Source organism: Bacillus sp. COPE52 (assembly GCF_003355115.1).
Lineage (GTDB): Bacteria > Bacillota > Bacilli > Bacillales > Bacillaceae_G > Bacillus_A > Bacillus_A toyonensis.
Genome location: NZ_CP031292.1, coordinates 164,782 through 211,250, shown reverse-complemented (window position 1 = coordinate 211,250; position 46,469 = coordinate 164,782). Strand labels below are relative to the sequence as shown.

The window sequence follows — 46,469 nt, the reverse complement described above, 5'->3', positions numbered from 1 at the left end:
TACGAGCCATTAGCTCAGTTGGTAGAGCATCTGACTTTTAATCAGAGGGTCGAAGGTTCGAATCCTTCATGGCTCACCATTTTCGCGGAAGTAGTTCAGTGGTAGAATACAACCTTGCCAAGGTTGGGGTCGCGGGTTCGAATCCCGTCTTCCGCTTTATTACTACGGGGCCTTAGCTCAGCTGGGAGAGCGCCTGCCTTGCACGCAGGAGGTCAGCGGTTCGATCCCGCTAGGCTCCATATAAATAGAGAAAGTGTACATCATATGATGTACGCTTTTTTTGTGTTTAAAAAGACAACTTACATATTTGTCGTTTAAAATGAAGAAAACGTAAAAATAAAGGATGGGGGATAATTGTGAAAGTTGTCATTGCATCTGATTCATACAAAGAAAGTCTAAAGGCTATAGAAGTATGTGAAGCTATTGAAAGAGGTTTTGGAGCAATTTTTCCTAAAGCAGAGTATGTAAAAATACCAATTGGAGATGGTGGTGAAGGAACTGTTGATTCACTTGTTGATGCCACAGGAGGAAGCGTTGTATCACTTTATGTGACAGGACCGCTTAGAGAAGGCGTACAAGCTTTTTATGGCATTTCTACAGATAAAAAGACAGCGTTTATTGAAATGGCATCGGCATCTGGACTACAACACGTTCCGGTTGAAAAGCGAAATCCATTCATTACAACGTCAAAAGGGACAGGGGAGCTTATATTACATGCGCTAGACCAAGGAGTTAAGCATATTATTTTGGGGCTTGGAGGAAGCGCTACAAATGATGGTGGAGCAGGTATGTTATCGGCTTTAGGAGTAAGGTTTATAGATGAAAAGGGTGAAGCAATAGATCCATCTGGAGGAACATTACATTCGATTGTCACGATTGATTTTTCAGGAATGGATTCACGCCTAAAGGAGATAACGATAGAAGCGGCGTGTGATGTAAATAATCCATTAGTCGGAATGAGAGGGGCATCTTTCGTGTTTGGTGCTCAAAAGGGTGCGGATGTAGAGATGCTGAAAAGGCTAGATGAGAATTTAAAGCATTATGCGACTATTCTTAAACGATATGTATCTTTGGATGTATCTGAAATACCTGGTGCAGGAGCGGCAGGAGGTATGGGAGCAGCTGTTATTGCAGTGTTAAAGGGAAGCTTACGAAAGGGTATTGAAATTGTATTGGATCATACAAATTTTGATAAGCATATAGAAGATGCGGATTTAATTATAACTGGTGAAGGTAGAATAGATGAACAAACAGCATATGGAAAGGCTCCTGTTGGTGTCGCGGGGCGAGCGAAACGTCTTCATATCCCTGTGATTGCTATAGGAGGATCGGTATCTCCAAATTATCCAGTTGTTTACGAAAAGGGAATCGATGCAGTATTTAGTATTACGCCTTTTCCAATGGCACTAGACGAGGCATATAAGATGGCAAAAGAGAATATTGAAATGACAGCAAGAAATATTGCAGCAGTATGGAAAATTGCATCGAAAAAACACTTCTAAATGTAGAAGTGTTTTTTATTATTATCTAATAATAATGATAGCAGTTGTTTCATTAAGTTAACTTTATACATAAAATGGTCTTAAGATTTGGATTTCAACATAAATATAAGTGAATAAATTGTATATCCATACAGAAAAATGTCGAGTTGAGTCAGAGTATATAAAAGATTTAAAATATTTAGTGAAGGCATAAAAGGGGGATACTATCTATGAAAAAAGAAATCTCAGTTATTGGAGTTCCAATGGATTTAGGACAGATGCGTCGTGGAGTTGATATGGGCCCGAGCGCGATCCGTTATGCAGGGGTAATTGAAAGAATTGAAGAAATTGGATATAACGTTAAAGATATGGGAGATATATGTATAGAGAGAGAAAAAGAAGTTGATGAAAATACAAAATTAAGAAACCTTACACAAGTTGCGACTGTATGTAATGAATTGGCAAGTAAGGTGGATCATATTATAGAAGAAGGTCGTTTTCCACTTGTATTAGGTGGTGACCATAGTATCGCAATTGGTACACTAGCTGGTGTGGCAAAACATTATAAAAATTTAGGTGTTATTTGGTATGATGCACATGGAGATTTAAATACGGAGGAAACTTCACCATCTGGTAATATTCATGGAATGTCACTTGCAGCAAGTTTAGGCTATGGACATCCCACGCTTATAGACTTATACGGGGCATATCCAAAGGTGAAAAAAGAGAACGTTGTAATTATCGGTGCACGTGCATTGGATGAAGGAGAAAAAGACTTTATTCGCAATGAAGGTATTAAAGTATTCTCGATGCATGAAATTGATCGTATGGGTATGACGGCTGTTATGGAAGAAACAATTGCTTATTTATCTCATACTGATGGTGTACATCTATCACTAGATTTAGATGGTCTTGATCCTCATGATGCACCGGGAGTTGGAACGCCTGTAATTGGTGGTCTATCGTATCGTGAAAGCCATTTAGCGATGGAAATGTTAGCGGAAGCTGATATTGTTACATCTGCTGAGTTTGTTGAAGTAAATACGATTTTAGATGAGAGAAATAGAACGGCAACAACCGCGGTTGCTTTAATGGGTTCTTTATTCGGTGAAAAACTAAAATAAATGTAAGAAAAGCAACTGAGAAGTTGCTTTTTTTATTTGAAAATAGACGTATAATAATGATTTATATTATACTGTACGATAAGATTGTTTGACATCTTACCAATTTGATCTAAAGGGGGGGGTTTGTAATTGTCGTTTGTTTCATGTATGGTATAATTAACTAGTTGTTGGAAATACATACAGATAGAGCATAAAATAATATTTCAATATATGGATAGAATTGCTCGTAAGTAGGAGGAAGGGTTAGCATGCCTTTTGAAGATACGACCATTTTGAAATATCTTAGTACGGTATTAGATATTGCCGTTGTATGGTTTATTATATATAAGCTAATTCTTATAATCCGAGGGACAAAAGCTGTTCAACTTTTAAAGGGGATTACAGTTATTATTGTCGTTCGGATGATTAGTATTTTCCTTGAATTGCATACGCTTTATTGGCTAACGGAACAAGTATTAACGTGGGGATTTTTAGCCGTTATTATTATCTTCCAGCCAGAATTGCGAAGAGCACTTGAGCAGCTAGGACGCGGAAGTTTATTTTCGCGTGTTGGAACTCAGGAGGATGATGAACCTGAAATTGTTGCAACATCGATAGCAAAAGCAACGGAATATATGGGAAAACGTAGAATTGGTGCATTAATTACGTTGTCAAAAGAGACCGGAATGGGTGATTATGTGGAAACGGGTATTCCGTTAAATGCAAATGTATCATCGGAGTTACTCATTAATATTTTCATTCCAAATACGCCTCTTCACGACGGAGCCGTAATTATGCAAGGAAGTACAATTAAAGCAGCGGCTTGTTATCTTCCATTATCAGAAAGCCCCTTTATTTCTAAGGAGTTAGGAACAAGGCATCGTGCTGCAATGGGAGTTAGTGAAGTCACTGATAGTATTACAGTAGTTGTATCTGAAGAAACAGGCCAAATTTCTTTAACGAAAAATGGTAAGTTGCATCGTGATTTGAAGACAGAACAACTGAAGGATATGTTATTAGCAGAATTTAGTGGGAACGAAAAAACGACTTCTTCGTCTTTATGGAATTGGAGGAGAAAGCGTCATGGATAAGTTAATGGAGAATCATTGGTTTTTAAAAGGAATCTCATTACTATTGGCGTGTATGCTTTTTATGTCCGCAACTTTAACTGAAAAGAATACGACATCGGGTATATTACCTTTCGCAAATGATACGAAAGAAACATTAACTAATCATGCTATTAACCTTAAGTATGATGAAGATAAATATATTGTAAGTGGTATTCCGGCAGAGGGCGTTAAGGTGAAGTTAGAAGGTCCAAAAGCAGCAGTTGCTACAGCAAAAGCAAAAAAACAATTTGATATAACGGTTGATTTGCGAGATAGTCCAAAAGGGACTTATGAAGTTTCTTTGAAAACGAACGGGCTTCCAGATGATGTGAAGGGAACAGTTCAGCCATCAACAATTAAAGTTACTCTTCATGAAAAAGCGAGAAAATATGTTCATGTAGACTTAAAGTTATCAAATGAGGATCAGATGCCAGCGGGTGCTACTCTCGAAAAATCAAACATTAAACCTGATACTGTTGAGGTAGTTGGGACGAAAGAAGAAATCGAAAGTATTTCATCTGCTAAGGCGTATATTGATTTAAAAGGTGTTAATAAAACTGTTACAAAAACAGCTGAAGTTACATTATACAATAAAGAAGGAAAACGTTTAAATGTAAGAACAAGTCCATCTAAAATTAGTGTAACGTTGAATGTGGCGACGCAAGCTACGGCCAATAATACGGAAAAAACTGTTCCTGTAACGTATACGAAAAAGGGGAGTTTACCAGAAGGATTGGCCGTTACAAATATTAGCGTTGAACCGAGAGAAGTAACGATAGCGGGTCCAAAAGATATTTTGGATAATATACAATCAATAGAGGGGGTCGAAGTAGATCTTAGTCAATTGACTGAGTCTACAACATTCGATACCTCTGTTTTATTGCCAAAGGGTGTAACGAGTTCTAAACCAAATCAAGTGAAGGTTTCCGTAGGGGTACAAAAAGTAAAACAAACGAAAACTAGAACAATTGAAGGTGTCTCGATTCAAAAAAATGGAGTTTCTAAAGATGTCACTGCTCAGTTACTTTCGCCACAGGATGGAAAGATAAGCGTTGATATTTCAGGAGAAGCAAGTATAGTAGATAAAATAACAGCTGCTCAAATAACAGCGGTAATTAATTTGCAAAATGTATCGCCAGGGACGAAGGATGTTTCGATTCAAGTGAGCGGTCCTGGTAATATTTCAATAGAGCCAAAACAAAAAAGTGCTAAAGTTACTATTGTGAAGAAAGAAAAGCCAGATCAAGAAGTACAGGGTAATGGTGAACAACCAGATTCAAATAATAATCAAGATAATCAAACTGAAAAACCAAAAGATCCTGAAACTAATCCAGAAAAAGACCAGGAAAAAGACAAAGATAAAGATAAAGATAAAGATAAAGATAAAGAACTTAGTCAAGAACCAACAGTAGATAATCAAAAAGAGCAAGAAAAAGGAGCGAATCATAATGGGTAAATATTTTGGTACAGATGGAGTACGTGGAGTTGCGAATGAGGAATTAACACCTGAATTAGCTTTCAAAATTGGACGTTTTGGTGGTTATGTATTAACAAAAGATACAGATCGTCCAAAAGTAATTATCGGTCGTGATACACGTGTATCTGGTCATATGTTAGAAGGAGCTTTAGTAGCAGGTCTATTATCAACTGGAGCAGAAGTAATGCGCCTTGGTGTTATTTCTACACCGGGTGTTGCTTATTTAACAAAGGCGTTAGGTGCACAAGCAGGTGTGATGATTTCTGCATCTCATAATCCGGTACAAGATAACGGAATTAAATTCTTCGGTTCAGACGGTTTTAAATTAACAGATGAGCAAGAAGCAGAAATCGAAGCTTTATTAGACAAAGAAGTTGATGAATTGCCACGTCCAACAGGTACTAACCTTGGACAAGTGAGCGATTACTTTGAAGGTGGACAAAAATATTTACAATACATTAAACAAACTGTAGAAGAAGATTTCTCTGGTTTACATATCGCTTTAGATTGTGCACATGGTGCAACGTCTTCTTTAGCGCCGTACTTATTTGCGGATTTAGAAGCTGATATTTCAACAATGGGAACTTCACCGAATGGTATGAATATTAACGCTGGAGTAGGTTCTACGCATCCTGAAGGCCTAGCAGAATTAGTGAAAGAAAAAGGTGCTGATATCGGTCTTGCTTTTGATGGTGATGGTGACCGTTTAATCGCTGTAGATGAAAAAGGAAACATCGTTGATGGCGATCAAATTATGTTTATTTGTGCGAAGTACATGAAAGAAACTGGCCAACTAAAGCACAATACAGTTGTTTCAACTGTTATGAGTAACTTAGGTTTCTACAAAGCACTTGAAGCAAACAATATTACAAGTGACAAAACTGCAGTTGGTGATCGCTACGTAATGGAAGAAATGAAACGCGGTGGTTACAACTTAGGCGGAGAACAATCAGGTCACATCATCTTACTTGATTACATTACAACTGGTGATGGAATGTTAAGTGCACTTCAACTTGTAAACATCATGAAAATGACGAAAAAGCCATTATCTGAGCTTGCAGGAGAAATGACGAAATTCCCACAATTACTAGTAAATGTTCGTGTAACAGATAAAAAATTAGCATTAGAAAATGAAAAAATTAAAGAAATTATTCGTGTTGTAGAAGAAGAAATGAACGGTGATGGCCGCATTCTTGTTCGTCCATCTGGAACAGAACCGCTTATTCGTGTAATGGCAGAAGCACCGACACAAGAAGTTTGTAATGCATATGTACATCGTATTGTAGAAGTTGTTAAAGCTGAAGTTGGCGCTTAATAATTTGTTGAATTTATTTTAAAAGGAGCACAAGAAGTGCTCCTTTTTCATATGTTTTAAAGACGATGAAAAAAATTTCATTGACGGTTTATAATGTTTGTTATAAGATTGTCTTGTTCTTTTTCTCAAAGTAAATGTTGTAAATTATAAAAGCGCCAGAACTACAAGTAGTGTAGTTGACGAGGTGGAGTTTTATCGAGATTTCGGCGGATGACTCCCGGTTGTTCATCATAACCGCAAGCTTTTACTTAAATCATTAAGGTGACTTAATGGACAAAGGTGAAAGTGTGATGAGAGAAAAGGAACGGATGAAAACTAGCTGTATAAGTATATACGGACTTAAACCCAATCGAGAGGAAGGTGAAAGCCGTTACAAGCTTACAGGGCTAGCAATATGTAATCCGTTTTTTAGTATAAATAAAAATGGTATCGGACTATGTCGTTACATGTTCGCAGAGCAGTGTAAGCATTTGTAACGGCGACTAAACATGTGTGGAATCGTAGGATTTATTGGAGAACAAGATGCAAAGGAAATTTTATTAAAAGGTTTAGAAAAACTAGAATATCGTGGATATGATTCAGCAGGTATTGCAGTACAAGCAGAGAACGGTGTTGTTGTGTACAAAGAAAAAGGCCGTATTGCAAAACTTCGCGAAATCGTAGATGAGAACGTAGCAGCAAGCGTAGGTATCGGACATACACGCTGGGCTACACACGGTGTTCCAAGTAAGGTAAACGCGCATCCGCATCAAAGTACATCAAAGCGCTTTACACTAGTTCATAACGGTGTAATTGAAAACTATGAATTAGTGAAAAAGGAATATTTACAAGATGTAACGTTCGTAAGTGAAACAGATACAGAAATTATCGTACAGCTTATGGAACAACAAGTGAGCACAGGATTAAGTGTAGAAGAAGCGTTCCGTAATACGCTATCTCTTTTACATGGCTCTTATGCAATCGGATTACTTGATGCTGAAAATCCAAACATGATTTATGTTGCTAAAAACAAAAGCCCGCTATTAGTAGGTGTTGGTGACAACTTTAATGTTGTGGCGAGCGACGCTATGGCGATGTTACAAGTTACAGATCAATTTATTGAGTTAATGGATAAAGAAATCGTAATCGTAACGAAAGAAAGCATTACAATTAAAAACTTACAAGGTGAAACGATTGAACGTGCACCGTTTACAGCGGAATTAGATGCAAGTGACATTGAAAAGGGAACATACCCTCATTTCATGCTTAAAGAAATTGATGAGCAACCACTTGTAATCCGTAATATTATTCAAAAGTATCAAGATGAAAATGGCGAAATTGAATTAGATCAAGATATCCGCAACGCGATTTTAGATAGCGATCGTATTTACATCATTGCATGTGGAACGAGTTATCATGCAGGTCTTGTTGGAAAACAATTTATCGAGAAGTTTGCAAAAACACCAGTTGAAGTACACGTAGCAAGTGAATTCTCTTACAACATGCCATTATTAACAGAAAGACCATTCTTCATTTACATTTCACAAAGTGGTGAAACAGCTGATAGCCGTGCAGTACTTGTGCAAACAAATGAAATGGGTCATAAAGCATTAACAATTACAAACGTACCTGGTTCTACGCTTTCTCGTGAAGCTGACTATACACTTCCACTATACGCTGGACCAGAAATTGCGGTTGCATCAACGAAAGCTTACACAGCACAGCTTGCAGTACTTTCAATCTTAGCGGCTGACATTGCTAAAGCAAAAGGTGAAGTTCTTGATTTCGACTTAACACACGAACTAGGAATTGTAGCAAATGCAATGATAGAACTTTGTGATCAAAAAGAAGAAATGGACGCATTAGCAAAACAATTTTTAGCAACAACGCGTAACTGTTTCTTCATCGGACGTAGCGTAGACTTCTACGTAGGATTAGAAGGTGCGTTAAAACTAAAAGAAATCTCTTACATCCAAGCAGAAGGATTTGCTGGAGGAGAATTAAAACACGGTACAATCGCTTTAATCGAAAATGGTACACCAGTTATCGCACTTGCTACACAAGAGCACGTAAACCTTGGAATTCGCGGTAACGTGAAAGAAGTAGTAGCACGTGGAGCTAACCCATGTATCATCTCAATGAAAGGCTTAGAAATGGAAGGAGACAGCTTCGTATTACCAGCTGTACACGAAGCACTAGCACCGCTAGTAGCAGTTATTCCATTACAACTTATCTCATACTACGCAGCACTTCACCGCGAGTGTGACGTTGATAAGCCACGTAACTTAGCTAAATCTGTTACGGTTGAGTAGAAGGTTGGTAGATTTGAAATAAATTTGTGAAGCCTCACCCCTTTGGATATTTTTATCTAAAGGGGTGTTTTTGTGTCCAAAAGAAAGAGAACATTTAAAATCGATAAGTGGATTAAAGAGGAGCGAGGAACTAGCAGTGGGGATGGGCAGAATCCTACTAATTAAAGGTTCACTTTATCGAGTTTGGAACGAAATCACTTTTGTTTATCTGAATTTTCTAGTAATATTTTAAGTATTCATGAACAGTTTTCTTTATTACTACAAGAAAAGACGATTGTTATTGCTGAAGAGCTTGGGATGAAACACCTAGCTGATCCAATTGAACGGGAATCTTGGGAGTGTAGATGCATTAATTGACTAGACATGACGAGGGGTGTTTATTAATGAAAGTGAAAGAAAAAACATATTTAAGTATAGAAGAGATTATTTCATTACCGGCCTTATCAAGTACAAATATAAGTGATGATGGCAAAAATGTAGCGTTTGTTAAAAAGACAGCTAACTGGAAAGACAATACATATAGAAATCATGTATGGATATATGAAAAGGAAAAGGGGAAGAGTTACCCATTAACAATTGGAGATATAGATAGTACACATCCATTATGGTCTCCAGATTCTAAGGGTATCGCATATCTTAGCCCTGTTGGAGATGGGAAAAATCAGATCTTTTTTAAGTCACTAGACGGCTATAGTGAGGTTCAAATTACTGATGAGAAAGAAGGAGTCAGTAATTTCAAATGGGAGCCTACTGGTAAAGGTTTTTATTATATTGCACAGTCAAAAGAATGTGAGGAGATAAAGAAACGTAAGGAACGATATGGAGATTTCCATCATGTAGGTAAGGAACATCAGAATAATTGTTTATACTACATTGAAATAGAAAAAGTGAAACAAAATGATAAACAGGAACGGAAGGTTAGCGGTGTTTATCAACTAACGGACGGTAAGGATTTTTATATACATAACTTTGATATTTCAAATGATGGGAAAAAGGTCGTATGTATGGCTACACCAAGCTTAAACGATTATATGAATGGTGATCTATATATATTAGATGTTGAAGCTGGGGAACTACAAAAGATGAATATAGATACGTTGTTAGGAGCGAGCATCTGCTTTTCTCCTGAGGGCGATAAAATATGTTACTCAGCAAGCATAAGAGAGAAGGATTACTATAGAAATCATATACAAGATAATACATTAGAGATATATGATATGAATACTGGAGAGGTAATTCAGCCTCTAACAAACTTTGATAGTACGGTTACGCCATTACAGTGGACAGCTAAAGGAATTTTAATTAGATGGCAGGATAAAACGAATTATCGTATTGGATTACTAGCTGAAGATGGCACTGTGGAAGCATTAAGCGACAAGGTAGATGGCTTTATAATGGATGCCTCTATAACAAAGGATGGAAATCATATAACCTATAATAAGGCTATAACAAATGAAACCTTTGAAATCTATTTGGATGATAAAAAAATAACGAATGAAAATAGCTTTTTCGAAGACAAGCTTAAAAGTAATAGGGAAATCATCTCATGGAAAAGTAGTGATGGCCTTGAAATTGAGGGTGTGTTATCAACCCCAGCAGAGTTTGACTCAAATAAAAAATATCCTTTATTAGTAGTAATTCATGGTGGCCCGGCTTGGGCATCCTTTCCGATATTTTCAGACTGCTTCAATGAGAAATATCCGATTGAACAGTTTATCGAAAAAGGCTTTATCGTTTTAGAGCCAAACTACAGAGGAAGTTCAGGTTATGGTAATGAATTCTTAAAAGCAAACTACAGAAAACAGGGAATCGCTGACTATGATGATGTTATATCAGGGGTGGATAAACTAGTTGATCAAGGGATTGTAGATAAAGATACAGTAGGAGTTATGGGATGGAGTAACGGAGGATATATATCAGCTTTCTGTTCTACATTTAGTAGTAGATTTAAAGCTATTTCAGTTGGGGGCGGAATTACGAACTGGGGTACCCATTATGTAAATACAGATATCCCTTACTTTATTAGAATGTATTTAGGAAATACTCCATGGAATGATCCGGAGATCTATACGAAGACATCACCAATGACATATATTAAATCAGCTTGTACGCCTACCTTAATTCAACATGGGGAAAAGGATGCAAGAATTCCAACTACAAATGCATATGAGCTATATGAAGGATTAAGAGATATGGAAGTTGATACAGAATTAATTATATTTAAAGGAATGGCATATAGTTCTGATCAGCCGGGAATGAGAGTAGCTATTATGAAGCAGAACTTGATGTGGTTTTCACATTATATTCTTGGAGAAAGTATGGAGGGCTTTCGTACTATATAATGGATATTCGTACAGGGATTTTTCGTTGTACAATCGGGTCATATTGTTGAAAAAGAGATACAACAAATTATATAATTTGTTGTAAACTGCATGCAAACCATTATGATTATAAGGAAATGTAATTCGGAGGACTAATATGACAGAAAATAAAAATGTGTTACCAGTAGAACAGCGTGAAGAATTATTCAAAGTATTGAAAGCTCGTTTTGAGAAGAATATGAATCGTCATGAAGGTCTTGAATGGGCTAAAGTTGAAGCGAAGCTGGATGTTAATGCTGAGAAATTATGGTCACTTAATGAAATGGAAGTAACTGGCGGTGAGCCGGATGTTGTTGGTTATGATAAAGAGAAGGACGAGTATACTTTCTATGATTGTTCAAAGGAGAGTCCTAAAGGCCGCAGAAGTCTTTGTTATGATCTTGAAGCGTTAGAGTCAAGAAAAAAACATAAACCAGAAAATAATGTCATTGATGTGGCAACTGCTATGGGCATTGAATTATTAACTGAAGAACAATATCGAGATTTGCAACAAATTGGGGATTTCGATATGAAATCATCAAGCTGGGTACAAACGCCTTCAGATATTCGCGAACTCGGTGGCGCTCTATTTTGCGATTATCGCTTTGGACACGTTTTTGTGTACCACAATGGAGCAGATTCCTACTATGCTGCTAGAGGGTTTCGCGGTTCGTTAAGAGTTTAAATTTGGAGTAAGTAAGAAAAGAGCCTATACTTAGGCTCTTTTCTTACTTATATTTTAAAAGTAAACTGTTACTACGCAGTTTTACTTAATTTATATGTTTCGTGGTTGTTTTTCCGGAAAAGTTTAGGGAAAACATAACCGTCTAATCCAATACGTCCAGCATTATGACCTGCAATTAAAATGAACATAGTTAAAACAAGCATGTTTGGGTTTACACTAACAGTTCCACTTAATAAGAATGAAAGATTCATTATGATTCCAAAGAATGCAGCAGTTTTTGTTAATCCACCTATAATTAAACCTAAACCTACTAAGATTTCTCCCCATTGTACGAAAAAACTAAATAAGTCTGCGTGTGGAAGAACAAAGTTTTGAAGGAAATCCGCCCACCAGCCTTGTACTGCGGGGTGATCGCCTGATGCTTGGGCGATGGCGCCTTTGAGGAAACCGCTGGCATCAAAAGATTGTCCTAAAACTTTCCCTATTCCAGCAGTAATCCAAGAATATCCTATGTAAAGACGTAAAAGTAATAATATGAAAGTAGCACGTTTATCAGTTCTTAAAAAATTGATAACCATTGAAATCCCTCCAATATTGTATTTACATGTTTATTATATATCCATTGTGAATAAATTCACAATGGAGGAAATGTGAACGAATATATGTTGTGAGTAATTGTTTTATTTTTTGTAACATTTCATCTTTTTTGATAGACTAATAATAGAGATATATCAAAAGGAGGCAAAGACTAGATATGTAGATGAACTTGTAATGATTAGCAATTGGATAGATTATTTTTCTCTCATAAGTGAGGGTTTATTTAGCTATCTGTAAATCATTCAAGGACTGCATATTTGGCGTAGTCATTCCTTCGGTAAGGGTAGGCCTATTATGTATCTATCTTTTTTGTGTGGAAATTTATATCTCTCATATAAAATATGCGTCCTTTAAAATTGGAGGAGTATATGATGAATCAATTAAAAAATAAAGTAGCAGTTGTTACAGGTGTAAGTCGTCTAGACGGTATAGGAGCAGCTATTTGCACAGAGTTAGCAGAGGCTGGATACGATATATTTTTTACGTATTGGACAGCTTACGATAAAGAGATGCCTTGGGGCGTTGAGCAAAATGAACAAATACAATTAAAAGAAGAGCTAATACAAAAAGGTGTTAAAGTATCGAGCATGGAGTTAGATTTCACTCAAAATGATGCACCGAAAGAGCTTATAAATAGGGTTACTGAACAACTAGGCTACCCTCATATATTAATTAATAATGCAGCATATTCTACGAATAATGATTTCTCTAATTTGTCTGCTGAAGAGCTGGATAAGCATTACATGGTAAATGTTCGTGCGACTACATTGTTAAGTAGTCAATTTGCCCGAGGATTTGATAAGAAATTTGGTGGTAGAATTGTGAATATGACTTCGGGGCAATTTCAAGGGCCTATGGCAGGAGAACTGGCGTATGCAACAACGAAAGGAGCTATTGATGCTCTTACTAGTACGTTGTCAGCAGAAGTAGCCCATTTAGGAATAACAGTGAATGCAATTAACCCAGGTCCAACTAGTACAGGATGGATGACTGAAGAGATAAAGCAAGGATTAAAGCCGATGTTTCCTTTGGGCAGAATTGGTGAGCCAAAGGATGCAGCTAGACTCATAAAGTTTTTAGTAAGTGAAGAAGCAGAGTGGATTACGGGACAAGTGATTCATTCGGAAGGTGGATTTAAAAGGTAAAAAGAAGGCATCTCCTTCCGGTGAGATGCCTTCTTTCTAATCTTTCTTCAATCTTCGTGCAACACCATTCCCTAAAGATTGTAATCCTTGAACGAGGATAATTAAAATAAAGACGGTTGCATACATTACTTCAGGTTCATAGCGTAAATGTCCGAAGCGATATGCCAAGTCCCCTAGCCCGCCAGCGCCTACAAGACCAGCCATCGCTGTTGCGCCAATTAAGCCGATTGTTGCGATCGTTAATCCGAGCACAAGAGATGGGCGTGCTTCTTTAACCATGACGTGCCAAATGATTTTTATAGTAGAGACTCCCATTGCTTGGTAAGCTTCAATAACACCACGATCCACTTCTAGTAAAGCTGTCTCCATTAAGCGTGCAATATAAGGAGCTGTGAAGACGACAAGTGGTACGATAACACCTTGCACGCCAATGGATGTTCCCATTAGAAACTTCGTAAAAGGTAAAATGAAGAATAATAGAATGATAAATGGAAGAGAGCGAATGGCATTAATAACTGTATTAAGAATAGGATAGATAAGTTTATTTTCTCGCTGTCCACCAGGTCTCGTCAAAACAAGTGTAACGCCGAGCGGTAATGCGATAAGGATAGAGATAAGTAATGAAATAGATGTCATTTGAAATGTTTGAATTGTTGCTTCCCATATGACTTCACCCCATTCATCCAAAAAGGACTTGTTTTCCATAGTCTGTTTTCCCTCCCTCTACGATGATACCTTTCTCTTGTAAGAATGCTAAAGCGCGGTTTACTTCATTTTTTTCACCTTGCATATGAACGACAAGTTTCCCATATGCCTCATGCTTTAACTGCGTAATATTACCGGATAAAATATTTGGATATACTTGGTAACGTTTTGTAGCGACAGCTAGTGCTGGTTCTCCTGAAGAACTTCCTATAAAAGAAAGTGTTACAATTTCACCAGTAGTTTGTAGTTCTTTTTGTACTTCTTCTGGAATTTTAGCTGCAAATGCGCTATTTACAAACTTCTTCGTTGTTACATGTTGTGGATTTGTAAAAATGTCTTTCACAGTCCCGCTTTCGACTACAGATCCATGCTCCATAACGGCAACCTGGTCACAAATACGCTGGATGACATTCATTTCATGTGTAATAAGTAAAATCGTAATTCCAATTTCTTCATTAATTTTTAGTAATAAATCAAGAATAGAATCAGTTGTTTCTGGATCTAATGCGCTCGTTGCTTCATCACTTAATAAAACCTCTGGTTCATGTGATAGTGCACGAGCGATGGCAACACGTTGTTTCTGGCCGCCAGAAAGTTCGCTTGGATAAGCATCTTTACGGTTAAAAAGATCCACGATGCATAAATATTTTTCTACTCTTTTTTCAATTTCCTCTTTTGGAATGCCAGCAAGGCGTAACGGCAATGCGATATTTTCATAAACGGTAACAGTTTTAAGTAAATTGAATCCTTGAAAAATCATTCCGATTTTTTGCCTCGCTTTTGCTAGTTCTTTTGTTGATAAAGTGGTTAAGTCTTGGTTGTTTACGATGATGTTTCCTGTCGTTGGTTTTTCTAATAAATTTACACAGCGAATTAATGTGCTTTTACCAGCGCCGCTATACCCAATGATTCCAAATACCTCGCCTTTTTCTACTTTAAGGGAAGTAGACTTAAGAGCCTCAACAGTCCCTTTTTTTGTTGTAAATACTTTGGAGACGTTTTTTAATTCAATCATTATCGTCAGCTCCTACCAAGATGGTAAAACTGAACCATCAAATTTTTTCTCGATAAATTCTTTTACTTCTTTAGATTGATAAGCTTTCTTTAATTTACTTACAACAGCATCATCTTTATTTTCAGTACGAACAACGACCCAGTTCACGTATGGTGAATCTTTTCCTTCGCGGAAAATGGAATCTTTCGCTGGATTTAGTTTTGCACCTAATGCAAAGTTTGTGTTAATTGCAGCTGCTTTCACTTCACTTAATTGCGTTGGTAATTGAGAAGCTTCTAATTCAACAATCTTTAAATTTTTTGGGTTTTCAATTACATCCTTTGCAGTCGCTTTTTCTGTAGCCTTTGGATCAACTTTTAAAACCCCCGCTTTTTCAAATAATTTTAAAGCTCGAAGTTCATTCGTTGGGTCATTTGGTACAGCGATTGCATCGCCCTCTTTTAATTCTTTTACATCTTTTAAGCTTTTAGAATATACGCCCATTGGGAATGTTACTGTTGAAAATACTTCAGTTAATTTCATATTGCGTTCGGCTTTAAATACATCTAAATATGATTTCGTTTGATAGCTATTTACATCAAGACTTTTTTCATCTAACGAAACGTTTGGTGCTACGTAATCATTAAATATTTTTATATCAATGTCGAGACCGTCTTTTGCCGCAACTTCTTTAACCTTCTCAAAAATTTGTTCATGTGGTCCACCTGTTACACCGACAGTAATCTTTTTCTCGTCTAATATTTTTACATCTTTATCTGAATTTGCGCCACATGCGCCTAATAATAGTACTGCTCCGCTTACAATGCTCAATAATACTTTCTTCATCTATAATTCCCCCTTAATATACGTTCCAAAATAAAAAGCACCTCTCAAAATAAGAGAGGTGCCGAATAGACGAAATAGGTTCCTCTCTTATCTTCCAAAACGAAAACTCGTTTTGCAGGAATTAGCACCTTAGCTTATACGTTATAAGCTCGGTTGCCGGGCATCATCGGGCCAGTCCCTCCGCCACTCTTGATAAGAGTATGTATATGTAGTTTTTAAATATGGTACTAATAGTAAATCTAACAAAAGGAATTGTCAATGTTATTTTCTGAATATATTTTATTTTAAGGTAATCGAAACATTTCCTTTCTTATGGCCCATTTCTACATACGTATGGGCTTCTGCAACTTCTTCTAATCGGTAAGTTCTATCAATAACAGGTTTTAGCTTTTCTGTTTCAACTAGTTGTTTTAGTAGGTTCATATCTTCTTTACTGACCTTTGCCATCATTCCGTTAACAGATACATATTTTCCATTAGGCATTAATGCGTCTGTACAAAGAGACTTTTTATACTTTCCAACTGCATCAAATATAATATCGTAGTTCTCGCCCTGTTTAGTAAAATCTTCTTTCGTATAATCAATTACTTTATCAGTCCCTAAAGATTGCACTAGTTCAAAATTTGAATTACTACAAACAGCTGTAACGGTCGCGCCGAAATATTTAGCAAGTTGTACAGCAGCTGTTCCTACTGATCCAGAGGCGCCGTATATGAGCACTTGTTGCCCTTTTTTTATACGGCCCTTCCTCAGAAAATGCAATGCTGAAGTTCCGCCAAAAGGAATAACGGCAGCTTCTTCATATGTCACATTGGTAGGTTTTAATGCTATTAATCCACTTTCATGCACGCATGTGTATTCGGCATAACCACCAAGGTTTAGTTCTGTTAATGCAAAAACTGGGTCTCCTTTTTTAAATTGAGTTACATCTGTTCCAATTTCTTCGATTTCACCGGATAACTCTACGCCGAGTATAGGTTTTCTCGGTTTTCTAAAACCTAATATGATCCGCATAGGAACCCAAAATAAGAGGGGACTATTAAAGCCACGTATTCTACAATCTCCAGTCGATACACTTGTTGCGCGAATTTTAACTAATACTTCGTTCTTTTTAGGTTTAGGTTTTTCTACATTTTGAAGCTGGAGAACGTTTGGTGGTCCATATTGTGTACAAATAATCGCCTTCATAATAACCTCCTGAAATGAGTTGTTATTATTTACATCATATTTAAGATCTTCATTAAACATGTCGCTATATAGAGAATATAGATTAAAAATTATATAGATTTCATAGGAAAAGAGGTGATATTATTTTGGGAAAGGGGGCGACATTATGAAAAAAATTATTTTTGTTTCAAGTTTAGTACTTGCAATCAGTCTAGGGGTAGGGTGTAGTAATGAGAAAACAGCAAAGACGGATGAGCCGAAAAAAGAATCAGTTCAAAAAGAAAAGGAATTAGCAGCGAAGGATGTTTTCAAGAAAACGAACGAAGCTTTTAAAAATGAAGAGCATGTAACGATGACATATGGTGTAGGCGTAAAAGCTGAGGGAACAGAGATGGACATATTAAAGGCTAAGATGCAATTAGAGCCAAAGACAAAGAATTCTCGTTCTGAAATGAATATTTCCGGTACAGATGTTGTAGTGTATACTGTGGATGGTAAAGTTGCTGGTGAGGTAAAAAACCCTAATACAGGAGAAGTTATAACCGTACCAGAGGAGCAATTAAACGCTGGTGGAATGAAAGCGACTCAAGATATTATAGATAAGTTAGAAGTACCGGAAGTAGTTTTAGATAAAATGAAGATGGAGAAAAGCGGAGATAAATATAAACTGAAATTTACATTAAAAGGGCAAGAAACAGAAAGTATGTTAACTAGCATGGATGAAACGCAGAAGAAAATGTTACAAGCACAAAATGCGAAGATAGAAGAAGTGGATGCAGAATATATCATTACAAAAGATTTTAAATATGAATCAGCAAAGATAGACATGATTATGAGTAGTAATGGCAAGGATAAAGCACACATTATTACGAACGCAAAATATACGTCGTACGAAAAGTTTGACCCAATAAAATTGCCAGCAGCAAAGTAACAGTTTTGATGAGGGGGACCTAAAATAAGGACCCTCTTTTTTGTATACTTTCTTCATAGGAAAATAGGTACAATATGAAGAGGAAAAGATGTAGAAGAGGAGAGTGTCATTTGAAAAAAAGAAAGATGATGGTGGTCATTGTAGCTTATACAGTGTTGCTTGCAACATCTGTAAATACATATAAAGAGCAACTAATTCATCCCATTATGAGCGATGTAGGAAAGTTACTTCCAACGAAAATTAAACGTGTTGAACATGCTGAGGATGAAAGTTCATTAAAACAGGTCGTGCAAGATGCAAATGTTTCTGGAGAGAAGATTTCTATTGCAGGTATGCAACATAGCCAAGGCGGACAGACGTACTATCCGAACGGTACGATGCTTGATATGAAAGAGTATAATAAAATATTAGCATTCGATCCAGAGAAGAAGCGGATTACAGTTCAAAGTGGTGTCACGTGGAATGATATCCAGAAGAAAATTAATCCATACGGTCTTGCAGTTCAAGTGATGCAATCTCAAAACATTTTTACTGTTGGTGGTTCATTAAGTGTAAATGTACATGGGCGTGATATTCGTCATGAAGCATTGATTGATACAGTAGAGTCATTTAGATTGTTAATGGCAGATGGCACGGTACGTAATATAAGTAGAGAAGAAAATGCAGAGTTATTTCCATATGTCATCGGTGGTTACGGGTTATTTGGTGTCATTTTAGATGTGACATTAAAGCTAACTGATGATGAATTATATGAAATGCATACGAGAATGATAGACTATAAAGAATACACGTCTTACTTCAAAGAGAAAGTGAAAAAAGAAGAAAATGTTCGTATGCACTTGGCACGTATTTCTGTTGCTCCAAACTCATTTTTAAAAGAGATGTATGTGACGAATTATACATTGACACAAAATCAAAATATGAGAGAAGAGTACAGTGAATTAAAAGAAGAAAATATTATAGCTGCGCCGAAATTTTTGCTTGGATTATCACGTTATAGTGATTGGGGAAAGAATACATTTTGGGATATACAAAGAAGTTATTTTGAACGTACAGATGGACAGTTTGAGACGCGGAATAATGTTATGAGATCAGATAGTGCTTTTATGGAATATGAAAATCCGAACCTTACAGAAGTGCTACAAGAATACTTTGTGCCTATAGATTCCTTCACGGAATATATAGATGATTTACGTGCCGTATTAAGTGAAGAAGAACTGAACTTGCTCAATATTACGATTCGTTACGTGGAAAAGAATGAAAATGCAGTTTTATCCTATGCAAAAGATGAAATGTTTGCACTGGTGCTTTTAATTAACCAAGGACGCTCCGAGAGTGAGGTGAAGAAAACAGAGGATGTCATTCGGAAGATGATTGATGTTACTTTAAAACATAACGGTAGTTATTATTTACCGTATTATTCTTATCCAACGAAAGAACAGCTAAAGAAAGCATATCCTCGTATAGAAGAATTTCTTCAGAAGAAGAAGGAAGTGGATCCAGAAGAGAGATTTGTGAATTTATTTTATAGGGAGTATACGAAATGACATATAGAAGATTTGTAGCCTCACAAAGCATCATTATGATGGCAGGAAGTATGGTATTTCCTTTTTACATTTTATTGCTTCGGAATGTTGGAAATAGCTTCTCACAGTTTGGGTGGGCTTATGGCTTATTTGCATTAACTTCAGCACTTGTATATCCGTTAGTAGGGAAGGCGTCTGATAGAGTAGGTGATCAAAAATTATTAATAATATACGCTTGGTCCATGGCGATATTAATGCTTTGTTTTCCAATTGCAACGGAAGTCTGGCATGTGTATATTCTTCAAGTTGTAATGGGAGTTTTAGGTGCTGTGCAGCGTAATACTGAGAAAACGTCGTTAGCACGAAAGGTTGTGCAGGAAAAGGCTGGTTATGAGATTGGAAAATACCATGTGTGGACATCAATTGGAGGCGCAGTAGCGATTATTGTAACGGGGTATTTAGTAGATTTCTTTACGATTGGTACGATTTTTTATATTGCATCTATCTTATATGTAGTAAGTGGAGTTGTATTAAGTAGTAAAAAAATATAACCATTCCTATTTTTACCTAAATACCCTTTGTTTGTTATACTAAAAGGGAAGACAAAAGAAAAGGGGACATTGCCTTTGATGAAATTTTTAGTTTTAGCTATTCTCACTTTGTTTTTGATTCCATGGACAAGAAGCGGTAGTAAACTTCGAGCAGTGGATAAGAAGGGGGATGAGAAGGTTGTAAAGGGTAAGAAATCATCCATTTTAGTTATTCCTGTTTTATTTTGGATAGGTATTGCAATCTATGAATATTTTTGGCTAATTGATGATCGAGCAGATTCGATTCTTACTCATTATTCTGTTGCAGTAGCAATTTTAATTGGGCTTGTTTTATTTTCACAAGATCAGATAGGGAAATTAGAAGGTACATTAAAAGGTCTTCTAATGTTTGTTTTACTTGCAAGTTACGGCTATTTTGGTTATTTGCACGATATAGTAATCACGCAAAAGAAATATGATTCTGTTGTTAAGGTAGAGAAAGATATTTCAGAGCCATTTACTGAAAATGATCAGCCGTTTACAGTGCCGCCAAAGACAGCGGAGAATAAGATGAAAAAAGTATTTGGGGATATTCCGAAAGTAGCTTATTTTGAGCTAGGAGAATTAACGCCACAAATGGTAAACGGTGAGGCTTTATATGTAGCGCCGATTGAAGTTTCAGGGTTTTTTAAAGCACGTAAAGCTGAAACAATTCCAGGGTACGTAACGATGTCAGGTACGAACCCTGATGCCGAAGCGAAACTGCATCTCGGTTATAAGATGAAATACGTGCCAAGCATGTTTTTCGGGAATAATTTAGAGCGTGTCGTACGAAAATCCGAACCAAATTTAATCTTTAAGGGGAAACCTAAATTTGAAGTTGATGATAAAGGGAAACCGTATTATACAATGACATATGGTGAATTTATTTCAGGGAGATCTGGATTTGAGGTAGAGGGTGTTGTTGTAGTAGATGCACAAACAGGTGAAGTGAAAAGATATGATAAAGGAAAGGCACCTAAATTTGTTGATGGTGTATTGAATCATGAGACCGCATCTACATTAAATACGTATTTCGGTAAATATATTCACGGATTTTGGAATACAAAATTCTCGCAAACTGATATGAAGATTCCGACTGAGTGGGGGACGAAAGAAGGAGTGACACCAATCTTCGGTAAGGATGGAACGCTATATTACTTTACTGATTTCACCTCTCCAAAAGAAGGAGTAGATTCTGCGTTAGGTTATTCACTTATTGATGCACGTACAGGTAAGTTGTATTACTATAACGGAAAAGAAGTAAAGGGAATTATGGATGGTTCAGCTGCTTCAGAAGTGGTGGATAATTCCTTTAAAAGAGAGAAATGGCATGGAACGATGCCGGTTATTTATAACGTGTACGGTAAACCTTCTTGGATTGTACCTGTTATTGATGACGGGGGATTAGTACGTGCCCATACTGTCATCTATGCTTCTAATGCGAAAATATTTGCAACAGGTTCGACGCAAAAAGAAGCTCTTGAGAATTATAAAAATGCGCTAAGCGGGAGTGGAGATTCATTTAGACCAACTTCGAGTGGAAAAGAAGCGCAAAAAGAAGGTATTGTACAGCGAGTATATAAAGAAAAATCAGGTGAAAATACAATTGTGTACGTACTGTTAGAAAATGAACAAAAAGTATTTATGATACCTGCGAAAAAATTCCCATATGCTATGTTTACAGAAGTGGGAGATCCAATTCAAATCACATACTTAGATACAGGAGAAGCGATGTCTTCCGTATCTAAATTTACAAATAGCAACTTGAAAAAGTAAAGCGATAGAATTTCTATCGCTTTTTTTTACATTATGAAAGAGGAAAATGCGCTATACTTGACGTATGTTTATGTTGTAACTATAATTGTTACGATTCATTATGTATACGAAAGGGTGAATGGAAAAAGTGAATGAAGTTAATCACGAAATATATAAACCTGTAAAGATGAACAGGTTATGGATGATTCTTGTATTAGGAACACTTACGGCAATTGGGCCGTTATCTATTGATATGTATTTGCCTTCGTTACCGAAATTAACGGATGATTTACAAACGGGTGCATCCCTTGCGCAGCTTACGTTGACAGCATGTTTACTTGGGCTTTCAGTAGGACAATTATTTGTCGGTTCAATTAGTGATATTTACGGAAGGCGCAAACCTCTTATTATTGCTCTTATTATTTATGTTGCTTCTTCATTACTTTGTGCTGTAGCACCGTCTATTTGGACTTTAGTGCTTTTACGTTTCTTACAAGGCGCTTCGGGCTCTGCTGGTATCGTTATATCCCGTGCAATGGTAAGAGATATGTACTCAGGTTCTGAAATGACGAAGTTTTTCTCACTACTTATGTTAGTAAACGGAGCAGCACCTATTTTGGCCCCGATTATCGGGGGGCAATTATTACAGTTTACAACGTGGCGTGGTGTCTTTATCGTTCTTGGAGCAATTAGTGTATTTATGTTAATCTCGGCTACTTTCGTATTACGTGAAACATTACCTCCTGAAGAAAGAGAGACAGGTGGTTTGTCAGGAACATTGGCGACATACGGAAAGCTTCTGAAAGATCGCTTGTTTATGGGATATGCATTGTCACAAGGATTAGTAACAGCGGCAATGTTTGCCTACATTTCGGGATCACCATTTGTGTTGCAAAATATATACGGGGCATCACCACAGCAGTTTAGTTTATTCTTTGCGATTAACGGTATCGGTATTATTATTGCCAGCCAAGTTACTGGTCGTTTAGCAGGGAAAGTGAATGAGAAAACATTATTTGTTTCCGGTATTATTATCGCCGCTGTTGGTGGCTTATCTCTACTACTTACAATCGTATTAGGAATAGGTTTCATTGGTGTTTTATGCTCGTTATTCCTTGTTGTATCAAGTGTTGGGGTTGTATCGACAACCGGCTTCTCGTTAGCAATGAGAAATCAAAAACAAGCGGCAGGAACAGCATCAGCTTTACTAGGCTTATTACAGTTTATTTCAGGGGCACTTGTTGCACCATTAGTAGGTATTGGTGGAAGTAATACGGCATTGCCGATGGGTATTGTGATAGCTCTTTGTGAAATTGGTGCTGTATTATGTTATCTATTTATGGCCAGAAGAAGTGAAAAGCAGTTTGAACTGCAACAAAGACAAAATTTAGAAGCTTAAATTATAAAAAAGAGTTGATTCAAATATTTTTGAATCAACTCTTTTTTCATTTCTTTGAAATAACTCATACAGCTTTGTAAGGTGATGCAAAAGTTATTTGCATAAAGTGACGATACTGTGACAAAAATGTTGGTATATATATTAAGGTATCCTCTTAAGTGTAAAAAGTAGGGCGTTCTCGGTATAATAACAAGTGGAGATAAAAGAAACTATAGATAGAAGTAGATGTAGATAAAAGGAGAAAAAGAGATGAAGAAGGTTTTGGGTATTGCTGTAATGGGAAGTATGATTCTGCTAGCGGGATGTAATGGAAATAAAGATACGAAAGAACCGAAAGAGAAGGTAGAGCAATCTACAGAACAAACAGAAGAGATGAAAGAATACCTTGCAGTACATGAAAAATATGATATAAAAATGAATAAAGAAATCAATAAAGCACTGCAGTTATTTGAAGTGGCAAAGGAAAAGGGCGGTAAGGAAATAACGAATGCTACATATAAAGAAGATGTGCAAAAAGTAACAACGAGCATGTTAGAAGATATTGATAATATACGTAAAGAAATTCATGTTCCGAAGTCGAAAGAGCAAGAACATGAGGTATATGTTGGTTTCTTGAATGAATCGGAACAAGCGATGAAAAAATTACAGAAGTTAGCTAAAGAAGAAGATTCATCATTAATTCGTGATATAGAAATTAATTTTGCAACAGCATCGACATACTATAAACGTTTTCAAACAGAAACGAAAAAATAACCTTGCACATGCAAGGTTATTTTTTCTTCTTACCATCACCATCTTCATCTTCGTATACTAACACTTTTTGCTCTTCGTGAAATTCGGAAATAGTTTGTCCGGTAATATTATCGAAGGGTGTGTAAAAAGAAGTAACGCTTTTCTTTTTAATGAAAAGTTTATAAAATCCAATGATAACAAGTATGACAATTGTTAATGGCAGTCCTATAGTTGCTAGAAGTAAGGGATCCATCATATAGCTCCTTTAATATCATTTCTTTATATTATAAACAAAAAACTGCGATTTAGATAAATGGCCTCATTAAAAACTGATTTTTCTAAATATATCCAATTTGATTGACTTTTCATTTTTTCAGAATTATAATTCGAAATATACAATTTGAACCAAATAATAATATAGCAATTTACTTATCCAGAGAGGTAGAGGGACTGGCCCTATGACACCTCAGCAGCGGGTTCTGTAATAGGAACACCGTGCTAATTCCAGCAAGCAAGTCTTGAAAGATAAGTGATGGGCCTTTGTTTATTAAGCCTTGATCTTATTTTTTAAGATCAAGGCTTTTTGTATTCTAAAAAGAGAAAAGGGAGTAATGGAAAAAGTACGTTCATAAAACTAAGTAAATATATATGTTTAGGGGGTTATTGAAGTGTATGTAATTAAAAAATTATCAGTTATGGTGTTCACGCTATGGGTTATTACGACAGTGACATTTCTAATTATGCATATTATTCCGGGGGATCCATTTTCATCAGATGCAAAAATCTTTCCTGAAGAAGTGATTCAAAACATGAGAGCGAAGTATCACCTTGATGAACCGTTATGGAATCAATATGTTGCTTATTTAGACGGTGTAGTTCATTTTGATTTTGGTGAATCTGTTCAATCAACCGGGCAAGGTGTATCAGAAATTATAACAACTGGCTTTGGTCCATCAGCAATTATTGGTCTACAAGCACTTGTTATTTCGTTGTTAGTCGGAATTGCTGCAGGTACATTTGCTGCTCTATATCATGGGAAAGTAATTGACTATAGTGTGAGTTTGCTCGCAATTCTCGGTATTTCTATTCCAAGTTTTATTTTAGCACCGCTATTTATACAAGTATTCGCTATTCAATTTGAGCTTTTACCAGTAGCGTCTTGGGGAACATTCGAACATACCGTATTACCATCTTTCGCATTGGCGTTAGGTCCAATTGCGGTTATTACAAGGTTTGTTCGTTCTAATATGATCGAAGTATTGCAGAGTGATTATATTAAGCTAGCAAGAGCGAAAGGCATACCAATTAAGAAGATTATTATAAGACATGCTCTTCGAAATGCGATTGTTCCAGTACTTACATTTGTTGGACCATTAATGGCTGGACTTTTAACAGGGACTTTCGTTATTGAAAAAATCTTTTCAATTCCTGGCCTAGGAAAATATTTTGTAGATAGTATTTTTAACCGAGACTATCCGGTGATTATGGGAACAACAATTTTCTATAGTGCATTATTAATTACTTGTATTTTCATTACAGATATTATTCACCGCATTGTTGATCCACGTATTCGTTCTATTACATAAGGAGGGGGGATATTTAAATGGGAGCTTATGAAATTAATGAACAGTTATTAACGAAAGAAGAGAAAAAAGAATTAACGATAAATAAAAATCAGCAAACGATTAGCAGAAAGAAAGAATTGTTTCGTAAGTTTATATCGAATCCAATCGCAGTTTTAGGAACAGTGACGTTATTGCTAATTATTGTTTTCTCGCTTATTGGCGAAAGTTTAACGCCATTTACTGCGAGTGAACAAGTAAAAGAGGCAACAAATTTACCGCCGAGTAGTGAACATTGGTTTGGAACAGATGATCTAGGGAGAGATATTTGGGCACGTACTTGGGCTGGTGGGAAGATTTCACTAACAGTTGGATTAGTAGCAGCTGCCCTCGATATAGGGCTTGGTGTACTGATTGGTGGATTTAGTGGATATGTGAGAGGGCGTAATCGCCTTGGAACGTTAATTGATGAGTGGATTATAAGAGGAATTGAAGTATTATACGGCATCCCATATTTACTAATTGTTATTTTACTATTAATTGTTATGAAACCAGGTCTTTTCACCATTATTATCGCCCTTGCATTAACGGGATGGATTGGAATGGCTCGTCTCATTCGAGCACAAGTATTGTCTTTAAAACAACGAGAGTTTGTTATTGCAGCAGAGCGATTAGGTACATCCCATATGAAAATTATATATGGGCATTTAATTCCGAATTTAACAGGGATTATTATCGTCAATTTATCATTTACAATTCCAGCAGCTATTTTTTCAGAATCATTTTTAAGCTTTATAGGACTTGGGGTACAATCACCAGCGGCAAGTTGGGGGACGATGACGAATGATGCACTCGGGACATTATTGAGCGGAGAATGGTGGCAGCTATTTTTCCCGGCAATCATGATTGCACTCATTATGTTCGCATTTAATGCAATTGGTGATGGTTTGCAAGATGCAATTGATCCAAAAATCGTAAAACGGAATCGAAAGGAGAAAAAACATGGGACAGCTCTTATCTTTAGAAAACGTAACGTTAGCCGTTGAAAAAGAGAATAGTAAGCAAGCAATTGTGAAACATGTTTCCTTTTCTATTAACGAAGGTGAAATAGTTGCACTTGTAGGAGAAAGTGGTTCAGGAAAAAGTGTTACAGCACAATCCATTATCGGCTTGAATCAAGAATCAATTCATATCGATGATGGAAATGTATCTTTCCAATCAAAGGAATTAACGGATTTACAAGAATTAGAATGGAATCAAATTCGCGGAAAAGATATTTCCTTTATATTTCAAGATCCGCTTTCATCTTTAAACCCAACGATGAAGGTAGGCAAACAAATTACAGAAGTAATTTTGCAACATGGGGAAAAATCGAAAAGAGAAGCAAAGGGAATTGCGATTAACTTGCTAAAAGATTTAGGGATACATGAAGCAGAGAAACGCTTTGAGCAATACCCACATCAATTAAGTGGGGGGATGAGGCAACGTATTTGCTTAGCAATTGCATTTGCTTGTCATCCAAAGCTTGTAATTGCAGACGAGCCGACAACAGCGTTAGATGTAACGATTCAGAAACAAATTATGGGGCTATTAAAAGAAAGAAAAGAAAAACAAAATACGAGTATTTTATTAATTACACATGATTTGGCACTTGTACGTGAAGTAGCTGATCGAGTAGTTGTTATGTACGGGGGACGTGTCGTTGAAAAAGGAACGATACAGGAGGTAATAGGTTCTCCTAAACATCCATATACGAAAAGCTTATTACAAGCAATTCCGAATATGGATGACTCCGAAAAGGTATTACGTGCTATAGAAGGAACGACACCTTCCATTGAAACATTAAATAGCTTTGGTTGTCCTTTTGTAAATCGTTGCCCAGTAGCGATAAAAGAATGTATTCATCGTTTCCCAGAGAGAACAACATATTCTAAGGAGCATAGTTCACATTGTTGGCAGCATGTTCTAGAGCATAATAAAGCGAAATCAAAAGAGAAGGTGAATGCCTCATGACGACAGATTTAATTACTGTAAAGCAAGTAACGAAAACATATGGAAGTAAAAGTAAAGAAATCACAGCGTTAAAAGACATATCACTTTCTATCCCGAAAGGAACAACACTTGGCATTATTGGTGAAAGTGGTTCAGGAAAAACAACACTTGGAAAGCTCATAGCGGGGATTGAGAGTCCAACGTCTGGTGAAATTAATTATAACGGTCAAGTTGTTCACACGCTGAAGTCAGCTCATAAGCGAGATTTTTTACAGAAAGTACAGTTCATTTTTCAAGATTCCACAGCTGCATTAAATCCGCGCTGGAAAGTACGCGATAGTGTAACGGAAGGTTATATTTCATTCGGTTTAGGTGATAAAGGGCTGAAGGATAAAGTAGCAGGTGATGCGCTAGAGCGTGTTGGATTAGATAGAAGATATATTGATCGATATCCGCATGAATTTAGCGGAGGACAACGTCAACGTATCGCTATTGCAAGAGCGTTATTGTGTGAGCCAGAAGCATTGATTCTTGATGAACCAATTTCAGCATTAGACGTTTCATTGCAAATTCAAATTGTACATCTGTTGCAAAAAATTCAAAAGGAACAAGGCTATACATATTTGTTTATCGCACATGATTTACCGATGGTTCACTATTTATGTGAAAAAGTGGCTGTTTTATATAAAGGAGAACTTGTTGAATTTGGAAATACGGACGAAGTATTCCGTAATCCACAACATTCTTATACAAAAACATTATTAGCATCAACACCAAAAATTTTAGGCTAAAGGAGAATGTAGGATGAAGAAGTTTTTACTGTTTGTCATTATGACCGTTTTAGCAATTACTTCTGTCGCATGCGGTAAGAAAGAGACGCAAAAGGCGAGTGCTGGTAAGGGAGAAGGAGATCGATTAGTAACGAATATTAGTAGTGATCCGTATACCCTTGATTCTGCCATTGCGACAGATAGCACGTCAGGTTATGTAATTGGACAGTTGTTTTCAAGTTTATATACACAAGATAGTGATGGGAAATATCAAAATGAATTAGCGGAGAAAGAAGAAGTAAATGCTGATGGAACTGAGTATACAATTCATTTAAAGAAAGATATTAAATGGTCAGATGGTTCTCCTATTATAGCAAATGATTTTGAATTTGCATGGAAGCGATTATTAAATCCGAAAACGGGTTCTATGAATGCGACAGAAATGTATTTTATTAAAGGGGCAGAGGCATACAATACTGGAAAAGGTGAAGAGGGACAAGTTGGTATTCAAGTCGTTGATCCTCAAACATTAAAGGTAACTCTTGAACATCCAGTTGCTTCTATTAAACAAAAATTAGCAAGCTCACTATTTATTCCATTATCTAAAAATTCAATTGATGATAATAATAAATTAAAAACAGATCCAAAAGAGTTAATTACGAATGGGCCATTCACGTTAAAAGAGTGGAAGCATAACCAGGCAATTACAGTACAAAAAAATAAAGAATTCTACGATAAAAAGGTAACTCTAAAAGAAATTGAGTTTCGTATTATTCCAGACTCTAAAACAGCGTATCAATTATTTAAATCAAAAGAATTAGATTTACTAAGTAGCTTACCACAAGAGATGATTGAAAAAGAAAAAGGAAATAAAGAATATAAGCGTGTTGCAGGATTCTCATCTTATATTTACTCGTTTAACGTAGAAAAAGAGCCGTTTACAAATGCGAAGGTACGTAAAGCATTTTCATTAGCGGTTGATCGCAAATTTATCGTTGAAAAATTGTATAAAAATAATGCGCAAGAAGCATATGCATTCGTTCCAGAAGGAGCAAAAACACAAAGTGGCCGTGATTTCCGTAAAGAAAAAGGTGATTACGTTAAATTTGATCCAGCAGAAGCGAAAAAATTATTAGAAGAAGGTATGAAAGAACAAGGATGGTCTACAATACCTGAAGTAACATTAAAATTCACTACAGATACACAACATAAAAAAGTAGCAGAAGCAATGCAAGAAATGTTTAAGAAAAATCTTGGAGTAGATATTAAATTAGAAAATAAAGAGTGGAAGAGTTACATCGACACATACAAGCAAAGTGATTTCCAATTAGCTTATATGGGATGGGGCGGCTCTTTATTAGATCCAATTACTAAACTAGATTTATATGCAGGTGATGGTCCGAATAACTATGCAAAATGGCATAATAAAGAATTTGACGCTTTAATAAAAGAAGCAAAAGTTGAACAAAACGAAGATAAGCGTTTTGAATTATTGCATAAAGCGGAAGATATTATGTTTACAGATTCACCATTAATCCCAATTATTTTCCCAAGTTCCTCATATTTACAAAAACCATCAGTATCCGGTGTCCAATTCATTATCGGTTCTAGTCCAGAACTAAGGTACGCAAAAATTAAAAAATAAAGAAGTAGGCAACCGCCTACTTCTTTATTTTATTTCTCTTTTATATTCTTTTTTCGTTCCATCAGAGAAGACAACTTCTAAATCGAATTTTTGATAGTCTTTATCAAGTTTGAACACGTTCACTACTTGATCGATTACTTCTTGGTCAGCAGTATCTTTATCAAATTTTAATTCTTGTAGAAGTGGGCTTAATTTTGTGATAGCCTCGTCTCCTGTTAATTTTACATCTGCTTTATGATCTTCAATTTTTGCTTCCATTTTCTTATCAGCTGCTACATTTTTATAGTCTGCTTCGTAGTCTTTCTTTGTATCTTGGTAGTCTGCCTTTAAATCGAATTCATTGAAGTTTAGTTTTAAATCTGCAGGAGCCTCATTTTTTGCTTCTTCAGTCGTCTTTTTATTAGAAGTTGTGTCTTCTTTTGCAGGAGCTTTACATCCTGTTAATGCAGGTACTAGCATAAGAGCTAATAAAACTGATAGTAGAATTCTCATTATAAATTCCTCCTTATGTAAATTCGTTCTATACAAGTTTTTCCCAAAAACATGTAATTATGTATGTGTTGAAAATAAATTATTATCCTGCAGTCATAAGGGCTAATCCGCAATTTAAATCAAAAACGATTTGTATGTATATGGTAAATTGAAGTTGTGAGGGAGGGACTAAAATGCATGAAGAATATAAAGAGATAATAAAAAAATCAATTGAATATATAGAGAATCACTTACATGAGGAGCTTACAACAGAAAGAGTGGCATCTCACAGTGCAGTATCGATGTACCATTTTCATCGCATCTTTCAAAGATATGTTGGGATGAGTGTAACGGATTATGTTCGTAAGAGAAGATTAACTCATGCTGCACAAGATTTGGTATCGACTGAAAGAGCAGTCATTAATATTGCAGTGCAATACGGTTTTTCCTCACAAGAGGCATTTACTAGAGCTTTTAAAAGAATGTTTCAATTACCACCAAAAAAATATCGAAAGTATTTCCAGTCATTTTATATAGAAAGAGAGGGGATTTCAATGGAAAAAGGTATACCGAAAGGATGGGTATTAAGTGGAAGTCATCCCGCTGAATATGAGATGGGTTTAGATTACGAAATTGCCCATCAAGGAAAAGTATCTGCATATATAAAAGCAAAAGAGAACGTTACGCACGGAGGATTTTCAACATTAATGCAAATGTTTCGAGCGGATAACTATGTAGGTAAGAGATTACGTTTAACAGCATTTATTAAGAGTGAGAATGTAAAAGATTGGGCAGGATTGTGGATGCGAGTAGATGGAAAAAATACGGAGCCGATTGCTATGGATAACATGCAAAATCGTCCAATTAAAAATACGAATAACTGGCAATCGTACTCGGTTGTACTAGATATAAAAGAAGAAGCACTTGGTATTGCATTTGGTGTTTTATTATCAGGAGAAGGTTGTGTCTGGCTAGATAGTATTCGATTTGATGAGGTGGATGGAAAATTTCCTGTAACGGATTTGGCAGAAAGTTTTTATGAAACTCTTCTAGAAGAGCCAATGAACCTGCAATTTGAAGAAATGGAAAAAGAATGAGGTAAGGAGAAAATGTATGCTCCAATATGTAAAACTAATAAGTATTAGTTTAGTAGCGTCATCTTGTATTATGGGAATTAACTATTTAATTAGCTATCTTTGGTCAGGGCATATACCTTCTTTGACGTGGAAAACATATTTGATATTTGCATTTATATTTATTATGAGTTTTAGTTCAATACAAAAAGATGGGAAAGAGGATTGTTGACAATAGTCTTCTTCGCATTTCTTTAACACAAATGTTTATTCCTGTATGTGGGATTATTTCCCGCAACATGCATAGCGAATGGCTATTACAAAATAATATTTGCCGGAGTTAATTTAGAGAAAATATTATCTCATTATTATTTATTAGACTAGTTACACAATTAGTAGCGGGGCTCACTATAGGTATAAAAGAAATGATAAAGGGAAGAGACCTTGTAATTAATGAAGTACACAGTAAAAAGGTATCCTTCAATTGGATACCTTTTTATTAGTACTTATTATTTTGCAACTTCTGCCCACTTGTAGTTAAATTCACCGCCGAAGTCAGTTGTTACAAGTCCTTTAATGAAAGAGCGTTGTAAGTAAGAGCGACCTTGTTGGTACAAAGGAGCGACAGCGCCATCTTGTAATAAGATTTTTTCAGCTTGTTTCATTGCTTCCCAGCGTGCTTTTTCATCGCCAGCTAAATCTGTTTTCACTTTATGAATTAGCTCGTCGTACTCTTTGTTAGAGTATTTATCAAAGTTATAAGCACTATCTGTTGTGAATAAATCTAAGAATGTAATAGGATCAGCGAAGTCAGGACCCCAGCCATCAATTCCGATTTCATAATCACCACTTAATAGTAATTTCAACTGTTGTTTACGTGGTTGTGGCTTTAAATTCACTGTTAATCCATCTAGATTCTTTTCCAGTTCACCTTTTAAATATTCGCCAGTCTTTTTAGCTAAAGCATTATCACTTGTTAGTAGTTCAAGTGTTACTTTGTCAGTACTAAGTTCTTGCTTCGCTTTTTTCCAGTTTTCTTTCGCTGATTTCACATCATCCTTGACTAGATTTCCATTTTCTTTACGGAAGTCATTGCCTTCTGGACTCTTTGCAAATTTCGCAGGAACCATTCCTTCAGCTGGAACAGCGCCGTTATTTAAAATTGTTTCTACGTATGCCTTTTTATTCATTGCTCCGTTAATAGCAAGGCGTACATGTTGATTTTTTAATGTTTCATTTTTTTGATTTAGTCGTAAAAACTGAATACCAACTTCAGCGCGTTCTTTGAAGTTTGGATCGCCCTTATATTTATCAACAAACTCTGCAGTTAAAGCAACACGATCAATTTGTCCTGAATCATATAAGTTAACTTCTGTAGACTTATCTTTAACGACATTGAAGTTGATTTCTTCTAATTTTACAGTTTTAGCATCCCAATAGTTAGGATTCTTCTTCAATTGGAAGCTTTGTTCATGCTTCCAGTTATCTAATGTGAAAGCACCGTTGTAAATTAAATGATTTGTTTCTAAACCGTATTTATCGCCTTGAGACTTTAAGTACTCTTCATTAATTGGTAAGAATGTTGAGAATGTCGTTAAGCTTAAGAAGTAGGGAACAGGACGGTCTAGTTGTACTTCTAAAGTTTTGTCATCAACAGCTTTAATACCTAATTGATCAACCGGTAATTGTTTTTGGTTTATTTGTTTCGCATTCTGTATATCGAAGAATAAGAATGCATATTCAGCAGCTGTTTCAGGATTTACGGCACGTTGCCAAGCGAAGGCGAAGTCTTTTGCTGTAACAGGAGTACCGTTTGACCATTTCGAATCACGAAGATGGAATGTATATTTTGTTTTATCAGGACTAACGTCAACCGACTCAGCGACACCAGGAATTGGTTTATTATCTTCGCCCATTGCATATAAACCTTCAAAAACATTTCGCATTACGTTCATGGATTCCCCATCCGTTGCTTTTGCAACATCCATTGTTGGAATTTCTGAAGCAAATGATAAGTTAATTGCTTGTTTATCAGGTGCTTTATCGTTTGCTTTTGCACCGCTTGCATTATTTTTATTTCCCGCACAAGCAGTTAGTAGTAGACTTGCCCCTAAAACAGATGCCACAACAGGTACAACTTTTTTCTTCATTGTTCGTTCCTCCCTAAATGTGTTGTTCATAACGTCATAATGTCCATGTCTTGAAGTAGCTATAGAAAGAGATAAAACCTAGTATAAATATTTGTTTATAGGTAATCATGTGTTCTATATGTATATACATGTTGAATTATAATGTATCGTTATATGTTTCAACGTAGTAGACATTATATTTTGATGGTTAAATATTTCGTTTCTTTGATTATTTAGAATATTAACACCAGAAAGAACTATATGTCAATAATAAAAACAAAGTGTTAATTTCTTGGAATAATATATCAAAAAAGTAGATTCACTCATATTAAGGAATCTACTTTTAATATATTTTGTCAAAAAAACAATGGGAGTTGGTGGAAATACGTTGTTTAAAGTTTCACTTTATTTTTCAATTTTTGCCCATTTGAAGTTTAATTGACCTGCAAAGTCTACTTGTACAATGCCTTTCACATAAGATTTCTCTAAATAAGATTCGCCTTTTTGGTAAAGAGGAGCAATAACAGAGTCTTTAAATAATATTTTCTCTGATGCTAGTAATGCATCAAAGCGGGCTTTTTCATCACCAGCTAAAGTAGTTTTCACCTTTTCAATTGCTTCGTCGAACTCTTTATTAGAGTAATGATCTAAGTTGTAAGGGTTATTCGTTGTAAACAATTCAAGGAATGTAATTGGATCAGCAAAGTCAGGGCTCCAACCATCAATTCCGATTTCGTAGTCACCTTTTAATAAGAGTGAAACTTGTTGTTTACGTGGTTGCGGTTTTATATTTACTGTTAAGCCCTCTAAATTCTTTTCTAATTGACCTTTTAGAAACTCACCAGTCTTCTTCTCAAGGTCACCGTCACTTGTTAATAATTCTAATGTTATCTTTTCAGAACCTAGTTCTTTTTTTGCTTTTTTCCATAATTCTTGTGCAGATTTCGTATCAACTTTTGTTAAATCGCCGTTTGTAGCACGGAAGTCTTTTCCATCAGGACCTTTTGCAAAGTTTTTTGGCACAAGACCAAAGGTTGGTGTAGAGCCATCATTTAATAACGTATTGACAAAGGACTTTCGATCAATCGTTTGATCAATTGCTTGGCGTGCAGAAACGTTTTGAAGTACTTTGTTTTGTTGATTCATACGTAAAAATTGTACCCCTACGTTCGGACGATCTTTAAAATTAGCATCCTTTTTATATTTATCAACGAAGTCAGATGTTAGTTTTATACGGTCTAATTGTTTAGATTCGAATAAATTTACTTCTGTTGATTTTTCTTTTACGATGTTGAAATTGATTTCTTCGATTTTGACAGTATCTTTATCCCAGTAGGTAGGGTTTTTCTTAAATTTAAAGCTTTGTTCATGCTTCCAATCACTTAGTGTAAAAGCTCCGTTATACAAAATTGTATTATCTTCTAAAGCGTACTTATCACCTTGTGTTTTAAAGAATTCCTCGCTAATTGGTAGAAATGTTGGGAACGCCGTTAAGCTAATAAAGTACGGAACAGGACGCTCTAATTCTACCTCAAACGTATGGTCATCAACTGCTTTTACACCAAGTTGATCGGCTGGAAGCTCTTTGTTGTTAATTTGTTTTGCGTTTTTAATATCAAAGAATAAAAATGCATATTCAGAGGCTGTTGCTGGGTCAACAGCTCTTTGCCAAGCGAAGACGAAATCTTTCGCTGTAACAGGAGTACCGTTTGACCATTTTGAATCTCGCAGGTGGAATGTGTACTTCGTTTTATCGCCACTTACTTCATGGGATTTTGCAACGCCAGGGACAGGTTTGTTACCTTCACCAAGATTATACAAACCTTCAAATACGTTTCTCATTACTTGACCGGAATCAGTATCTGTAGCACGAGCTGTATCCATTGTTCGTATTTCAGAAGGTGAAGATAAGTTTAAAACCTGTTTACTAGGTGCCTCGTCTTTTGCATTTGCTCCGCTAGCTTCGTTTTTATAACTACCGCAACCAGTTAATAAAATACTTACTCCTACAACTGATGCGATACCGGGTACAAACTTCTTTTTCATTCGATTTTCCTCCTAAATAATTAATAAGATTGGATGATGATGAGGGAAATGAAAAATAAAAAATCCCTCTTTTCTGATTGAGAAAGAGGGATTTTCACATACAAGTTATGTACCCGTATATAAACGAAGTCCCTCATTCTATCTTTCAAGCATAAAGCTTGCAGGAAGTGGCACAGTATTCAAAATGAACCTGCTGCCGAGGTTTCAAAGGGCCAGTCCCTCCACCTCTCTTGATACAATGAGTAAACGAATAAATTTTATTAATTTTTGTGTTTCTTTGATAATTCAAAATCTTACACCTTGGATAATGAAGTGTCAATCAAATGGAATATAGTTTAAATTTTCAGTTTTTTTAAAGTGAAAAAAACCACTGCACATGGCAGTGGTTTTTCTACTAGAAGTTAAAGTTATCTGGATCTGGACCGACGCGATGATTTTCATTCAAAGCTTGAATTGCTTTCATATCATCCGATCTTAATTCAAAATCGAAGATGTTTGCATTTTCAATAATGCGGTGCTCTTTAATTGATTTAGGAATCGTTACAACTTCATTTTGTAAATCCCAGCGTAAAATAACTTGTGCAGTTGATTTACTATATTTTGTCGCAATTTCTTGTAATGTTGGATGATCCAGTAGTTGCCCTTGCATTAATGGTGACCAAGCCTCGAGCTGGATGTTATGTTCTTTACAGAAAGCATGTAATTCTTCTTGTGCTAAACGAGGGTGGTATTCCACTTGGTTGACCATTGGCTTAATTTCAGCAATTTCAAATACGTCTTGTAAGTGGTGAATGTGGAAATTACTCACACCGATAGCACGAACGCGACCATCTTTATAAAGCTTTTCTAACGCTTTCCATGATTCAGTATATTTCTCTTTTACAGGCCAATGTACTAAATATAAATCTAAATATTCTAGGCCTAATTTCTCTAATGTAGTTTCAAATGCTTGAAGTGTTGTTTCATAACCTTGATCGCTATTCCATACTTTTGAAGTGATAAATAGCTCTTCACGAGGAATACCAGATTCGCGAATTGCTTGACCAACGCCTTCTTCATTTTGATAGATTGCTGCAGTATCGATGCTGCGGTATCCGTTTTTAATAGCTGCTTTTACAGAATCAATTACTTCTGATCCGTCCTCTACTTTAAACACACCTAAACCGAACCAAGGCATTTTTACACCATTATGTAATGTTGTATAGTCTTTTAAACTTGTTAAATTCATATTATTTCCCCCTAGCTTTTTTATTTGTTGCTTCAACTGCTTGTTGAATGACTTCTGAAAAATTATTTTCATATAGAACTTTTAAGCCTTCAGCAGTTGAACCTCCTGGTGTTGTTACTTGTTCTCGGAGCATAGCTGGATCTTCGTTTTGTTGGAGCATAGCGGCAGAACCAGCAATCATTTGAATGACAAGGTGGTTTGCCGTTTTCTCATCAATTCCATAGTTTTTCGTCGCTTCAATTAAACCTTCAGCAAAGTGGTAGAGAAAAGCAGGTGCACTACCAGTAATGGCGGTAAGTTGATGAACTTCCTCTTCAGTACAAAACTGTGAGGTACCAATACCTTTTAAAAGGAGTTGTAGCGTTTCTTGATGCGTTTCACCTACGGAATGTCCCGTCGTATATAAGGAGATGGACTTTCCGATTTCGGCAGCTGTATTTGGCATAATCCAGGCAACAGGTGTCCCTTTAGGAAGCCTTTTTTCTAAATAAGATGGTCCAATCCCGGCAGCAACGGTCACAACGAATTGCTCAGTTAGAAGAGGAGATAACTCCTGTAATAACTGTTCATGTGCAGCTGGTGGCATTGCTAAAACAATCGTATCAACGGATGTAATATGCTGCTTCCAGTCTGTAGTGATGGACACATTATATCGCCCTTGTAATTGTTCTAGTTTTTCTATGTTGCTTCGGTTGGAAACGATAATTTCTTCGATATATTCTTTACTCGTTTTAAGTAACCCGGAGAAGATAGCTTCTGCCATACGACCGGCACCAATAAATAAAATTCGATGTTTAGTAAGCATATCCTTTATTCCCTTCTAGTAGAGATATGTTATAAAAAACGATACCATTTTTAAGAGAATTTTGTAAAAAGAAAAGACTTACCGTATATGGAATAGATAATGAGGGGGTTTTTGAATAAGGGAATTCATGATAAAAATAAGAGGAGTTCCTTATACTGGTGATATGGAATTTATTACACATCTGGGGAGAGATAAATATGGTTAGAAGTCCACTTTTTTTACTCATTTCTAGTATTATTTGCGTATTGGTTGGATTTTACATTCAATCGAGTTATATTGAAATTTTCGCATCGGTTATGGGGATTGTTAATGTTTGGTTATTAGCAAAAGAAAAAGTATCCAACTTTTTATTTGGTATGATTACCGTTACGTTATTTCTGTATATTTTCATTATACAAGGTTTATATGCAATGGCAGTATTAGCAGTCTTTCAATTTATATTTAATGTATATGGTTGGTATTATTGGATTGCACGTAGTGGGGAAGAAGAGGTAAAAGCAACTGTTCATTTAGATTTAAAGGGGTGGACCTTTTATATAATTTTTATTTTAGTTGCTTGGGTTGGTTGGGGCTATTATCAAGTCCGTTATTTAGAATCAACAAGTCCATATTTAGACGCTTTAAATGCTGTATTAGGATTAGTAGCTCAATTTATGCTAAGTCGAAAAATCTTAGAGAACTGGCATTTATGGATTTTGTATAACGTAGTTAGCATTGTAATTTATATTTCCACTGGTTTATATGTCATGCTAATACTAGCTGTTATTAATCTCTTTATATGTGTAGCTGGTTTGCTAGAGTGGAAGAAGAACTATAAAGGACAAGTGCGTGTAAATAATTATATTTAGAAAATAATTAAAATCGAAAAAACCCCTGGGACACATATGCCTCAGGGGTTTTTAATAGAATATAAGTTTATGCTTTTGTTAGACCAAGTAATACAGCGCCGCCGATAATTAAAACACTACCTAGTGCAATAAAGATCAATTGACGTTTTGTTTTCTTTTCACCTAAGAAGACAATCGCACCGAATGTTGAGATAACGATTCCAGTTTGAGATAATGGGAAGCTTGTCGCTACTCCGACACGTGGTAATGAAAGAAGTAAGAATAAGTTTCCTGTTCCCCAAAGTAAACCAGATAAAGCATTACGAATTGCATATTTGTTAAATGGCTTATGTTTAGATGTCAGTACAACCGCACCGACAAACATACCAACTGCTTGTGGTAAAATAGCAGACCAACCATCAATGTTATACCAACGAATAATAATTACATATACAAGATAGCCGAAAGTAGAAACAATTAGAGTAAGAAGTCCTTTTTTCAATTGTCCTGGTGGCTGTGCATTTTCTTTATCATCTAATGATGTGAATACAACACCAACTACGATTAATAGGATTGCAATCGTTCCCATAATGATCGTTGTTGTAGTAGTCCACTCGCGGAAAGCGATAACTCCAAAGATAGAAGTTGCAACAAGTTGCATACCAGTAGAAATCGTTACAGTAGTAGAAACACCTAACTTTTCAACTGTTTTTAATTGGTTTACTTGTCCTAAAGCCCAGAATAAACCTGAAATAAAACCAACAATCAAGATTGTCATTGTTAAAGCTGGTTGAGTAAATACATACATAACTGTTGCGAAGAATAGAGCACCGATTGTCATACCTACCGTTTGGCTATATGCACCACCGCCCATTTTTACGCTTACTAATAAGATGTTTCCCCATGCAATTGCAGGAAGAAGCGCTAATAAAATGTCCATTACAAGACTCCCTTCGGTTTGCTATACCAATATAATTACATATCGTTCTAACGATCGGTAATGCCCCACTAATAGAGTAGAAGATTACCGATAGCTAAAACAGGATGAAGAATTCACGATATAAATGCGTTTTCATTTCTTCATTTTTTCAAACACCTCCATATAATAACAGGAAATTGCCTATTTTAGAAAGTAAATTCAAATAGAATGTATATTTAAATAAAAGGTAAAATTCAGTCACTTTATATAGTATTTTTTATTTCCTAAGAAATAAAAAAGCAGCTTTTGTCGAAAGCTGCTTTAAGAATTAGTAATTCTTTTATTAATGAGCTGAATACATAGGAGAAATATGAGTGACATACTGATAGTGATAATTACAAGTGTCCAAGCGAGTTGCATATTACTTGCATCAATGGCCATATAAATTGCTGTTGGGATTGTCTGTGTTTTGCCAGGAATATTCCCAGCAAACATGAGTGTAGCACCAAATTCTCCTAGTGCACGAACAAAGCTTAAGATCATACCGCTTAGTAATGCAGGAAATGCAAGCGGTAGTGTAACGTGTAGAAAAACTTGATATTCACTGGCGCCGAGATCGCGAGCGCCCTCTTCAATTTGTACATTTGCGATCGAAAATCCTGTTTTTGCTGATTGATACATGAGCGGAAATGCGACAACTGTAGAAGCAATGATAGCAGCAGTAGATGTGAACATAATGGACTGCTGAAATAACGATTCTATCCACTTTCCAATGGGGCTGTTATTTCCAAAAATAATAATGAGAAAAAAGCCGATTACAGTTGGCGGAAGTACCATTGGTAATAAGAAAATAGTTTCTAGTATTACTTTATATCTCCATGAGGAGCGTGCTAGTGACCGACCGATAATCGTTCCTAAAATTGTGACGATAATGGTGGCGTATGCAGCTACTCGTAAAGATAAAAAGACAGGTGACAAAATATCATCAAAGTTCATGGCAATTATGATAGGACTGTAAATCCATATTTCTTAAAGATAGATTGTGCATCTGTTGACTGCAAATATTCATAAAATAAAGTCGCCTCTTTCTTATGCTTCGATTCTTTTATAACGCCTAAAGGATAGTGGATTGGCTCATGAGAAGTAGCTGCTGCCGTCTCGCCAATTTTTACTTTGTCTGAAATGAGAGCATCTGTTTTGTATACAATACCAGCATCGACATTACCTGTTTCTACATATGTTAACACTTGGCGAACATCTTTTGTAAATACGATTTTATTTTGAATGTCATTCCAAAGATTTTCATGTGTGAGAGAAGCCTTTGCATATTTCCCAGCGGGTACAGATTCAGGTGTACCAAGTGCGATTTTTTTGATTTTCTCACCTTTTAAATCTTGAATTTTTGTAAGAGAGCTATCTTTTGGGACGACTAGAACTAGTTCATTTCCAAGAAGGTTTTTTCCTTCTTTTTCATTAATGAATCCTTTTTTAACAAGTGTTTGGAATTTATCTTCTGCTGCAGAGAAGAATAAATCAGCAGGCGCACCTTGTTCGATTTGTTGTTGAAGTGCACCAGAAGCACCGAAGTTAAAAGAAAGTTTAATATTAGGCTTTTTCTCTTTATATTGTTTTTCAATTTCTTTTAATGCATCTTGTAAGCTTGTAGCAGCTGATATAGTCAGTTCGACTGTTTTTCCCTCTTTAGCAACTGACTTCTCTTTCTTTTCCCCGCTTGTACAAGCAGCACTAAATATAAGAAGGAAAGAAAGTATAAGTGCCCCAATAGATCGTAATGTGAATTTGTTCATAAAAAAATCCCCTTTCGTTTTGACATAATTAATTATAACTAAATATAATTAATTATAATTAGTTACAATTGAATATAATTTGAACAATATGGTTGTTTTTAAAAAATAGGAGAAATATTCTTTTCTTTGTTACAATGAAGGAAGAAAGTGAGGAATCGTCTATGGATCATCATTCCTACACAACGGAAGAAGTAGCGAAGCGATTAAAAGTATCAAAACTAACTGTATACGACTTAATTAAAAAAGGAGAACTTCCTTCTTATAGAGTTGGTAGACAGATGCGCATTGATACAGCGGATTTAGAACAATATATAAAGCAAATGAAAACAGGAAAGATACAAGTTACTTCTGTAAAGAATGACGATGGTAGTATCTTGAATACATGCATCATTAGCGGGCAAGAACTAACGTTAGATATGTTGGCAAAACGTATAGAAAATCGATTGCTAAATTCTAATGTATTAAGAGCGTATCAAGGTAGTTTAACAAGTTTAGTGAAGATGTACCAAGGAGAAGGAAGTGTAGTTAGTTTACACTTATTTGATGGTGAAACGGGTACATATAATGTTCCTTACGTAAAACGTATTTTAGTTGGACAACCATGTATTATGATCAATTTATTGGCAAGAAATGTGGGGTTTTATGTTCAAAAAGGAAACCCAAAGAAAATAAAGACATGGGCTGACATATCCGGGTCCTCTATAAAATTTGTAAATCGAGAAAAAGGCTCTGGTATTAGGGTGCTAGTGGATGAACAATTACGAATTCAAAAGTTAAATAAAGAACATATTAGTGGATATGAATGGGAAGAATCGAGTCATCTTGGTGTTGCCACGCAAGTTGCGAACGGAAAAGCTGATGTTGGGGTAGGGTCGGAAAAGGTTTCGCAAATTGTAAATGTAGACTTTATTCCGATAATGAAAGAACAGTATGATTTAGTAATTTTGAAGAATAAAGACAATGAAGAACTTATTGAAGTTATGAAAGAAATTCTGCAATCGGAAGAATTTCATAATGAGTTAAAAGCGATTGGCGGATACGATATTATGAAAACAGGCCAAATTATATATGAAACAAACTAAAAAGCTGCTTGTCTATAAGACGAGCAGCTTTTTCTATATATAAAGGGGTTTGGGGAAACGAATTATTAAATAAGACTTTGAGCAAGTGTGTAAATGAAAGCTGTAAGAAGAGTCGCTCCACTTGCAAGTCCGATAAAGTCTGATTTGTTGAAAGTAATGTTGTTCATTATAATCTCTCCTTATTTGTTTAATGTAGTTGCAACTGCTTTTGCATCGACAAGTGCGGATAGCACCATGCCCATTGTGTTAAAAAAATTGTTTGATTTCATTTTGTTCATCATGCGTATCCGCTCCTTTTCGAATTGTTGTTGCCCTGCTTTATGTCTTAATTATAGGGAAAATGATGAACTACAACTAACGAATTATCTTACGGGAGACTTACACTTTTGTAAGAAAAAAAGACATTCGTGTAAGAATGTCTTTTAAAGCATATTGATGTGATGATGCTCTTCAATTGTTTTTAAAAAGCTACGCATTGAATTGGTCATGTAGCTATCTTTGCGGCGTATGAAAACAGTTGAAATACTACCGTATTTCTCAGGAATCGGATGACAGTGTACTTTACCTGCTGTAGAAAGATGTTGTACCGCGGACTGGGGCACGAGTGTAATCCCAAGACCGAGTGCTACACTATTTAATATTGTTTCTAATATGTTAAATTCCATAATTCTTTTTGGTAGCAAACCTTCATCTTTAAGCCATCGTTCTAGTTTGGAACGGTATCCACACCCTTGATTAAAAACAAGTAAGGGCGTCGTAGTAAATTCTTCTATATGAAAAGCTTTATTTTGTGTCACGAGCATTAATTTTTCTGTACTAACATCGTATTGTTCAATTAGTGGATGCTTAATAGGACCTGATATAAAGGCGCCATCTAATTGATGGTCAAGGACTTCTCTAATAAGTTCTTCAGTTAGACCAGCTTGTAATGATAAATCAACGTTTGGATAGCTTTTATAGTAAGAAGACAAAATGGTAGGCAATGTACTTACTGTTTCGACTGTACCGATTTTTAATATACCAGATGGTGTTTCACTATCTAGAAAAACTTGTTTTAGCTCCTCAACATCTTGCAAAATTTTATTAACATAAACGAGCATTTTTCTTCCTTCAGCTGTTAAAGTCATGCCTCGTTTATGACGGTAAAAGAGCGGTGTTTTTAGCTCGTTTTCTAATTGTTTAATACGTGCGGTTACATTTGATTGTACATAATTTAATTCCTTTGCTGCGCCGCTTACACTACCGCGATCGGCAACGCTTTGGAAGATTTGTAAGTCTCGTAATTCCATTGTATGCTCCCCCTTGATGTTAACTATCATTATAAATGATAGTTAACATCATTTTGAATCGTTTTACGTGATATGTTTTTTCTTTTACAATTCTCTTTGTGCAAATAGAAAGAAGCGGGGGATTATGGTGAGAAGAGGTCAAATAGTAATAGGAGCTTTGGCATGTTTAATTGCAAGTATGTCATGGGGAGCGATGTTTCCGGTTGCTGATCATGCGCTAGAATACATAGATCCATTTTATTTTTCACTTATTCGTTATGGAGCAGTGGCGATAGTACTGATTATATTATTGTTAATGAAAGAAGGAAAACAGGCATTTCGTTTAGAAGGAAGGGGAAAGTTACTCGTCTTTTTTGGAACGATGGCGTTTACTGTATATAATGTACTCATATTTTTAGGTCAAATGTTAATGGGAAAATCAGGTGTAATGGTAGCCTCCATTATGGAAGCACTCATGCCGATGATTTCCATTTGTACTTTATGGGGATATAAGCATATAAAACCGAAAAAATATATGATAACGAGCATGATTATCGCTTTTGTAGGAGCTGTGTTTGTTATTACGAAAGGTGATATGAGTTTCTTTTTAACATTGAAAGATAACATGTTTTCACTAGCGTTTATATTTATTGGTGTTGTAGGTTGGGTTATTTATACGATGGGTGGTCAAACGTGTAGCGATTGGTCAACATTACGCTATTCTACATTGACGTGTGTATTTGGTACGACTGTCACAGGAATTATAACTGTAATGATTACGGTGCTTGGGTATGTTCCAGTCCCAAATATGGGAACGATTTCTATCGTGAAGTATGATTTGTTATTTATGATGACATTACCAGGAATCATAGCGCTACTCGCTTGGAATTACGGTGTGAAAATCTTATCATCGATTAACGGCATTTTATTTATTAATTTTGTACCCATTACGACTTTGATTATTATGATGATACAAGGGTATCAAATAACAATGTTTGATATTGTAGGAACTTTACTTGTTATTGCAGCACTTATTCGCAATAACGTTTGTCAGAGAAAAGAAGAAAATATAAATAAGCAAGTTTTACAAGAAGAGCAATTACGCCAAGCGGTTTAATAGGCAATTGGAGGATTTAACATGTTAGAAAGTTTATTGTTTTTCTTCGCCGTCGGAGTTGCGTGCGAGCTTGCAGCAATTAATCGAAATGGTCGTAAGAAGGTAAAACAACAAGCTGAACTGATACAGCTTTTAAAAGAGTTAAAAGAAAGAAAAATTTAAAAAGACGACCGGACATAGACGGTCGTCTTTTTCTATATATAAAGGGGAAAGGGGACACAAAGTTTATATAAGCGTAGCAGCGTAAATAAAAGCAGTAAGAAGAAGAGAGCCGCTAGCTAGTCCTAAAAAATCTAATTTGTTAAAGGTGATGTTTTGCATAATATATTCTCCTTACTTGTTTAATGTAGAAGCAACAGATTTTGCATCGATAAGAGCGGACAATACCATGCCCATTGTATTCGTAAATTTGTTGTTCTTCATTTTGTTCATCATATCGATCCGCTCCCTTTCAAATGGTTGCCCTGTTTCTGAATTAATTGTATAAGATATTGGGGAGAGTCACTATCGAATTAGCTTACAAGAAAATTACACTTTTGTAAGAATTGAAATTTAACAATAAATACTTATTTTTATTACCAACTCCTAAAACTTAGTGTTATAATCATTGTAAGAAAATGATTATACTTCGGATATTTAGAAAGGAACGAAACAAATGTATAAACCAATTACATTTTCGTTGAAATATATATTTAAAATGGCTGGGAAAGTAGAAGTACAAGGGAGAGAGAAATTACCAGAAGGCGGCCCTTACGTTGTTGCGTGTACACATACGAGTTTTATGGACGTTTTAATGTTAGCAACTGGGATGTATCCAACCCAAATTCATTACATGGCCAAAAAAGAATTATTTGAAGGGAAATTCAAAAACTGGTTCTTTAAAAATGTAAATGCATTTCCGGTAGATCGTGCGAATCCAGGGCCGAGCACATTAAAAATTCCATCGCGTTTATTAAAAGAGGGAAAAGTAGTAGGGATTTTCCCAAGTGGAACGAGATCAACAGAAGACGTTTCATTAAAAGCGGGGGCTGTTACGATTGCACTGCGTTCTAACGTTCCATTAGTGCCGGCAGCTTATATTGGTCCATCAAGTGTAAAAGAATTAATAAAAGGAAAAAAAGCGCAATTAGTTTTTGGAGATCCGATTCAAATTGATGCCGGAGAACAAATAGATCGAAAAACGGCTATGAAAATGATGACGGATCAATTAAACGAAAAATTTGAAGAACTAAAGGAAACTTTGCAATCGAAACAAAAGTAAAAAAGACGACCGGGCATAGACGGTCGTCTTTTTCTATATATAAAGGGGAAAGGGGACACAAAGTTTATATAAGCGTAGCAGCGTAAATAAAAGCAGTAAGAAGAAGAGAGCCGCTAGCTAGTCCTAAAAAATCTAATTTGTTAAAAGTGATGTTATTCATAATACACTCTCCTTACTTGTTTAATGTAGAAGCAACAGATTTTGCATCGATAAGAGCGGACAATACCATGCCCATTGTATTCGTAAATTTGTTGTTCTTCATTTTGTTCATCATAT

The 46,469-nt window shown here is 35.8% G+C and carries 46 protein-coding genes, 3 tRNA genes, 1 pseudogene and 3 riboswitches; of the genes and pseudogenes, 32 read left to right on the top strand and 18 right to left on the bottom strand.

Features of this window, described 5'->3' with window-relative positions:
* Positions 1-3: 3 nt before the first annotated feature.
* The 12 genes from DPQ31_RS01240 (at position 4) to DPQ31_RS01185 (ending at position 11,821) form a co-directional block, all read left to right on the top strand.
* Positions 4-79: transfer RNA gene (locus DPQ31_RS01240), tRNA-Lys, on the top strand.
* A 5-nt stretch (positions 80-84) separates the two neighbouring features.
* Positions 85-156, top strand: a tRNA-Gly gene (locus DPQ31_RS01235).
* Between the two features lie 10 nt (positions 157-166).
* Positions 167-239: transfer RNA gene (locus DPQ31_RS01230), tRNA-Ala, on the top strand.
* Positions 240-356: 117 nt separating this feature from the next.
* Positions 357-1,502 (top strand): glycerate kinase, encoded by a 1,146-nt coding sequence (locus DPQ31_RS01225; RefSeq protein WP_000869567.1) that lies wholly within the window; start codon positions 357-359, stop codon positions 1,500-1,502.
* Between the two features lie 209 nt (positions 1,503-1,711).
* A complete protein-coding gene (rocF, locus tag DPQ31_RS01220) occupies positions 1,712-2,605 on the top strand; it encodes an arginase (RefSeq protein ID WP_208731465.1) in 894 nt (297 codons plus the stop codon).
* Between the two features lie 248 nt (positions 2,606-2,853).
* Positions 2,854-3,675, top strand: coding sequence for a diadenylate cyclase CdaA (gene cdaA / locus DPQ31_RS01215; protein WP_001115710.1), 822 nt, complete (start codon positions 2,854-2,856; stop codon positions 3,673-3,675).
* A complete protein-coding gene (locus tag DPQ31_RS01210; RefSeq protein ID WP_208731464.1) occupies positions 3,668-5,149 on the top strand; it encodes a CdaR family protein in 1,482 nt (493 codons plus the stop codon). Before cdaA ends, DPQ31_RS01210 begins: the two co-directional genes overlap by 8 nt.
* Positions 5,142-6,485 carry a phosphoglucosamine mutase gene (glmM, locus tag DPQ31_RS01205; protein ID WP_000521472.1) on the top strand — a complete coding sequence of 448 codons (1,344 nt, stop codon included), beginning with the start codon at positions 5,142-5,144 and terminating at the stop codon, positions 6,483-6,485. The genes DPQ31_RS01210 and glmM overlap by 8 nt, the downstream gene beginning before the upstream one ends.
* Positions 6,486-6,775: 290 nt before the next feature.
* Positions 6,776-6,961: a hypothetical protein gene (locus DPQ31_RS01200; protein WP_033659100.1), complete on the top strand. Its 186-nt coding sequence runs from the start codon at positions 6,776-6,778 to the stop codon at positions 6,959-6,961.
* A gap of 12 nt (positions 6,962-6,973) precedes the next feature.
* Positions 6,974-8,776 (top strand): glutamine--fructose-6-phosphate transaminase (isomerizing), encoded by a 1,803-nt coding sequence (gene glmS / locus DPQ31_RS01195; protein WP_000334150.1) that lies wholly within the window; start codon positions 6,974-6,976, stop codon positions 8,774-8,776.
* A 383-nt stretch (positions 8,777-9,159) separates the two neighbouring features.
* The gene (locus DPQ31_RS01190) at positions 9,160-11,118 is read left to right on the top strand and encodes a S9 family peptidase (protein ID WP_208731463.1); all 1,959 of its coding nucleotides are present in this window, start codon (positions 9,160-9,162) and stop codon (positions 11,116-11,118) included.
* A 136-nt stretch (positions 11,119-11,254) separates the two neighbouring features.
* Complete coding sequence (locus DPQ31_RS01185; RefSeq protein ID WP_000138392.1) at positions 11,255-11,821, top strand: DUF4256 domain-containing protein; 567 nt, start codon at positions 11,255-11,257, stop codon at positions 11,819-11,821.
* 71 nt (positions 11,822-11,892) lie between these two features.
* On the opposite strand, the gene DPQ31_RS01180 is transcribed toward DPQ31_RS01185, so the two are convergent.
* Entirely contained in the window at positions 11,893-12,399 is a 507-nt protein-coding gene (locus tag DPQ31_RS01180; RefSeq protein WP_208731462.1) for a DoxX family protein, read from the bottom strand.
* Between the two features lie 387 nt (positions 12,400-12,786).
* Here DPQ31_RS01180 and DPQ31_RS01175 point away from each other — a divergent pair, with 387 nt between their 5' ends.
* Positions 12,787-13,563: an SDR family oxidoreductase gene (locus DPQ31_RS01175; protein WP_208731461.1), complete on the top strand. Its 777-nt coding sequence runs from the start codon at positions 12,787-12,789 to the stop codon at positions 13,561-13,563.
* A 36-nt stretch (positions 13,564-13,599) separates the two neighbouring features.
* Here DPQ31_RS01175 and DPQ31_RS01170 read toward each other — a convergent pair whose 3' ends face one another.
* The 4 genes from DPQ31_RS01170 to DPQ31_RS01155 all read right to left on the bottom strand — a co-directional run bounded on the left by DPQ31_RS01170 (position 13,600) and on the right by DPQ31_RS01155 (position 17,296).
* On the bottom strand, positions 13,600-14,268 hold the full coding sequence (locus DPQ31_RS01170; protein WP_208731460.1) for a methionine ABC transporter permease: 669 nt from the start codon (positions 14,266-14,268) through the stop codon (positions 13,600-13,602).
* Complete coding sequence (locus DPQ31_RS01165; protein WP_000571369.1) at positions 14,243-15,283, bottom strand: methionine ABC transporter ATP-binding protein; 1,041 nt, start codon at positions 15,281-15,283, stop codon at positions 14,243-14,245. The genes DPQ31_RS01170 and DPQ31_RS01165 overlap by 26 nt, the downstream gene beginning before the upstream one ends.
* A gap of 12 nt (positions 15,284-15,295) precedes the next feature.
* A complete protein-coding gene (locus tag DPQ31_RS01160; protein ID WP_000756964.1) occupies positions 15,296-16,108 on the bottom strand; it encodes a MetQ/NlpA family ABC transporter substrate-binding protein in 813 nt (270 codons plus the stop codon).
* A gap of 84 nt (positions 16,109-16,192) precedes the next feature.
* Positions 16,193-16,307, bottom strand: a riboswitch (SAM riboswitch).
* Between the two features lie 80 nt (positions 16,308-16,387).
* Positions 16,388-17,296: an NAD(P)-dependent alcohol dehydrogenase gene (locus DPQ31_RS01155; protein WP_098711730.1), complete on the bottom strand. Its 909-nt coding sequence runs from the start codon at positions 17,294-17,296 to the stop codon at positions 16,388-16,390.
* Between the two features lie 145 nt (positions 17,297-17,441).
* On the opposite strand from DPQ31_RS01155, the gene DPQ31_RS01150 reads away from it, so the two are divergent.
* From DPQ31_RS01150 to DPQ31_RS01125, 6 genes are all read left to right on the top strand, one after another.
* On the top strand, positions 17,442-18,206 hold the full coding sequence (locus tag DPQ31_RS01150) for a DUF6612 family protein (protein ID WP_000720091.1): 765 nt from the start codon (positions 17,442-17,444) through the stop codon (positions 18,204-18,206).
* 110 nt (positions 18,207-18,316) lie between these two features.
* Entirely contained in the window at positions 18,317-19,753 is a 1,437-nt protein-coding gene (locus DPQ31_RS01145; RefSeq protein ID WP_141556009.1) for an FAD-binding oxidoreductase, read from the top strand.
* Positions 19,750-20,283 carry an MFS transporter gene (locus DPQ31_RS01140; protein WP_000222357.1) on the top strand — a complete coding sequence of 178 codons (534 nt, stop codon included), beginning with the start codon at positions 19,750-19,752 and terminating at the stop codon, positions 20,281-20,283. Before DPQ31_RS01145 ends, DPQ31_RS01140 begins: the two co-directional genes overlap by 4 nt.
* Before the next feature lie 78 nt (positions 20,284-20,361).
* Positions 20,362-22,080: a DUF3981 domain-containing protein gene (locus DPQ31_RS01135; protein ID WP_000670917.1), complete on the top strand. Its 1,719-nt coding sequence runs from the start codon at positions 20,362-20,364 to the stop codon at positions 22,078-22,080.
* A gap of 118 nt (positions 22,081-22,198) precedes the next feature.
* Positions 22,199-23,458 carry a multidrug effflux MFS transporter gene (locus tag DPQ31_RS01130; protein WP_000416908.1) on the top strand — a complete coding sequence of 420 codons (1,260 nt, stop codon included), beginning with the start codon at positions 22,199-22,201 and terminating at the stop codon, positions 23,456-23,458.
* 249 nt (positions 23,459-23,707) lie between these two features.
* Positions 23,708-24,211 (top strand): hypothetical protein, encoded by a 504-nt coding sequence (locus DPQ31_RS01125; protein WP_000756524.1) that lies wholly within the window; start codon positions 23,708-23,710, stop codon positions 24,209-24,211.
* A 16-nt stretch (positions 24,212-24,227) separates the two neighbouring features.
* Here the strand turns inward: DPQ31_RS01125 and DPQ31_RS01120 are convergent, their stop codons facing one another.
* Positions 24,228-24,443: a DUF3951 domain-containing protein gene (locus tag DPQ31_RS01120; RefSeq protein WP_000371394.1), complete on the bottom strand. Its 216-nt coding sequence runs from the start codon at positions 24,441-24,443 to the stop codon at positions 24,228-24,230.
* 173 nt (positions 24,444-24,616) lie between these two features.
* Positions 24,617-24,722, top strand: a riboswitch (SAM riboswitch).
* 136 nt (positions 24,723-24,858) lie between these two features.
* On the opposite strand from DPQ31_RS01120, the gene DPQ31_RS01115 reads away from it, so the two are divergent.
* Genes DPQ31_RS01115 through DPQ31_RS01095 form a run of 5 tightly spaced genes read left to right on the top strand, consistent with a single transcriptional unit; the run spans position 24,859 to position 30,159 of the window.
* Positions 24,859-25,776, top strand: coding sequence for an ABC transporter permease (locus DPQ31_RS01115; protein ID WP_000289322.1), 918 nt, complete (start codon positions 24,859-24,861; stop codon positions 25,774-25,776).
* A 17-nt stretch (positions 25,777-25,793) separates the two neighbouring features.
* Positions 25,794-26,798 (top strand): ABC transporter permease, encoded by a 1,005-nt coding sequence (locus DPQ31_RS01110; protein ID WP_199632015.1) that lies wholly within the window; start codon positions 25,794-25,796, stop codon positions 26,796-26,798.
* On the top strand, positions 26,755-27,765 hold the full coding sequence (locus DPQ31_RS01105; RefSeq protein ID WP_199632016.1) for an ABC transporter ATP-binding protein: 1,011 nt from the start codon (positions 26,755-26,757) through the stop codon (positions 27,763-27,765). Before DPQ31_RS01110 ends, DPQ31_RS01105 begins: the two co-directional genes overlap by 44 nt.
* Positions 27,762-28,535, top strand: a complete 774-nt coding sequence (locus DPQ31_RS01100) for an ABC transporter ATP-binding protein (protein WP_097958063.1) — start codon at positions 27,762-27,764, stop codon at positions 28,533-28,535. Before DPQ31_RS01105 ends, DPQ31_RS01100 begins: the two co-directional genes overlap by 4 nt.
* A 13-nt stretch (positions 28,536-28,548) precedes the next feature.
* Positions 28,549-30,159: a peptide ABC transporter substrate-binding protein gene (locus DPQ31_RS01095; RefSeq protein WP_199632017.1), complete on the top strand. Its 1,611-nt coding sequence runs from the start codon at positions 28,549-28,551 to the stop codon at positions 30,157-30,159.
* Positions 30,160-30,183: 24 nt separating this feature from the next.
* Here DPQ31_RS01095 and DPQ31_RS01090 read toward each other — a convergent pair whose 3' ends face one another.
* Positions 30,184-30,651, bottom strand: coding sequence for a YusW family protein (locus DPQ31_RS01090; protein ID WP_001221551.1), 468 nt, complete (start codon positions 30,649-30,651; stop codon positions 30,184-30,186).
* 173 nt (positions 30,652-30,824) lie between these two features.
* Here DPQ31_RS01090 and DPQ31_RS01085 point away from each other — a divergent pair, with 173 nt between their 5' ends.
* The 3 genes and pseudogenes from DPQ31_RS01085 to DPQ31_RS29635 all read left to right on the top strand — a co-directional run bounded on the left by DPQ31_RS01085 (position 30,825) and on the right by DPQ31_RS29635 (position 32,206).
* Positions 30,825-31,727 carry a helix-turn-helix transcriptional regulator gene (locus DPQ31_RS01085; RefSeq protein ID WP_199632018.1) on the top strand — a complete coding sequence of 301 codons (903 nt, stop codon included), beginning with the start codon at positions 30,825-30,827 and terminating at the stop codon, positions 31,725-31,727.
* Positions 31,728-31,743: 16 nt separating this feature from the next.
* A complete protein-coding gene (locus tag DPQ31_RS01080; RefSeq protein WP_000942528.1) occupies positions 31,744-31,935 on the top strand; it encodes a hypothetical protein in 192 nt (63 codons plus the stop codon).
* Positions 31,929-32,206 (top strand): annotated as a pseudogene (locus DPQ31_RS29635) (hypothetical protein). Before DPQ31_RS01080 ends, DPQ31_RS29635 begins: the two are co-directional and overlap by 7 nt.
* A gap of 6 nt (positions 32,207-32,212) precedes the next feature.
* On the opposite strand, the gene DPQ31_RS01075 reads toward DPQ31_RS29635, so the two are convergent.
* The 4 genes from DPQ31_RS01075 to proC form a co-directional block, all read right to left on the bottom strand.
* Positions 32,213-33,853: a peptide ABC transporter substrate-binding protein gene (locus DPQ31_RS01075; protein ID WP_199632019.1), complete on the bottom strand. Its 1,641-nt coding sequence runs from the start codon at positions 33,851-33,853 to the stop codon at positions 32,213-32,215.
* A gap of 384 nt (positions 33,854-34,237) precedes the next feature.
* The gene (locus tag DPQ31_RS01070) at positions 34,238-35,878 is read right to left on the bottom strand and encodes a peptide ABC transporter substrate-binding protein (protein WP_208731459.1); all 1,641 of its coding nucleotides are present in this window, start codon (positions 35,876-35,878) and stop codon (positions 34,238-34,240) included.
* 135 nt (positions 35,879-36,013) lie between these two features.
* A riboswitch (SAM riboswitch) is annotated at positions 36,014-36,118 on the bottom strand.
* A gap of 154 nt (positions 36,119-36,272) precedes the next feature.
* Positions 36,273-37,106 (bottom strand): aldo/keto reductase, encoded by an 834-nt coding sequence (locus DPQ31_RS01065; RefSeq protein ID WP_199632020.1) that lies wholly within the window; start codon positions 37,104-37,106, stop codon positions 36,273-36,275.
* A 1-nt stretch (position 37,107) separates the two neighbouring features.
* Positions 37,108-37,911 carry a pyrroline-5-carboxylate reductase gene (gene proC / locus DPQ31_RS01060; RefSeq protein WP_199632021.1) on the bottom strand — a complete coding sequence of 268 codons (804 nt, stop codon included), beginning with the start codon at positions 37,909-37,911 and terminating at the stop codon, positions 37,108-37,110.
* A 197-nt stretch (positions 37,912-38,108) separates the two neighbouring features.
* Here proC and pnuC point away from each other — a divergent pair, with 197 nt between their 5' ends.
* A complete protein-coding gene (gene pnuC, locus DPQ31_RS01055) occupies positions 38,109-38,759 on the top strand; it encodes a nicotinamide riboside transporter PnuC (protein WP_199632022.1) in 651 nt (216 codons plus the stop codon).
* Positions 38,760-38,826: 67 nt separating this feature from the next.
* On the opposite strand, the gene DPQ31_RS01050 is transcribed toward pnuC, so the two are convergent.
* The 3 genes from DPQ31_RS01050 to modA form a co-directional block, all read right to left on the bottom strand.
* On the bottom strand, positions 38,827-39,678 hold the full coding sequence (locus tag DPQ31_RS01050; RefSeq protein WP_000353551.1) for a GRP family sugar transporter: 852 nt from the start codon (positions 39,676-39,678) through the stop codon (positions 38,827-38,829).
* A 300-nt stretch (positions 39,679-39,978) separates the two neighbouring features.
* Positions 39,979-40,653: a molybdate ABC transporter permease subunit gene (gene modB / locus DPQ31_RS01045; protein WP_002059169.1), complete on the bottom strand. Its 675-nt coding sequence runs from the start codon at positions 40,651-40,653 to the stop codon at positions 39,979-39,981.
* Between the two features lie 5 nt (positions 40,654-40,658).
* Complete coding sequence (modA, locus tag DPQ31_RS01040) at positions 40,659-41,465, bottom strand: molybdate ABC transporter substrate-binding protein (RefSeq protein WP_199632023.1); 807 nt, start codon at positions 41,463-41,465, stop codon at positions 40,659-40,661.
* Positions 41,466-41,599: 134 nt separating this feature from the next.
* Here modA and DPQ31_RS01035 point away from each other — a divergent pair, with 134 nt between their 5' ends.
* Complete coding sequence (locus DPQ31_RS01035; protein WP_208732074.1) at positions 41,600-42,547, top strand: helix-turn-helix transcriptional regulator; 948 nt, start codon at positions 41,600-41,602, stop codon at positions 42,545-42,547.
* Between the two features lie 65 nt (positions 42,548-42,612).
* Here DPQ31_RS01035 and DPQ31_RS01030 read toward each other — a convergent pair whose 3' ends face one another.
* Complete coding sequence (locus tag DPQ31_RS01030; protein ID WP_001060019.1) at positions 42,613-42,714, bottom strand: DUF3948 family protein; 102 nt, start codon at positions 42,712-42,714, stop codon at positions 42,613-42,615.
* Between the two features lie 255 nt (positions 42,715-42,969).
* Positions 42,970-43,836, bottom strand: coding sequence for a LysR family transcriptional regulator (locus DPQ31_RS01025; RefSeq protein WP_000423063.1), 867 nt, complete (start codon positions 43,834-43,836; stop codon positions 42,970-42,972).
* A gap of 127 nt (positions 43,837-43,963) precedes the next feature.
* Here DPQ31_RS01025 and DPQ31_RS01020 point away from each other — a divergent pair, with 127 nt between their 5' ends.
* The gene (locus DPQ31_RS01020) at positions 43,964-44,932 is read left to right on the top strand and encodes a DMT family transporter (RefSeq protein ID WP_098711736.1); all 969 of its coding nucleotides are present in this window, start codon (positions 43,964-43,966) and stop codon (positions 44,930-44,932) included.
* Between the two features lie 21 nt (positions 44,933-44,953).
* A complete protein-coding gene (locus DPQ31_RS01015) occupies positions 44,954-45,094 on the top strand; it encodes a YrzO family protein (protein WP_000894071.1) in 141 nt (46 codons plus the stop codon).
* A gap of 63 nt (positions 45,095-45,157) precedes the next feature.
* Here the strand turns inward: DPQ31_RS01015 and DPQ31_RS01010 are convergent, their stop codons facing one another.
* Positions 45,158-45,253, bottom strand: a complete 96-nt coding sequence (locus DPQ31_RS01010; RefSeq protein ID WP_001179702.1) for a DUF3948 family protein — start codon at positions 45,251-45,253, stop codon at positions 45,158-45,160.
* A 334-nt stretch (positions 45,254-45,587) separates the two neighbouring features.
* Between DPQ31_RS01010 and DPQ31_RS01005 the strand changes: the two genes are divergently transcribed.
* The gene (locus tag DPQ31_RS01005) at positions 45,588-46,193 is read left to right on the top strand and encodes a lysophospholipid acyltransferase family protein (RefSeq protein WP_000277795.1); all 606 of its coding nucleotides are present in this window, start codon (positions 45,588-45,590) and stop codon (positions 46,191-46,193) included.
* 64 nt (positions 46,194-46,257) lie between these two features.
* Here the strand turns inward: DPQ31_RS01005 and DPQ31_RS01000 are convergent, their stop codons facing one another.
* Positions 46,258-46,353, bottom strand: a complete 96-nt coding sequence (locus tag DPQ31_RS01000) for a DUF3948 family protein (protein WP_001060006.1) — start codon at positions 46,351-46,353, stop codon at positions 46,258-46,260.
* Between the last annotated feature and the right edge of the window lie 116 nt (positions 46,354-46,469).

Coding starts and splice junctions, on each gene's coding strand:
- DPQ31_RS01030 (WP_001060019.1), bottom strand. CDS start 42,714: ATGAACAACATTACTTTCAACAAATCAGACTTTATCGGACTTGCAAGT.
- DPQ31_RS01110 (WP_199632015.1), top strand. CDS start 25,794: ATGGGAGCTTATGAAATTAATGAACAGTTATTAACGAAAGAAGAGAAA.
- DPQ31_RS01075 (WP_199632019.1), bottom strand. CDS start 33,853: ATGAAGAAAAAAGTTGTACCTGTTGTGGCATCTGTTTTAGGGGCAAGT.
- DPQ31_RS01150 (WP_000720091.1), top strand. CDS start 17,442: ATGAAAAAAATTATTTTTGTTTCAAGTTTAGTACTTGCAATCAGTCTA.
- DPQ31_RS01080 (WP_000942528.1), top strand. CDS start 31,744: ATGCTCCAATATGTAAAACTAATAAGTATTAGTTTAGTAGCGTCATCT.
- glmS (WP_000334150.1), top strand. CDS start 6,974: ATGTGTGGAATCGTAGGATTTATTGGAGAACAAGATGCAAAGGAAATT.
- rocF (WP_208731465.1), top strand. CDS start 1,712: ATGAAAAAAGAAATCTCAGTTATTGGAGTTCCAATGGATTTAGGACAG.
- DPQ31_RS01035 (WP_208732074.1), top strand. CDS start 41,600: ATGAAGGAAGAAAGTGAGGAATCGTCTATGGATCATCATTCCTACACA.
- DPQ31_RS01130 (WP_000416908.1), top strand. CDS start 22,199: ATGGAAAAAGTGAATGAAGTTAATCACGAAATATATAAACCTGTAAAG.
- DPQ31_RS01180 (WP_208731462.1), bottom strand. CDS start 12,399: ATGGTTATCAATTTTTTAAGAACTGATAAACGTGCTACTTTCATATTA.
- DPQ31_RS01190 (WP_208731463.1), top strand. CDS start 9,160: ATGAAAGTGAAAGAAAAAACATATTTAAGTATAGAAGAGATTATTTCA.
- cdaA (WP_001115710.1), top strand. CDS start 2,854: ATGCCTTTTGAAGATACGACCATTTTGAAATATCTTAGTACGGTATTA.
- DPQ31_RS01200 (WP_033659100.1), top strand. CDS start 6,776: ATGAGAGAAAAGGAACGGATGAAAACTAGCTGTATAAGTATATACGGA.
- DPQ31_RS01000 (WP_001060006.1), bottom strand. CDS start 46,353: ATGAATAACATCACTTTTAACAAATTAGATTTTTTAGGACTAGCTAGC.
- modB (WP_002059169.1), bottom strand. CDS start 40,653: ATGAACTTTGATGATATTTTGTCACCTGTCTTTTTATCTTTACGAGTA.
- DPQ31_RS01175 (WP_208731461.1), top strand. CDS start 12,787: ATGATGAATCAATTAAAAAATAAAGTAGCAGTTGTTACAGGTGTAAGT.
- DPQ31_RS01140 (WP_000222357.1), top strand. CDS start 19,750: ATGACATATAGAAGATTTGTAGCCTCACAAAGCATCATTATGATGGCA.
- DPQ31_RS01105 (WP_199632016.1), top strand. CDS start 26,755: ATGGGACAGCTCTTATCTTTAGAAAACGTAACGTTAGCCGTTGAAAAA.
- DPQ31_RS01100 (WP_097958063.1), top strand. CDS start 27,762: ATGACGACAGATTTAATTACTGTAAAGCAAGTAACGAAAACATATGGA.
- proC (WP_199632021.1), bottom strand. CDS start 37,911: ATGCTTACTAAACATCGAATTTTATTTATTGGTGCCGGTCGTATGGCA.
- DPQ31_RS01135 (WP_000670917.1), top strand. CDS start 20,362: ATGAAATTTTTAGTTTTAGCTATTCTCACTTTGTTTTTGATTCCATGG.
- DPQ31_RS01065 (WP_199632020.1), bottom strand. CDS start 37,106: ATGAATTTAACAAGTTTAAAAGACTATACAACATTACATAATGGTGTA.
- DPQ31_RS01210 (WP_208731464.1), top strand. CDS start 3,668: ATGGATAAGTTAATGGAGAATCATTGGTTTTTAAAAGGAATCTCATTA.
- glmM (WP_000521472.1), top strand. CDS start 5,142: ATGGGTAAATATTTTGGTACAGATGGAGTACGTGGAGTTGCGAATGAG.
- DPQ31_RS01025 (WP_000423063.1), bottom strand. CDS start 43,836: ATGGAATTACGAGACTTACAAATCTTCCAAAGCGTTGCCGATCGCGGT.
- DPQ31_RS01155 (WP_098711730.1), bottom strand. CDS start 17,296: ATGAAGGCGATTATTTGTACACAATATGGACCACCAAACGTTCTCCAG.
- DPQ31_RS01070 (WP_208731459.1), bottom strand. CDS start 35,878: ATGAAAAAGAAGTTTGTACCCGGTATCGCATCAGTTGTAGGAGTAAGT.
- DPQ31_RS01160 (WP_000756964.1), bottom strand. CDS start 16,108: ATGAAGAAAGTATTATTGAGCATTGTAAGCGGAGCAGTACTATTATTA.
- DPQ31_RS01085 (WP_199632018.1), top strand. CDS start 30,825: ATGCATGAAGAATATAAAGAGATAATAAAAAAATCAATTGAATATATA.
- DPQ31_RS01185 (WP_000138392.1), top strand. CDS start 11,255: ATGACAGAAAATAAAAATGTGTTACCAGTAGAACAGCGTGAAGAATTA.
- DPQ31_RS01165 (WP_000571369.1), bottom strand. CDS start 15,283: ATGATTGAATTAAAAAACGTCTCCAAAGTATTTACAACAAAAAAAGGG.
- DPQ31_RS01125 (WP_000756524.1), top strand. CDS start 23,708: ATGAAGAAGGTTTTGGGTATTGCTGTAATGGGAAGTATGATTCTGCTA.
- DPQ31_RS01170 (WP_208731460.1), bottom strand. CDS start 14,268: ATGGAAAACAAGTCCTTTTTGGATGAATGGGGTGAAGTCATATGGGAA.
- DPQ31_RS01120 (WP_000371394.1), bottom strand. CDS start 24,443: ATGGATCCCTTACTTCTAGCAACTATAGGACTGCCATTAACAATTGTC.
- DPQ31_RS01090 (WP_001221551.1), bottom strand. CDS start 30,651: ATGAGAATTCTACTATCAGTTTTATTAGCTCTTATGCTAGTACCTGCA.
- modA (WP_199632023.1), bottom strand. CDS start 41,465: ATGAACAAATTCACATTACGATCTATTGGGGCACTTATACTTTCTTTC.
- DPQ31_RS01010 (WP_001179702.1), bottom strand. CDS start 45,253: ATGCAAAACATCACCTTTAACAAATTAGATTTTTTAGGACTAGCTAGC.
- pnuC (WP_199632022.1), top strand. CDS start 38,109: ATGGTTAGAAGTCCACTTTTTTTACTCATTTCTAGTATTATTTGCGTA.
- DPQ31_RS01050 (WP_000353551.1), bottom strand. CDS start 39,678: ATGGACATTTTATTAGCGCTTCTTCCTGCAATTGCATGGGGAAACATC.
- DPQ31_RS01095 (WP_199632017.1), top strand. CDS start 28,549: ATGAAGAAGTTTTTACTGTTTGTCATTATGACCGTTTTAGCAATTACT.
- DPQ31_RS01005 (WP_000277795.1), top strand. CDS start 45,588: ATGTATAAACCAATTACATTTTCGTTGAAATATATATTTAAAATGGCT.
- DPQ31_RS01015 (WP_000894071.1), top strand. CDS start 44,954: ATGTTAGAAAGTTTATTGTTTTTCTTCGCCGTCGGAGTTGCGTGCGAG.